The following is a 57,671-nucleotide window of genomic DNA, read 5'->3' on the forward strand; positions in this document are numbered from 1 at the left end:
GCACCAGAAACGGCGACACCGCCATATCCGGCCTCCGGTTCCGCTTCGCTCCACCTCCGTCCGGATATGGCGGCGATGAGCTTAATGCACTAACAAACCAATCGGTCCACTCGGTGGGGGCAGATCATCGGGAGCTTGGCGGCACGGATCGCTGTTCCCGGTCGTATCGATACGGTCCCCTAGAGACTTCTTCGCTTATGCTCCCCGCTCGCCGATAGACGTCGCTTTTCCTGCCCGATCGTCTACGCCAGGACTTTGATGGCGCGGCCCGCCGGTTGGGAACCGACCGGCTCATGGCGCTGGCAGGGGGGGCACCTTCCCATGCTCTATGCACACGGCATTTCCTGCGCGCCGGGGAACCTTTTTGCGTTGTAAACGTGTCGCGCTGCCAGCAATTCGCAACAAAATGCCTGAGAGGCGCGACCATTATCCGGTGGTCAAAGAACCTGTTCGTGACACGCCGCGCCAGAGCCCTGTTATAACAATAAAAACAGAAGCAGCGGGACGACAGGTTAGGAGGACGGTCAGCACCGACATTTCTTGAAAAGGGGGCCATTATGACGTTTCGCACTTTTCTTTTGTTAGGCGCTATGGGCTATCAATTCATGGCGGCTAACGCCGTGGCGCAGGATGCTCCAAAGTCTGAGGTGCAAGAAAGCGAGGCGTCGAGCGCGGAGCGCGTCAACGGCGAGATCGTCATCACTGGTCAGCGTCAGCAATATGTCTCCGACATTCCGGCTATCGAAGTTCCCCAAAGCGTTCAGGTTCTCACAGCTGAAACGCTGCGGGATGCGGGTATTACCCGTCTCGACAATGCTCTCGACTTCGCAAGCGGTATCGCTCGCCAGAACAATTTCGGTGGTATCTTCGACAGCTTTGCCTGCCGCGGCTTTGCGGGCGACGAGAACACGGCCAGCAACTATCTGGTCAACGGCTTCAACGCCGCGCGTGGCTATGGCGGTGCGCGCGATACGTCGAACGTCGAGCGGATCGACATTCTGAAAGGACCCAATTCGGCGCTGTTCGGTCGCGGCGAGCCGGGCTGCACGGTGAACATCGTCACCAAGAAGCCCCATTTCGAACTCGGGGGCAGCGGCACCCTGTCCTATGGCAGCTTCAACACATTGCGCAGCGAAGGCGATATCAATGTGCCGCTTACCGGTTCGCTGGCGCTGCGGGTGACCGGGGCGGCGGAAAAGGCGGACAGCTTCCGCGACACCATCCATACGCGGAAATGGACGGTCACGCCCTCTTTCCTGTGGAAGATGGCGCCGGACACCAGCCTGTCCTACGAACTCGAATATATCCATCAGGAGGTTCCGTTCGATCGCGGTATCGTCGCGGTGAACGGCAAGCTCGATACCCTACCGATTTCCCGTTTTCTCGGCGAACCGGGCGACGGGCCGATCAAGGTGGAGGCGCTGGGCCATCAGGTCCAGCTCCAGCACGACTTCAGCCAGGACTGGTCGGTGATCCTGGGGGCGGGCTATCGCGAGACTTCGCTGCTGGGCTATTCGACCGAGGCGGAACTGGCGGCGGGGCGGCAGAAGCTCTACACCGATGGCCGGACCCTTTCGCGCATCCGCCGCTATCGCGACTACAGCACGATGGACCTGACCTTCCGCGGCGAAGTCAGCGGCAAGTTCGACACCTTCGGTCTTGGTCACCACCTGCTCATCGGGGCGGACTGGGACGATTATGAAATGACCATCATCCAGGGGCGCTATCGCCCGCCGGCGGTCGCGTCACAGCGGACCGCGGCGATCGGCAATAGCGTCGATATCTTCGCGCCGGCCTATGGCAAGCTGCCGGCGACGCCGATTTTCCAGAATTATATCGAGCGCCAGTTTTCCTATGGCGTCTATTTTCAGGATCAGATTGACGTCAGCAGCCGCCTGAAGGTCCGCGTCGGCGGTCGTTACGACAATTTCGAGCAGGACATCCTCAACCGGTTCGCCCGTACGCGCACAGGGCAAGCCAGATCGACCTTCAATCCGCAGGCCGGTGTGTCCTTCCTGCTGTCCGACGCCGTGTCGCTCTATGCCAATTACGGCCGGGGCTTCCGGCCGAACACCGGCACGACGTTCGACAACCAGCCTTTCGTGCCGGAACGTACCCGATCCTATGAAGGGGGTGCCAAAATCTCGCTGTTCAACGAACGCGTCACCGGAACGCTCGCCTATTTCAACACCAGGAAGACGAACGTGCTGACGGCCGATCCGGTCAATTCCGGCTTTTCGCTGGCGGTCGGCGAGGCGCAGAGTCAGGGCGCGGAATTCGAACTGTCGGGCAAGCTTCCCGCCGGGTTCCGGCTTCAGCTGAACTATTCCTATATCGATGCCCAGGTGGCGAAGGATGCGCTCGACCCGAACTTCGGTTTCGCGCTGCGCAAGGGCGATCCGTTGATCGGTATTCCGAAGAACAGCGCCAGTGCCCTCGTCTTCAAGGATTTCGATATCGGCGAGTCGGCCCTGACCTTGGGAGCCGGGGTAAATTACGTCGGTAAACGGCTGGGCGAGACGGGTTTCCGCTTCTCTGACGGATCGTTCTTCTACCTACCTGGCTATACGTTGACGCGCGCACTCGTGACGTTCTCGCCCAGCAAGTCGATCCGGATTTCGGGCGAAGTCACCAACCTGTTCGACACCAGCTATTACGCGAGCTCCTACTCGCGCCTGTGGGTGACGCCGGGAACGCCGCGACAGTTCATGGGCCGGATCGGATTCTCCTTCTAAACCAGGGGCCGCTTGCAACGATCGGCCGAACGAGGGGGTAGCGAGACGGAAATAGAGGCGATCACGGTCGCGCTGCCCCGGCGCTGCTCCCTGGGAGACTACTGAATAGCGGGAACGCCGATGACGGGTTGAAGGCCGCGCGAATATTCGCGCGGCCTTCAACGTCCCGTGATGGTCCCCCAGCTTCTCATCCGGGTGCGATGCGAGCTTCCGGACTGCATCCGCCGGGCTTAACCCCGGCGGATGCAGCATATTCGGCCGGCTCAGCCAGCCAAGTGTTGTGTGAGGAAGGCTCTCGTTATAATCCCGACGCCAGGCCTAGATCTTGGTTCTTGCGTCCGCCAGTGACAGGAACCAGTGGCTCTTCAGGCACTCGTTACGCAGGCGACCGTTGAACGACTCCACGAAGGCGTTGTCCGTTGGCTTGCCTGCCGGTTGAAGTCCAGCGTGACGCCATTCTCATAGGCCCAGCGGTCAAGCGCTTTCGAGATGAACTCCAGGCCATTGTCCACTCGGTTGGTCCTAGGTGTTTGATCCCACGATTTGATGGTGTGATCCTTTCGCTGGAATGGAAGGAAGCCGCATGGGACAAGTTCGTCATGGGTGCGCCACGACCACGCACGCCGTCCGAGCAGCAATACAGCGCGCCAAGCTTCGCTCGCGACGCTAAGCCGTGAGTTGGGGATCAACCCGAAGACGGTCGCGAAGTGGCGTAAGCGGGCGACCGTCGAGGACCTGAAGACCGGGCCGAAGGCCCCTCATTCGACAACCTTGTCCGAGGCCGAAGAGGCGATGGTTGTGGCGTTTCGACGTCACACCCTGCTGCCGCTCGACGATTGCCTCTACGCTCTGCAACCATCGATCCCGCACATGACGCGCTCAGCGCTGCACCGATGCCTCCAGCGGCATGGTATCTCCCGCCTGCCGGACGTCGAAGGGGACAAGCCGAAGCGCCAGTGCTTCAAGCGTTATCCCATCGGCTTCTTCCACATCGATATTGCCGAGGTGCAGACCGCCGAAGGCAAGCTGTACCTGTTCGTTGGCATAGATCGCACGAGCAAATTCGCGGTCACCCAGTTGGTCGACAAGGCTGACAGGCGCACAGCGTGGGAGTTCCTCGAACACCTGCTGAAGGCCGTGCCTTATCGCATCCACACGATCCTAACCGACAATGGCATCCAGTTCGCCCAGCAGCCGCGCAACCGCAACACCGCCTGGTCGCGTCAGATGCGCTTCGACATGATCTGCGAGGCAAACGATATCGAGCACCGGCTCACCAAACCGAACCATCCTTGGACCAACGGACAGGTCGAACGGATGAACCGCACCATCAAGGAGGCCTCCGTCAAGCGCTTCCACTACGATACCCACGAACAGCTTCGGACGCACCTCGCCGACTTCATGGCCGCCTACAACTTCGCCCGTCGGCTTAAGACGCTCAACGGGCTCACACCCTACGAATACATCGCTAAGATCTGGACGTCAGAGCCAGACCGGTTCATCGTCAACCCGATCCACCAGATGCCGGGACTGAACACCTAAATACCGAAACGTCGGCGGTATGATCGGGTTCAGCGGTGCAATGGGCCATTTGGGGATGCCAAACGTCACCGACCGCTTCCTCGTCAGAAGATCACCACGCTGCGGATGCTTTCGCCCTTGTGCATCAGGTCGAAGCCCTTGTTGATCTCCTCCAGCGTCAGCCGGTGGGTGATCATCGGATCGATCTCGATCTTGCCGTTCATGTACCAGTCGACGATCTTGGGCGTGTCGGTCCGCCCGCGCGCGCCGCCGAACGCGGTGCCGCGCCAGTTGCGGCCCGTCACCAGCTGGAACGGCCGGGTGCTGATTTCCTTGCCCGCCTCGGCCACGCCGATGATGATCGACGTGCCCCAGCCGCGATGGCACGCCTCCAGGGCGGTGCGCATCACCTCGGTATTGCCGGTCGCGTCGAAGCTGTAATCCGCGCCGCCATCGGTCAGCTCCAGAATCTTCGCGATGGTCTCCTCGCGCGACAGGCCCTTGGAATTGAGGAAGTGGGTCATGCCGAAGCGGCGGCCCCATTCCTCGCGCGCCGGGTTCAGGTCGACGCCGATGATCCGGCCTGCGCCCGCCAGCTTGGCGCCCTGAATGACGTTCAGGCCGATGCCGCCCAGACCGAAGACGACGATATTCTCGCCCGGCTGGACCTTGGCGGTGTTGACCACCGCGCCCACGCCCGTCGTCACGCCACACCCGATATAGCAGCTGGTATCGAACGGCGCGTCCTCGCGGATCTTGGCGACCGCGATTTCGGGCAGGACGGTGAAGTTCGAGAAGGTCGAGCAGCCCATATAATGGAAGATCGGCTGGCCCTTATAGCTGAACCGGGTGGTGCCGTCGGGCATCAGCCCCTTGCCTTGCGTCGCGCGGATCGCGGTGCACAGGTTGGTCTTGCCCGACAGACACGACTTACACTGGCGGCATTCCGGCGTGTAAAGCGGGATGACATGGTCGCCCGGCACGACGCTGGTCACGCCGGCACCCACCTCGCGCACGATGCCGCAGCCTTCATGGCCGAGCACGCTGGGGAAGATGCCTTCGCTGTCCAGACCGTCCAGCGTATAGGCGTCGGTGTGGCAGATGCCGGTCGCCATGATCTCGACCAGGACCTCGCCCGCCTTGGGGCCTTCCAGATCGAGTTCGACGATTTCGAGCGGCTTCTTCGCTTCGAAGGTGACGGCGGCGCGGGTCTTCACGGTAACGGATACTCCAGTGGTCAAGAAGCAAGACAAGCGGGGGAGGGAAGGGATCGCGGCGCGATCCCTTCCCGGTCGTCAGAAGCGAACAGTGCCCTCCACGCCGAAGGTTCTGGGCAGGGCCCGGACCAGATAGCCCGCGCCGGTGATCCCTTCATTGGGATAGCCGCCCGGAAAATAGAGCTTGTTGGACAGGTTCTTGCCCCACACCGAAAGGGTGTAGCGATCCGTCACATAGCTGATCCGGCTGTTGAAGACCCAGTAATCGCCCTCACCATTCGTGTATGGGCCGGTGGCGAGGTTCTTCAGGACGCCACGACTGTAATCCTTGAAGGAGTCGTAGTAGAAGCGCCCCGAATAGGCGGTGTCGCCATGGACCTTGATCGTGCCGCCCCCGACTTCCGCCGCATTCCAGTCGAAGGCGAGATTGATCGAGGATGTCGGTGCGTAGGGGAAGGGGTTGCCGCCCACACTGACGCTGCCCGCGCCAGACTGGACGCAGGAACCCTGTTGCGCCGGATATAGCCCGCTGAGGTTCAGGGCCGCGCAGGTCGCCTGATCGAAGTCCTTATATTTGCTGTCGAGCAGGCCGAGCGATGCACTCAGCGTCAGGCGGTCGGTCGCGGCGAATTCTACATCCAGTTCGAGGCCCTTCATCGTGCCGTCGAGCGTGATGATGTTCGCGGTCACGCTCTGGTCGACGACCTGGCTCTGCTGGTTCTTGTAATCATAATAGAAGAAGCTGCCGTTGACCTGCAGCCGATTGCCGAGGAAGCGGGTCTTGAACCCCGCTTCATAGGCGTTCACCTCCTCCGGCTTGACGAAATAGACCTGCGGCGAACTGATATAGGCCAGGCCGTTGAACGTCCCGGCGCGATAGCCGCGACTATAGCTGGCATAGAGCATGACGCCGTCCACCGGCTTCCAGTCCAGGATGGCGCGTCCCGAGATCCGGCTGGTCTTGCCGTCCTTGTTGACGCCGCCGGGCATGGTTCCCCCGGTGGCCGGGATCACCACGGCCCCGGCCTCATTATAGACCGGCGACAGGAAATAGGGCGCGCCATAGGCCGACACGGCAAGCATCCGAGCATTGCCCGCATCGTCGTAATAGGTGGTGATACCATCGCGATATCGGGTGGTGTCGGTGGTGTAGCGCAGGCCTGCGGTGAATTTCACTGCCGGGGTGATTTCATAGCTGCCTTCGCCATAGACCGCCCAGCTTTTACGTTCCTGCCGGAAATGCTGCTTGCCGAGAATGCCGGTCGGCACCGAACCGGCCGATAGCACCGTTCCATTGAAGCCCCCCGCCGGGTTGAACCATGTCGCGGGCAGGCCGAGGGCCGCACGCACGTCGCTCAGCAGGTTGAAGATGTCGATGGCGTTGTTCGACGTCACCGAATCCCAGCCATAATAGGCACCCGCGATCATCTTGAGCGGGCCGTTGCTGTAATCGAGCCGCAGATCCTGGTTGAAGGCCTTGAAATCGGACCGATAGCCATTCGAACACAGGCGCAGCGGGCTGCTGTCGCAATCGGTCTGCGTCTGGAGATAGAGACCGGAGTCATAGCCGGTGATCGAGGTGAGGTTGAGCCTGCTGGTGAGGTCGGCCTTCACCGTCAACACGGCGCCTTCGGTGCGGGTGACGGCGCGGCCGATCGTATCCTGTTCTATCTCGGTATCCGACAGGCCCGCCCGGCTATAGCTGCTCGGCAGAAGACCGGCGCCCTTGGAGCCAAGCGCGCTAAATAGCGGCGAGAGAATGAAATTGGGATTTTCATAGTCGAACAAGCCCGGGTTGGACTTGTACGGACCAGCGCCGATCGAGGCCGCCGCGCCCCCGGTCGATTTGGAGGCATAGCCCTTCAGCGTGATGTCGATTGTGTTGACCGGCTTGAAGCGCATCGTGCCCCGAAACGCATAGCTCTCATCGCCGCCCGGATCGCGGCCCGTTGCGAAATTGCGACCGGACGCGCCTCCCGCCGCCGTCGTGTTCAGACCGGCGGGCATCAGATTATGGATATAGGGATCCATTTTGACATAGGTGCCCGCGATACGGATACCGAACCGGTCCTCGAAGGGTGTCAATTCGATCGCGCCTTCGAAATTCCTGCGGTTGTAATTGGCGTAGCCGGCCGTCAGATAGCCATTGTCGCCCTTCAGAGCGGGCTTGCGGGTGATGAAGTTGATCGCGCCGCCCGTCGTGTTGCGGCCATAGAGCGTGCCCTGGGGCCCGCGCACCACTTCGACTTGGTTCAGATCATAGAGCTGCTGGCCCTGGCTCGCGCGGAAGGTCTGATAGACCTCGTCGACATAGACGCCGACAGGCGATGCCGCGCTTGCGCTGAGTTCGGTGCCGACACCGATACCCCGCAGGGTGAAGTTGGGCTGCTGCGGACCATAAGCCGACGACACCTGGAGATTGGGCATCGAACCGTTTAGGTCCGACGTGTCGAACACGCCCTGATTGGCGAGTTCCGACGATGAAATGGCCGATACGGCAACGGGAACGTTTTGAAGGTTCTCCGCCCGCTTGGTGGCGGTCACGACGATCTCTTCCAGCCCCCCGGCCTGCGTCTGTGTCTTGCTCGCATCCTGCGCGAATGCCGGCATCGCGATGCATGTCGCGATGGCGAGAATGCTGATGCCCCCGACCCTTTTCATGTGAAGCTCCCTGATGAGGTCACTGCATCTGAGTGCATTGGTGACCCGTTGCGCCTGGGCATCAGCAGTTAGGGGTAACGGGGTGCGTGGATCCTGTTGCAAAAGCCCCGAACGCTGGTGCCAGGGATCAAGGTGCCCGACATCTGCCCCTCTTCTTAGGACCTGTTTGCCGCTTTTTGATGGAGCCAGTTTAGCTCGGGGGCTGGTCCATGGCGCGTAACATGAAGCGTTGTACCTTGCCGCTGGGGGTTTTCGGCAGTTGCGGCAGGAACGCGATCAGCCGGGGATAGGCGTGGGCGGACAGTCGGGTTTTGACATGCGCTTTCAGGGCATCGGCCAGCGCTGGCGTTGGCGCAAATCCCGCGTTGAGGACGATGAACGCCTTGACCAGTTCGGTGCGTTCCGGGTCGGGCACGCCGATGACGGCTGCCTCCATCACGGCAGGATGTTCGATCAATGCACTTTCCACATCGAAGGGGCCGATGCGATAGCCCGATGAGGTGATCACATCGTCGGCGCGTGCGATGAAGCTGACGCTGCCGTCCGGCCCCAGTTCCACCATATCCCCCGTCCGGTAATAGCCGTCACGAATGGCGGGGGTGGGTTGGTGCCAATATCCGCCGAACCAGAAGAGCGGCGATCGGGTGATGTCGATGGCCAGTTCGCCCGGCTCGTTGACGCCCCGTTCGCGGCCGTCCTCCCCCAGCACGGCGACCCGGTAGCCGGGCATCGCGACACCGGCCGAACCGATGCGGACGGCGTGCGATAGGCCATGATGGTTGTTCACCACCATGCCCATCTCCGTCTGGCCGTAATGATCGTGCACCGGCACGGCGAGTTGGGCGTCGAACCACCGGATGACCTCGGGGTTCAGCGGTTCGCCTGCACTACTGACGGCGCGCAGCATGCCCCTTGCTTTCGCGGCCGCAGCGCCGCCTTCCGCCATCAGCAGACGATACGCGGTGGGCGAGCCGGCAAGGTTGGTGACGCCGAGCCGGGCAACGAGATCGAAGGCGGTCTCGGCGGAAAAGACGCCGTCATATAAGATCGTCGCCCGCCCAAGCAGCAGCGGCCCGGTGATCCCGTAATACAGGCCATAGGCCCAGCCCGGGTCCGCGATATTCCAGAAATTATCCTCCGCTCGCAGATCTATCGCCCAGCGCATATAGGCGCCGATCGCGATCAACGCCTTCAGCGGCACGCCCACGCCTTTGGGAAGGCCAGTGGACCCCGATGTCGACATCATGAGGAAGAGATCGTCGCCGGTGCGCATGACCGGCACGAAATCGGTCGACATCCCTGCCACCTCGGCCCGGAAATCGATGTCGCCAGCCATGAGCGGTTCTTCCGGCGTTCGGACGAGCGCGATCGGTGGACATTGTGCGATGTCCGTCAGCTTGGCACGATTGGCGCTGTCCGTCACGACCAGCGCGGCTTGGCTAAGGCCCAGCCGATGGGCGATCGCCTTGGGGCCGAAGGCGGTGAACAGGGGCTGATAGGTCGCCCCGATCCGCCAGACGCCCAGGATCGTCGCGACCAGCTCGATCCTTCGCGGCAACAGGCCTGCTACGACGTCGCCGGGCTGGACGCCGTGCGCCGCCAGCATATGCGCCACCTGCGCCGACAGGTCGCGCAACGCGGCGAAGCCATGGTCATGGCGTGTGCCATCCGCCGCGATCGTGACAAGCGCCACATCGTCGCTATCGGCATAGCGGTCGCAACATTCGACACAGGCGTTGATACCGTCCGAAAGGCATCCCGAAAGCCGCGCTCGCTCGCGTTCGATGCAAAAATCCTCGACCGCCTTCCCGTAATCAGGGACGGCGGCCGATGCCGCTATGCCGGTCATGCGTTCGATCCTCTCCACGATCACGCCGCATTGATGCGGTCTATCGTACGGCCCACCTTTATCGTTGGGTCTCCGCTGCGCCCGGCGGGTGGAGGCGGCGGCTTGGATCAATGATGATGATGCGTTCGCCCCTGCGGACGGATCAAATTGGACCGGAGTGGCGGCCCTTAGAGGATACCGCCACCCGTCGCTGCGAACTTGGCGTTATTTGGGCAGCACGTCCCCCGTGATGACCCACAGCTTTTTTGAGAAGGGGCCCTTGGACGTCCATGTGATGTGCATGCCGGCAGACAGGCCGATCGTATCGCCAGCCTTGAAATTATGCACCTTGCCGGTGTCGGTCTCCACCACCTCGACCTCGCCTTCGAGAAGCAGGATCGTCTCGTCACCCAGCACGCCGGTATAGGGCGTCTTGAGCGCGCCCTTTTCGTCGACATCGCTTCCGGCGATGCCCTTGCCCGAACGCCACACGCCGCTCATCATCGTGCCCGTCGAACCGCCGGAGCGCAGGAAATAGAGTTCGCCCGCGACCAGGGGGCCTTCGGCGGGTTCGACGAAATGATATTCCAGCCAGTCGGCGGGATTGTCGCTGGTGTGCGCGATCAGCAGATCCTGCGGCGGGTTGCTCGTCGGTTCGCTGCCGTTCCAGATGCACCACCATTTCTTGAACGACGGCCCCTCGATCTCCCACTGCACCTCCAGCCCCTTGGGCGAGTTGATGATGGATCCGGGGCCGACCTTATAGCGCTTGCCGGTGGAAAGGACGGTGAGCACGGCGGTGCCGTCGATCACGCAAGCCACCTCGTCGCCGAGGGGCGAGGAATAGACAATGGTATGCGACCCGTCCGCCGTCGCGCCCGGCGCGGTGGGGCCGGTGCGCCAGAAGCCGGCCGAGAGCGATCCCGACATACCCTCGGGCCGGGTCACCACATATTCGCCGTGCACCTGTGCGCCGAAACGGGGCTCGACCCATTCGAACGGCAGCCATTTGTCATTGGGTTCGTTCTGCACGCCGCCATGAACCGCGTAACGCGGCAATTCCTGCACCTGCGGCGCCAACTGCGTTGCCATGCCAAATCTCCCTTGAACGAGATTGAACCGTAACCGGCCGATCGCGAAACCGCTCGGTCCCCCCGAATGTCGGCCAGGCTTTACTATCAGAGCATCACGACCAACGGCCTAGCGCCATCCCTGGTCTTTTCGATGAGTCCAGATGACGGGCGCTTCGCCGTCTTCTCCACCCGTTCATGCCTCCACGGACGGGGCCGACAGCGGGATGGTTTCCGTCAGTAGCGGCACGTCCTTGAATACCGCAAAGCTGCTGGGCGTGTTCGGCATGACGGGGAAGTTGAAATCGCACTGAGGACAGGGTTCGGCGAGGACCTTCTGCTCTTCCTGCAGCTCGAACGCCTTGTCCTCGACCAGACCGCAATTGGGGCATACGCGGAGAAGCCGCGTGTTGGTCAGTTCGAAATTAGTGATGATGTCTTCCATGATCGCACCACGCGCCGCCCATGCCTTGGCGTGCTTGTGGTAGGTCGCTTGGTGCCAGTCCTTGAGCGCCGCGCGGTTCACCCAGAAGCTGACTTCGTTGAACCAGGTCGGGTCTTCCGGATGGACCCACCACGTCAGATGGAGAAAGCCGGGCAGCTTCATCAGGTGATTGCGCGTATCGGCAAAAATAACCTTGAACTTCTCGTAACCGTCCGGGCTGGAAAAGCGCACGCGCTGCATACTGAGATAGATGGACATGGGATTCTCCGCTCGATGAGTCCAGCCCGATAAGCTGTGCGCTCAGGATGAAGAGCGACGTGGTCAGCCGGTAGGGCCAGTATAGCGGAAGATGATGGTGCCAGACGTCGATGCCTCTATCATTGGCGTGACCAGGCGATAGGATCGGTCCAGATGGTGTAGCGAAGGCATGCCTGACGATGACGATGAACCTGATCATTCGTATCGACCGCGAAGACGAACGATCGCTGCAGGTGCAGATATACGAGGCGGTGCGCAATCAGATCCTGCAGGGCACATTGGTTGCCGGCAAGCGGCTACCCTCGACGCGCAGCATGTCGGACCAGCTGGGCATCGCCCGCAACACGGTGACGCTGGCCTATGAACGCCTCGCCGCGGAGGACTATATCACCTCGCGGGCCAAGGCGGGCATCTTCGTCAACGACCGGCTGCCCGATGCGACCGTCCTGTTGCGCAATGGCCATTCCTCGGTTCAGCCCAGCCGCAAGCGGCTCCGGTTGGGCAAGAATCCCAGCTTTTCTGGGCGGGCACCCCGCTTGTGGCACGAAAGGCGATCGCGGCCGCAGTTCGATTTCTTCGTCGGACGCCCGCGCCCCGACAGCTTTCCGACCAGTTTCTGGCAACGCACGATCGCGCGGCATCTCGCTTATGCCCATGGCATCCAGACCGAATATAGCGATCCGCGTGGAATAGCCGCGCTGCGCGAGGCGATCGCGGCGCATCTGGGCGAAACGCGCGGGATAGAAGCCACTGCCGATCAGATCATGGTCACCTCCGGCATCCAGGGGGCGCTCAACCTTCTCGCCCGCATCTTCATCACCGATCGTGCGAAGGCGAGCGTGGCGGTCGAGAATCCCTGTTATCAGGGTGCGGCCTTTCTCTTCGGCAGCTATGGTGCCAGCATCCGGCCGATCGATGTCGACGAACAAGGTATCGTCGTGTCGCAACTCGAAAGCTTCATGGGCAATCTCGTCTATGTGACGCCGTCCCACCAGTTTCCGACCGGCTGCACGCTCAGCCTCGATCGCCGGCTGCACCTTCTCGACTGGGCTTATCAGACGGGCAGCTATGTCATAGAGGATGATTATGACAGCGACTTCCGCTATGACGGACCTCCGCTGACCGCGCTCGCCGGGTTGGATCGCCGGGGTCACGTCATCTATCTCGGCACCTTCTCCAAATCGATCGGCGCGGGGCTGAGAGTGGGTTACGCGGTCATGCCGCGTCATCTCCTCGATCAGGCGCGATTGGTGAAGTCGTTGACCGACCATGGCGCACCATGGCTGGAACAGGCGGTGATCGCGGATTTCCTGAAGGAAGGCGCGTTTCTCCGCCATCTGCGCCGCATCCGCCGGTCCTATATGGGCGCGCGCGACGAGGTGATCCGGTCGATCGAAGAGCATTTTCCCGGCGGCGTGCTGATGGGGCGCGAATGCGGCATGCATATGATGTGGACGCTACCGCCCGATCTGCCGTCCGCGAACGACATGCAGCGCATCGCGCTCAACTGCGGCGTCGGCCTGTATCCATTCGCGGGCGCGGCGACGCAGGAATATGGCAATCCCGGCCGTTTTCGCGAACGCTCGCTGGTGCTCGGTTATACCGGGCTGACGGAGGAGGCGATCCGCGAAGCCTTTAGCCGGGTCGCCACCGTGGTCGGTCAGCGCCGTTAGGCCGCTCGAACTGGCACCAACATTAAGGCCCGATTTGGCTCTAGGGCATGGGCCGAAAGCTTCTTAGCCTTCCTGAAAATCATCGACGTTCCTTTCGCCAGGTTGGCCGACGTCGACGACAATGCAGGAGGATGAAATATGCCTGGTTACCGGCTTCTGATCGATGGTCGATTGGTCGATGGCGCGGATAGGATGGAGGTCATCAACCCCGCGACCGAGGAGGTACTGGCCTTATGCCCGCGCGCCTCGACAGGGCAGTTGGACGAAGCGGTCGGGGCGGCGAAGCGGGCCTTTCCGGCCTGGGCGAAGACCCCGATCGCGGAGCGACGTGCGCTGATCCTCGCTCTTGCCGACTGCATGGATGTTCACGCGGAGAGCCTTGCGCGTCTGCTGACCCAGGAACAGGGCAAGCCATTGAGCGAAGCGACGGCCGAGATCGCCTATAGCATCGCCTTCATCCGCCAGCTCGCGACCCATGACCTGCCGGTCGGGGTGCTGGAGGACAATGACAGCCGCCGGGTCGAACGGCATCGTCGCCCGCTGGGGGTGGTCGGCGCGATCATTCCCTGGAACTTCCCAGTGCTGATCGTCGCCTTCAAGCTGCCATTGGCGCTGCTGGCGGGCAATACGCTGGTCATCAAGCCGGCACCGACCACGCCCTTGTCGACGCTGCGCCTGGGCGAGATGATGGCCGGGATCTTCCCGCCGGGCGTGGTCAACGTCATCACCGACCAGAATGACCTGGGCACTCGTCTGACGACGCATCCCGATATCGCGAAGATCAGCTTCACCGGATCGACCGCAACCGGTCGCAAGGTGATGGAGAGCGCGGCCGCGTCGATCAAGCGCCTGACGCTGGAACTCGGCGGCAACGATGCGGCGATCGTCCTGCCCGATGCCGACCCGGTGAAGGCGGCGACGGGCATCTTCGGCGGCGCGTTCCTGAACGCCGGACAGGTCTGCATCGCGATCAAGCGCGTCTATGCCCATGCCGACATTTATGATGCGCTCTGCGCGGAACTGGCCAGACTCGCGGAAGAAGCCGTTGTCGATGACGGGCTGAAGCAGGGCGCACAGATCGGGCCGCTCCAGAACCGCGCGCAATATGATAAGGTGAAGGCGATCATCGAAGCGGCGCGATCCGACGGCACGATCATCGCCGGGGGCGAGGTGCTGGACCGGCCCGGCTATTTCATCCGGCCGACCATCGTGCGCGACATCAACGACGGAGCGCGGCTGGTGGACGAGGAACAGTTCGGCCCTGTGCTTCCCGTCATCCGCTATGACGATCCCGAAGAGGCGCTGGCACGCGCCAACGCGTCCGAGATGGGGCTGGGCGGCTCGATCTGGTCGTCGGACCGCGATGCGGCACATGATCTCGCCATGCGCATGGAGGCGGGCACGGTCTGGATCAACAAACATCTCGATTTCGGCCCGACCATTCCGTTCGGCGGCGCGAAACAATCGGGTCTGGGCGTCGAATTCGCGGAGGAGGGATTCCACGAGTTCACCCAGGTCCATGTCATCAACGAAGCGAAGGCCTGATTGGCACCAAAGCCGACGTCCGAACGAGACATGTCGTAAGCCAGAATGTGCGACCGGCCGCGAACAGGATCGCGGCCGGCAGCCGCAACCATAATCCCGACAAGTAGACGTCTTCCGAATGGGACGATCCGCATTCGGCAAGCAGGTGAGGGGGGAGGTCGCGGTCTTCCGTACAGGAGAGCACGACGGACTGCCTCTGGAAGGGTTGGGCAGGAGCACCCTGTCCGGCAACGATATGCGCTGGAAGACAGAGCCGCAGCCGAACGCTATGAGCGCAGCATGGCTCGGCTGCTCCTGTTCAACAAACCCTTTGGGGTCTTATCGCAATTCACGGACCGGGGATCGCCGACGGTTCGGTCGACATTGTCCGACTTCATTGCGGTAAAGGGCGTCTATCCCGCCGGAAGGCTAGACCGGGATAGCGAGGGCCTGCTGCTATTGTGCGATGATGGGCGGCTGCAGGCGCGCATCGCCGATCCCCGCTTCAAGATGCCCAAGACCTATCTCGTACAGGTCGAAGGCGATCCACAGGAGCAGGAACTGGACCGCTTGCGGCGGGGGGTCTTGCTCAAGGATGGCATGACCTTGCCGGCCGATGTCGCGCGTATCGACGCGCCCGACCTATGGCTGCGCGATCCGCCGATACGCCAGCGCAGGTTCATTCCCGACAACTGGCTGAAAATCACCATATGCGAAGGCCGCAACCGGCAAGTGCGCCGCATGACGGCCGAGGTCGGCTTGCCCACGCTGAGGCTGGTCCGCTGGTCGATCGGCGACTGGTCCGTCGCCGGAATCGCGCCGGGCGAGTTCGAGGCCTCGCGTCCGGGCGAGCTTGCCAAAAGCACGCAGAACCGATGACGCTGTTTGCCGGAGGAAAGGGAACCGGTTGCCGTCGACTGCGAAAGCTGATTTGAGGCTTTGCTCAAAGGAGCTTTGACGTCTCCCGCCCGGTTCATGCGCGCTTGCGATCAGTGGCGTCAGCCTCCTCGCGATCGGCTTGCTCGCCGGGTACTTCGTGTAAAGGCCAATCGGCAGGGTTTTGAATTTCAATGAATTATCGTCACTCCTTCCATGCCGGCAATAGTGCCGATGTCGTCAAGCACAGCCTGTTGATCGCGCTTGTCCGGGCCTTGCAGCAGAAACAGGGGGCGTTGACCCTGATCGACACCCATGCCGGCTGCGGACTCTACGACCTTGGCGGTGAGCAGGCGCAACGCACCGGCGAGGCCGCACAGGGGGTTTTGCGGGCCTTTGCCGACCCGAACCCCTTGCTGGACGACTATCGTGCCGCCGTACGAGCGGTGAATGTCGGGGCGGACCCGCACCTCTACCCCGGCTCGCCGCGCTTCCTGACGCAGCTTTTGCGTCCGCAGGACGTGCTGATCCTCAACGAGAAACACCCCGAGGACGCGCAAGCCTTGCGTGGTGCCATGCGCGGTACGCCTGCTGCGGTGCATGAGCGCGACGCCTATGAGCTTTGGCTGGCGATGCTTCCGACCCGCACCGGTCGCGGCGTGGTGGTGGTCGATCCACCCTATGAGCAGACGGACGAACGCGCCCGCATCACAGCCACCCTCGCGGCCGCGCACCGCAAATGGGCGCATGGCGTGACGGTTATCTGGTATCCGCTGAAAGACCGTACGACGCATCAGCAATGGAAGGGCAAGTTACGTCAGCTTGGCATTCCGAAATTCCTGTCGGTCGAGCATTGGTTGTACGATGCCGATCAGCCGGGCGTCTATAACGGCGCGGGCCTATTCATCGTCAATCCTCCCTATGCCTTTACGCAGGCGCTGCCGCCTCTTCTGGAGGCCCTCCGCGCCGCACTGGCGCCGGAAGGGCATCGGGGTGAAATCACGGCGGATTGGGTGAACGTTTGAGGATCGGCCAGGTCCGGGATCTCGTCAACGAAGCCCATGGGTAACGTCGCTCTGCTTCCCGGCGATCGTCGGGACGGCGGCGATGTCAACGACGGCACGAGAAAGACCGCAGCCGATGACGGCCTGTGGCATGGTAGGGCTCCTGTCCATGCCGTGCGGGCTCCGCAGTCCCAAGCAACTGTTCAAACGCGGAAGGGCCCCTTGCTCCCTATCGGGCTCCAGCCCCTGGGGAGGGTGGCCGATTGCCTCAGCAGGCGTGGCGTGTTTTTTTGAGGCGTTGTGAATGAGATAGCGTGTCGGACGAGCAACCGGGGCGGGGGGAAGCCGTTGTTTCGGGATGATCGAAACCGCTCGCCAACCCGTCATCGATGATCGCCGTGACCCGCCGACCTGGCCGGAGCGGCTATGGATCGTGCGTCACGGCGAGAGTGCAGGCAATGTCGCGCGGGCGCGGGCGTTGTCGACAGGTGCCGGACGGATTATCGTGGAAGGCCGCGACATGGACGTTCCCCTGTCGCCGCTGGGTATCGAGCAGGCCCGCGCGCTGGGACACTGGTTCGCTCGGTCCGGCATGGCCCTTCCACAGACCATACTAGCCTCGCCCTATGCACGGGCCCGCGAAACGGCGACGCTGTTTCGCGAGGCATCGGGATGCGGCCGCGACCTGCCCATCTGTTTCGATGAGCGGCTGCGCGAGAAGGAATTCGGCATTCTCGATGGTCTGACCGCCGCTGGGATCGCTGAGGAGGAGCCGCAACAGGCGCGGCTGCGCGCGGAACTCGGCAAATTCTATCATCGCCCGCCGGGCGGAGAGAGCTGGTGCGATGTGATCCTGCGGCTGCGTTCGCTGATGGACACGGTCGCGCTCCACCATGGCGGGCGCCGGGTGATGATCGTCGCGCATCAGGTCGTAGTGCTGTGCCTGCGCTATATTCTGGAAGGTCTGAACGAGGAGGAGATCCTCGCCATCGATCGCGCGGCTCCGATCGTCAATTGCGGCGTGACGGAATATGCGTTCGACCCCGGTGCCGGACCGGGCGGTGGCCTGCGCCTGTCGTCTTTCAACGCCACGGCTCCGCTGATCGAGGAGCGTGCCGCCGTCACCGCCGAACCGCGTTCTCAGGTGGCAAATCCATGATTGAGATCGACGCGCGCTGGCGGGCCGAACACCCGCTGCCCCTGCCGGAAGGAGAGGTCGACAAGAAAAGCCGTGGTCGGGTGCTCGTGATCGGCGGCTCCGCTCGCGCACCGGGCGTCGTGCGGCTGACGGCGGAGGCCGCGATGCGGGCGGGGGCTGGCCGGGTACGCGTCGCTACGCGAGCGCGAGCGGCAATGCAGGTCGCCATGCTGATGCCCGAACTGGGCGTGGTCGAGTTGCCCGAGGCCGATGGCGAGATCGCCGTCACGGACCAAGCGGCGCTGGCAGAGCAAGCGGCCATACACGAGGCGGTGGTGATAGGGCCGGGAATGGCCGCCGAGCAGCCGGCCGCGAAGGTGGTGGCGGCCCTCGACCCCCGCGGGTCGTCCGAAACCGCCCTGGTTCTCGACGCCGCTGCCGTGACCTGTCTGCGCCATGACCCGGTTCACGTGCACTCTTGGCGAGGCAGGCTGATCCTGACGCCACATCATGGCGAGATGGCCAAGCTGCTCGACCGAAGCGCCGATGCGGTGCGCGACGATCAGCCGGGCGCGGCGCGCGAGGCGGCGCGGCGCACGCAATCGGTGGTCGTCCTCAAGGGCGCGCAGACCTTCATCGCCCAGCCATCGGGGACGCTGCTACACTATCCCGGCGGCGGCTCCGGGCTGGCGACCGGCGGGTCGGGCGATGTGCTGTCGGGCGTGATCGCCGGGCTGCTTTCGCGCGGGGTAGCCCCCGTAGAGGCGGCGGCATGGGGCGTCTGGCTGCACGGGGAGGCCGGACGGCGGCTGGCCGTTTCGACCGGGCCGATCGGTTTTCTGGCGGGGGAGTTATTGGCGGTCCTGCCGGGCTTGCCGCCCCGCTAAGCTATGCTCGGTCGGCTATGTCGGACCTCCACGCATTCACGGCATCGTGGCGGAGCAACAGCGCTAGACCCCCGCGACCGAAGGATTACGCAGCGAGCGATCCCCGAACGGGAATAGTCTCGAACAGTGTCGGGATGTCCCGGTCGAAACGAGGATAGATCGCCATTCAGGACGCCTCGGGTATCGGCTTCGGACAAAGCGGCGCCATCGGCGGATGACGGCACCGGGTGATGATGCCATTCCAGTCTGGAGATGGTCGCGGCCGTCTTCAGCCCGGCGGATCGATCATCACAAAGGCGGCACCCGCGATGTCGAGTGTCGTGGGACCGGGCAGGGGCACGCCGTCATCGCCGAGATCGAATATGCTGACGCCGCCTCCTTCCTCATGCGCGACCACCAGCCTTTTTTCCAGCGGGAGTAGAAAGCGCGGCGAGCGTCCACCGCTCGGGATATGACCCAAAAGCCGCAACTTACCTCTATCGTCCAGCGCGAAGGTGGCGATGCTGTCATGCCCGCGATTGGTGACATACAGACGGTCGCCGGCAAGGGCGATGGCGCCGCCCAGATTGTCCGCGTCGGCATCGGGCGGGGCGGTCGGCAGGATCGCGGCCGCAGCCAGGCCCGCTCTCTCCGGTCGAAGCACCGTCAACGTCGCGGCGAGTTCGCTGACGAGATAGCCGATCTGTAATTGCGGGTGGAAAACAAGATGGCGCGGCCCCGACCCCGCCGGTGCCGCGTATAGCGGCTGGGGATCATCCCGGTGGGCGACGTTGCGGATGAGAATGCGATCGGCCCCCAGGTCGACACACAGAAGCGCGCCGGACTCCGTGAACCCGACCCAGTGCGCGTGCGGCCCCTGCTGCCGCTCGGGATCGGGGCCTTTGCCTTGATTGGCGAGAATGGTGCGCTCAGCAGGAAGGCCATCGTCGTCGAGATCGAACAGGGCGATCGTACCGCTTTTATAATGGGCGACCGCCAGCCGCGTCTCGTCGGGCGACAGCGCCAGGTGACAGGGCGCGTCGCCGCCGGTTGCCACTTCGCAGATTCGCGCCCAGCCGCCTGCAACGCTGTAGACGCCCAACGTCCCGGCCTGCTCGTCGACGAGGTAGCGATGCCCCCATCGTGGAGAGGCAATTCCGAACGAGGCATTACGGATCGCCTGATGAGGTTCACCGACCGTCCAGCGTCCCGCGTCCTCCATGACGGTCGCCAATCCGTCACCGCCCTTGGCGGCATAGGTTCCGACGACGAGGCGGGTCATCGCCATGGCATCCGTAGAATATGCTGGTCATCCTGGGCGCATGGTTCCGATACGCGCGGCATGCCGATCATGGCCGCCGCATGGCCTCGTGCGCTGAACATGAGCCGATCCACGAAAACCTCCACATTGTGATGTAAGCGGCAATGCCAGACCCGAAGGTCAGTGCAGGATATGTTCGAGCGAATGCAGAAGTTGTCGTGAGACGAACGGCTTGGCGCAGTTGACGACGTTCGGGTAACGGCTCTTGACCACGTCATCTTCATATCCGCTGGCGAAGATGAACGGGATATGCTGCGCGCTCAGCGCGTCGGCCACGGGAAAGGCCAATTGTCCACCGAGATTGACGTCCAGCACCACGGCGTCGATCCGGTCCTCTTGTTCGATGCGGGCCAGGGCGCATGCGACCGAGGCTTCGGGGCCTATGACGATGGCGCCGGCGTCCTCCAGTTCCAACTGAAGGTCGTGGGCCAGCATATATTCGTCCTCAACGATCAGAATCCGGCGATTGGTGAGGGGCATCACGCGACTCCGCTTGGGTCCGGTTCGATACCGGAAGGGCAATAGAGCAGTGAATCCCATCTGCTGCCATAACGTAGGTCGCCTTCGCTTGTAATTGATAAGGCAGGGCTTTTTCGATCAACATTCGGCCCTGGCCGGTCCCGGTCGGCGCCTGGCCATCGGGGGGCATCGTCACGCCGCTTTCTCGCCAGTCGACGTGCAGCCAGGGTTGCCCACCCGAGCTTTCCTCCACCCACCATCGCACATGGAGCCGTGCGTCCGGCTGGCCGAGCGCGCCATATTTGACCGCGTTCGTGGTCAATTCGTGCAAGGCCATCGCGAAGGTCTGCACCGTGCTGGACCGCAAGGGTACGTCGTGCGGACCTTGCAGCGTGACCTGTCGAGGCGCGGCGTCGAGCGCGCCTATCGCATCGAACTCCGCCTGGATCAGGTCGCCGAAGGTCACCCGTTCGTCGTCCCGCAATTGGGACAACAGGCGTTGCACTCTGGCCAGTGCGTCGATCCGGTTGCGAAACTTGATACGGAAATCCTCCAGATCGACGCTGGATCGGATCGTCGCATCGGCCGTCGAGCGCACCATGCCCATCAGATTGAAGGTGCGATGCTGCAACTCCTTGACCAGGATCTGCTGGCGCTCTTCCCATTCGCGACGGCCGGTGGTCTCCACGATCGCACCGACCATGCGAACGGGGCGGCCGGCGTCGTCGTAATAGAATCTGCCCCGGCCGGACAGCCAATGGATCGAGCGATCCGGGTGGACCACGCGGAACTCGTGCGCGAACTCCTCATGCCGTTCCATCGCTTGGTGAAGCACCGCCTCGGTTCGCGACCGATCGTCAGGATGGATGCGGGACGCCCAGGTCTCATAGCTGGGCGTCACCTCTCCGACATCATATCCCTCCATGCGGAAATGCTCGTCCGACCAATGGATTTCGCCGGTGACGACGTTCCAGTCCCATAGTCCCAGCTGCCCGACTTCGACCGCGCTGCGCAGTCGTTCCTCGCTTTCGCGCAAGGCCGTCTCGGCACGCTGGCGCTGCGTCACGTCCTGCCCGACCTTGACGAAACCCCGTGCCGTACCGCTCTCATCGAGCAGCGCCCATACCGCCCCTTCGATGAAGATCCGCCGTCCATCCTTGCGCAGATGCCGGCGTATGTTGGCGGCATAGCCGTCGCGCCGCGCCGTTTCGATCTCCCGCCGGTCCTGACCCGCTGCGCGATCCTCAGGCGTGAAGGTGATGCTCGCACGCTGCCCAATCGCTTCATCTGCGGTCCAGCCGAATACGGCTTGCGCGCCGGGAAACCAGTTGTCGATGCGATCTTCGGCATCCGTCGTGAAGATGGCATAGTCCCGTACGGTTTCGACGATACGGCGAAAGCGTTCCTCGCTGGCGCGCAATCGGTGCATCTTGCGAAGCCGGTCGATCACCGGTCCGAGGATCGACGCATAGGTTCGCAGGAATTGAATCTCGTCATCGCCGAATGTCCGCGGCCTGGTCGCATCGACCTGCAGGACGCCATAAGGGTGGCCGCCAGGAACCAGGATGGGGACATTGACCAGCGCGATGACGCCTGCATCCTTCATGAACGCCGGAATATGGAACCTGTTTTCCTTGTTGATATCCTGCGAAACCACGGGTTCCCGGGCTTCGATCGAATAGGTTTCGGACGACGGCTCCTTCATCGACAGGCGCACGCGTCCGACGACATCGTCGGCCCAACCGACGCCGGCCCGAACGAGCAGTTCCTGCCGTTCATCCTGGATCTCGAGGACTTTCGCGCGATCCGTCCCCAGCGCCTTGGCGACCAGACGGCAGGCCTCGGTCAGCACCGCGTCGAGATGCTCCGAGCGGATGGCGAACTCGCCGAAATCCGCAAGTACCTGCTGTCTTTTCATCATCTCATTGATTTGAGGCATGAAAATCTCCGGCATATGGATCGCGGCTTCGGTTCTAGAAGAACCGGGAGGGGGCATCGTTCCATCCGGATGATCCGTGCCACAGCGTTGCCGCTGCGGCGGTCCTTTCCCCGCGCCGCCCACCGCCCGAACCCGCGCTTCGCTCGCCGCGACCACGAAGGGGCGGGCATTATTGTATGTCACCTCAAAACCAGCCTGGCGTCGAAAGAGCTGTATCGAGCGGCGGTCTGGCGCCAGATCGTCGACGAAGGACGTATCGGTATTGAGGCGCACCAGGCTGCCATCGGCGAGCGTGACCGCGTGGCGTTCGTCTATGCCGGTCGTTTGGGGATTGTCCGCTTCACCAACCGCCAAGCGACAAGTCCAATCAACCCGGCCGCAATTCCGGTCAATGCCAGGGAGCGAGGGGCGATGGTCCCGGCATCTCGCCGCACAGCGACCAAGGATAACGGGACCACCCCCTTCTGCTCCAGCCGTTCGGGAGCGACATCGCCCAGCCGGGCGGCAAGCTCCCAGCCCGCCTCGACCTTGGCAAAGGCGCAACCATGCGCGGGGTCCTGTTCGATCCAGTGATAGGCGGCGTCCCAGTCGGCCTTAGCGTCGCTGGCGCGCGCCGCCAGAAACAGCCGCGTGGCCTCCGCCTCGATCGCCTGTCGTCTGGCTGCGTTTGTGCAGGGACCATCCAAAGCCAGAACCCTCGTACTCGCCGATCGCCTGCATGATCTTCAGCGCGGCACGTGCAAGATGCTTGTCCACCGTAAAAACGGACAGGCCCATCTCCTCTGCTATCGCACGTGTCGACCAATCGTGCACCCGACGCAGCACGAACGCGCGTCGGCATTGCGGGGGCAGCGTATCAAGGATCGCCTGGAGATGGCGCAATTCGTCTCGCGCCTCCAACCGGGCCAGTGCGCTGTCGTCGACGCCGATCAGGCTGAGATCGGTGATCACCTCGAACGACACGATCTTGCTGCGCCGCGCGGCATCGATCATCAGGTTGCGGGCGATCTGGAACAGATAGGCGCGGCCGGATTGCACACGCTCCGTATCCCCGGCCGCATAGGCCCGGGCCATCGCCTCCGCCACGACGTCGTCGACATCAGCGCCATCGGGCAGCACCCGCCGCAGCCGCGCCCGCAGAGCCCCCTCATGCGGCAAGATGGCCATCTTGTACCATTCCAGTCTGGCCCTGACCGATATGGTGTCCTTGACTGAATTCACCGGAACCCCCCGAGCGTAACGAAGGCGATCCTCTCCTACAGACTGATGCTTGGCCCGATACGAACAGCCTTTGTTTCGGCTGTCCAGCCATGATGAAATAAAAATGACGGGGGTGTTAGCAGATTATGTCCCGCCGACCGTCTTGCTTCATCAGAAAGGACTATCGGCGGCGCGGACGATGACGGCATCGAGATTGCTATTGACGCTGCTCGCCGGGACCGCGGCGATGATCGCGGCGACTGGCGTCGCGGCTGGCGGCACATCGACCGTCATCGCGACGTCGAAGACGCTTCGTACGCTCTGGATCGACCGCGCCGGGGTGGAGCGTCACATCGAAGAAAGGACGAATTTTTGATACGCAGGACCAAGCTTGCCCCGCTGGTGGCGTTTGCCATTGCCATGCCCGCAACCCCGGCACCCGCCCAGACCGCGCGGCAGGTGCATGAAGCAGCGATCGTCCTCGACACCCATTTCGACACGCCCGCCAATCTCGGCCGCCCCGGCTGGAGCATCATGGACCGCCATAGCCGTGCGGACAGCGGCGATCAGGTCGACTATCCGCGTATGGTCGAGGGCGGCATCGACGGCGGCTTCTTCGCGATCTTCACCGCTCAGGGGCCGCGCACGCCGCAGGCCGATCAGGATGCGCGCGACGCCGCATTGATCCGCGCGGTGCAGATCCGCGAGATGGTGGCGCGCCACCCCGATGTCTTCGCCTTCGTGACCACCTCTGCCGAGGCCCGTGCCGCAGTCGCCGCCAAGAAGCGATTCGTGTTCATGAGTATGGAGAATGGCTATCCGTTCGAGGGCGATCTGTCGCTGATCCGCACGTTCCAGCGACTGGGCGTGACGATGATGAGCCCGGTCCATTTCAAGGACAATGACCTGGCCGACAGCGCCACCGACAAACCCGAATGGAATGGTCTGAGCCCCAAGGGCAAGGCATTCGTGGCGGAGGCCAACCGCCTGGGCATTCTGATCGATTGCAGCCACGCCTCCGACGATGTTTTGCGCCAGACGATCGCACTGTCGAAAGCGCCGATCATCCTGTCCCATTCGGGCGCGCGCGCGATCTTCGACCATCCGCGCAACGTGACCGACGCCGATCTTCGCGCGCTCGCGGCCAAGGGCGGCGTGGTGCAGATCAATGCCTTTGACGGCTATATGATCGCACAGCCGAAAATCCCCGAGCGCGAGGCGGCGATTGCGGCGCTGATGGCGAAGCTTCCACCGCGCGCGGCGATGACCGAAGCCGACCGCAAGGCGTTCCTGGCGCAGCGCAAGGCGATCGATACACGCTGGCCGGTGCCACGCGCGACCTTCGACGATGTGATGAAGCATCTGCTTCACGCGATTTCGGTCGCGGGCATCGACCATGTCGGGATCAGTGGCGACTTCGACGGCGGCGGCGGGGTGGAGGGGTTCGACGACATCACCGCCTTCCCCAAGATCAGCGCGGCACTGCTCGCTCGCGGGTTCAGCGCGGCGGATGTCGCGAAGGTATGGGGCGGCAATGCGTTGCGCGTGCTCGACGCGGCGCAGGCTGCCGCCGAGCCGGGGGTGCGCCCGGCCATTCCCGTCACATCATGATCGCGACGCAGATCGGGCCGTTGCGGGGAGGGCGTTCCGCTTGGCCATGAGCCTGATCACCATGTCGCGTCGTCAGTTACCGGCGGACCGGGAAGAGCCGGCCGCCCCATCGTCCCAGGGGGGGATGATCTGGAAGCCCAAGACCGTCGGTGCGCCGACCAGATCAGGAGATTGCGCGTGTTTCGTTTCCATGCCCAGCCCCCCGCCGCTACTGCGCTGGGCCTCGTCCTCGCCACTGCCTTTCTGCTGACCGGCCAGGCCGCCGCCGCGCAGGCGACATCCGCCGAAAACGCCGACACCGGAACACAGGCGAGCGAGGCGCGCGCCACCGACGGCCAGGATATCGTCGTCAGCGGCCGCCGCATCAGCCAGGCGAGCGAGGCGGTGGGCGAGGATCGGATCACCAGCACGGTTGCGGTGACGCGTGACGCGCTGCTGTCCGCCCCATCGGGCATTTCCGGCCTCAAGATGCTGGAGTCCCTGCCGGGGTTCAACGTCCAGACCGACGGTGCGCTGGGCCTGTACGAGTTCGGCAACAGCGTACAGGCACGCGCCTTCAACCTCGACCAGATCGGCTTCGTCGTCGATGGCGTGCCGATGGGGCGCAGCGATGCCTTTGGCGGCAGCCCGGTCTTCCGCTACGTCGACAATGAAAATCTTGGCGTCGTCGAGGCGTCGCCAGGTGCGGGCGGCGTGACGATGCCGACCTATTCGTCGCTCGGCCCGGTGGTGTCCTATCGCTCGATCGAGCCGCAGGACCAGCTCGGAACCTTCGTTTCGCAAAGCTTTGGCGACTTCAACATGAAGCGTACCTTCGTCCGGGTCAGCACCGGCAAGATTGGACCGCTCAAGGCCTTTGTCAGCCGCACCAAGCTCAACACCGATCTGTGGCGCGGCGCAGGGTCGGTCGATCGCGAACATTGGGAGGCAATGGCGCATATCGACATCAGCGACAGCAGCTGGGCGCGGTTCAAATTCGTGTCGAACGACTTTTTCGACTATGACTCGCCAACGCTGACCCGGGCGCAATATCAGAGTAGCGAACCCGATTTCGCCGGCCATGTCGGTCGCTATCGCGGCTATTACGGCGATCCGCTGCCCACCTATGCGCCCACGGTGGCAGGGGTGCCCTATTCCAATTCGAACTACACTTATTATTACGGACAGGCGATCAACGTCCGAAAGGACAAGCTCTATGCCGGCACCGTCCATGTTGGGATCGCCGATGGCGTCCATGCCGAAACCACCATCTATTACGAGGACAAGGATGGCTGGGGCAGCTCGCCGGACAGCTATGCCAACACGCTGACCTACTACAATCGCCAGCGTCTGGTGTCCGGGCTGACCCTGACCGCGCCGCGCGGCACGCAGTTCGGCGTATCGAGCCTGGGCGGTTATCGCCAGGGCATTCTGCAAAGCCTGCATGCCCAGCTCGGCATCCACGCGATCGACATCGGCATCTGGGCGGAGGACGATCGCTATCGCCGCTACCAGCGTCGCCAGAACACGGTCGATGGATCGCCCGCCAGCGCGCCCAATTATGGCGAACTCGTCTATGGCCGCCGCGATTACCGCTCGAAGCGCGCGACGGTGCAGCTGTTCGCGCGCGATCGCATCGACCTGACACCGGCGTTCAGCGTCGATCTGGGCGTCAAGGCCCTCGATCTGGATTATCAGCAGCGCGGCTATCGCGATTATGCCGACTATGCGCGCACGGTGAACGGCGTGAACGTCGCAGGCTGGGGCCCGCAATATAATCGCGCACATTACCGCGACTATTTCCTGCCGACCGTGGGTGTCCTCTATCGCTTCGCCGATCCCCGGACGCAGTTCTTCGCCTCCTATGCGGAGAATATGGCGCTGCCCAAGGGGATGGATGACATCTACTCGGTGGCCTATAACAGTTCGCCCGCCGTCGTGGCCGCACCGGCACCCGAGCGCTCGCAGAATTTCGAGGTGGGTCTGCGCACCACCCGGCCAGAGTTCTTCGCGTCGCTGACCGGCTATTACACGAAGTTCGACAATCGCATCCAGTCGATCGCCTCGATCCTTCCTGGGACCACCAACGTCACCGAAACCTTCTACCAGAATGTCGGCGGGGTGAAGGCTTATGGCGCGGAGCTGCTTGCCAATTACAAGCCCGCATTCCTGCAGGGGGCGGCCTATTTCAACGCCAACGTCACCTATAACCACGCGCAGTTCCAGGATGATATCGTCGCGGCAGCGCGGACCTATCTGATCGCGGGCAAATATCTGCCCGACAGTGCGAAATGGATCGTGTCGGGGGGCGTCACGGTCGAGCCGGCGCCATGGCTCGTCGCCAACATCACCGGCAAATATACCAGCCGCCGGCAGTCGACGTTCGAAAACACGCCGGGGTCGTCGCTGCCCGGCTTCACCGTGTTCTCCGCCTATGCGGATATCGGAGACGGCTTCTCGATCGGGCCGGTGCGTAACGCGCGTATCCGCGTCAATGTCGACAATCTGTTCGACAAGGACGTGCTGTCGTACATCTCGTCGGCGCTGACCGGTGACGGACTGTTCCGTCCGCTGAGCCCGCGCACGGTGCAGTTGACGCTTTCCGTCGATATCTAAGCGGACGGTTCCCGTCCGACGGGCGGCCCCTCCTTGCCGGGAGGGGCCGCCACCCATGCCATTACGCCAGAAGGATTTTGTCGAGCGCCAGGCAGAAGTTGCGCATGTCGGTCATCGAGCCGACCGTGATGCGGCTGACCGTAGGCCAGATCGGCCAGGACCGTCCGATCTCGACCGACTGCGCGCGAAAGGCGGTCTGCATGTCCTTGGCAGGCTTCGTCTTCCAGTCGATCATGAACATGTTGCTGTCAGTGCGCTTGAACGTCACGCCGCGCTTGGTGAGATGGGCGAGCGTCATCGCGCGAGCCTCTTCCATCGTCTTGCGACGCGCGACGATCAGATCGGTCGCCTTCAGGCTGGCCGTTCCGCAGGCGACGGTGCTGACGGTGATCGCACCCGACTGCATGCCGCCGTCATAGCGCATCATCTTGGCGATGTTGGCCGGGTTGGTCATGATGAAGCCCAGCCGCAGCCCGGCCATCCCGAACAGCTTCGAAAAGGTCCGCAGGACGATCACGTCGGGATATTTCGTCGCTAAGTACGACGCGACCGGCACACCCGCAAAATGGGTATAGGCCTCGTCGACCAGCACCATCGTGTCGGCGGGCTTGTTGGCGATCAGCCATTCAATGTCCGCCAGCGGCGTCACGGTGCCGGTGGGATTGTTGGGCGAGCAGATATAGATCAGGCCGGGATTGGGATCGGCGGCCAGCATCGCCTTCACGTCATGCGTCAGATCGGGCTTGAGAGGCACTGTCTTGACCGGCGCGCCCAGCCAGGCGGCGGTCCGCCCCGCCAGCTCGAAGGTGGGATCGGCCGTCACCAGCGCGCGCGTCGGGGAGCAGAAGGTGACGACCGCGCGCGACAAGGGGTCGCTGGACCCGGGCCAGGGTGCGACATGATCTTCCGGCACATTTTCGACCGCCGCGATGGTGCGGACGAAGCTGGGGCGGATCACATTGGGTTCGTACCGATTGCCCAGCGCGATCGTGGCGGCGGCAGCCTTCTGGCCCGGCGGCAGAGGACCGGTCCAGCATTCGTTCGCGCCGATACGCGTCTTGGCGGTGGATGCGGGATCGGGCACCCCGCCCGAGGCCCAGGCCGGGCGCCCCAGCGTCGCCGACGCCATCGCTCCGACGCCGAATATCGTACCGATCCGCGCCAGATCGCGACGGCCATAGCCACGCGTCAGCAGATCGTCGCGCGCATCGTCATTCAACATCGCACGAACGGGGATCTCGGTCGAAAGGTCGGTCATGGCATTCTCCAGTCTGACAGGCGGTTCGGCGCGGCGAGGCGCCCAGCCAATTCAGGCCTATGGTCCGGCGATCGCTGGCTCTATCCAGCCCGACGATCCTGACGGCCATTCACCCCCTCCCAAACCATGGGTCGGCATCATCACCGGCATCCTGCCGGTCCGACGCGGATCCCGAAAATGTCGGCGATCAGCTGGGGCAGGGGCCCTTATTTGGAGCGATGCGCCGGGATGGGACCATCGGGGATGCAGCCATAGGGTCGCGCGCGTCCTTTCCTTCGTACATGCGGCCATTTGCCCATGCAGCCGAGATACGGCCAAGGCCGTTTATCCCTTATACGAAGCGCGACAGGAAATCCGCCATGGGGAAGGCGCCAATATTCGGTGTTCGAGGACATGCCTCGCATCGGCCCGGCCGGATCGGTATTCGAGTTGTCCAACTGGGTCGATTGCCGATCGGCAATATGCGGTATCGTAGGGCGGAGTGGGGCGGCAGGCGAGCCGCCGCCCCAACATAGCTTATTTCTTGCTGCGCGCGCGCTTGGGGGCGGCGGCGGCTTCGACGTCTTCCTCTTCGTCGGCCTGTTCCTCGCCCGCTTCGGTCAGCGCCTGACCCAAGGCCCTGAGCTTGTCCTGCGACTTGTCCGCCTTATCGGCGATCCTGGTCGTGGCAGCGCCGAGGCGGTGCAGCAGGTCGTGGATGCGGTCGGCGTCCGGCTCGTCCTTTTCGAGCTGCTTGCGAAGGGAGGCGAGGTCGCGGAGAATGCCTTTGGCGCCCGGCGTATCGACTTCGGCCAGGGCGGCCTCCCAATCTTCCACCATGGTCGCGCCCTTGCTGCCCTTGGTGCTTTCGAGGCCACGGTTGATCGCGTTCATCGTTCCGGCGAATTTCACAGCCATCACAGGATCCTTTCCAACCGGCCTATGCCGGCGCTCGTCAACGACGCATTCCGGAAAAAGACCCCGCCGGGTTCGCCGATATTTGGCTATTTCGCCCCTTCGATCAGACAGTTGATCAGCATATCGCTGGCCGGTTTCACCGTTTCCTGGTGGAGCGTTCTGGCGCAGACCGAGCCCAGCGAGATGACCATGAAGGCCTGAGCCAGGGTGCGATGCTTGTCTTCCACCGATTCGCTGCCCATCAGGCCCGCAAAGGCACGGCTGATATTCTCGACCGCCTGGTGACGAACGTCCAGGAAGATGGCCCTGTTCCGGTCGTTGCGGGCCGCTTCCGCCGCAATTTCCAGGAACAGCCGGTCTCCGGATTCATCCTTGCGGGACGGCGTTCCGGCCAGCCAGGCGATGATCCCGGCACGATCCTTGTTGGCCAATGCCGTATTGAGGGTATTCTGGTCCGCGATACGTTCGCAGTCTGCGGCCACGATCGCGGCGATGATGTCCTCTTTCGAGGGGAAGTCGCGATAGAGCTGCTGAACGGCGACGCCGGATTCCTTGGCGATCGCCGCGATTCCCGTGGCGTGAAAGCCATTCTCCACGAACAGGCGCCGAGCCACCTCCTTGATATTGTGTCGGCGCATCTCGGCGCGCGTGGGGGGCGGGCACTTGATATTCAACAAGTTCGGACCTCTCTTAAGGATGTTGACGCACTCGAAAGGCGGGTCTAACGACGTCGTTTGTGAGTGATCGCTCTCATACAATTTTTCAAGCGGGAAATGATATGTCCTCCAATCGGCTGATGGGTCGTGTGTTGGCATCTGGCGCCTTGCTCGCACTGGCCGCTTGCGGTGCCGGTGGCAAGCAGGAGCAGCAGCAGGCGGCGCAGGGGCCGGCACCGGTGGGTTATGTGGTGGCAAGCGAGCAGCCGGTCACCCTCACCACCGAATTGCCCGGCAGAACGACCGCGTTCGAAACCTCCGACGTCCGCCCGCAGGTCAATGGCCTGATCACCCAGAGGCTGTTCGTCGAGGGTGATATGGTTCGTCAGGGACAGCCGCTATATCGTATCGACCCGGCCCCCTATCAGGCCCAGGCGGCCAGCGCCCGTGCGGCGCTGACCCGTGCGCGGGCGAGCATCGCGTCGAGCGCCGCACTGGCGCGCCGCTATGGCGAACTGGTCAAGATCAACGCGATCGCCCGGCAGGAGTTCGAGAATGCGCAGACCAGCGCGGCCCAGGCCCGGGCCGATGTCGCCGCGCAGCAAGCCGCGCTGCGCACGGCGGAAATTGATCTGGCACGCACCACGATCCGGGCGCCGATCACCGGGCGGATCGGCCGGTCGGTGTTCACGACCGGCGCGCTGGTGTCCGCGTCGCAGACCGACGCGCTCGCCACCATCCAGCGGCTCGACCCCATCTATGTCGACATTCAGGAGCCCAGTGCGGAACTGCTGAAGCTGCGGCGGCAGATCATGAGCGGCCAGTTGACGCGTGACGGCAATGCCCGCGTCAAGCTGACGCTGGAGGATGGCAGCGAATATGGCCCGCAGGGCACGTTGCGCTTCGCCGACGTCACCGTCGACCCGACGACCGGATCGCAGGTGATCCGCGCACTGTTCCCCAATCCCAACGGCCTGTTGTTGCCCGGCATGTTCGTGCGCGCCTCGCTGGTCGAGGGCACGCAGTCCAAGGCCTTCCTGGTTCCGCAGCGTGCCGTCAGCCGCGACGAAAAGGGGCAGGCGACCGTGATGGTGATCGGCGCGGGCAACAAGGTCGAGGTGCGTACACTCCAGACCGGCCGCTCGATCGGCGACAACTGGCTGGTCAACAGCGGGCTGAAGGCCGGGGACAAGATCATCGTCGAAGGCGGCATGCTGCTGCGGCCGGGCATGCCCGTCCAGGGCAAGCCATGGAACCCCAATGCCAAGCCCGCCGGCGCGCCGCCGCAAGCAGGCCAGGCCCAGGAACAGGCGAAGTAAACGGCCATGGCACGCTATTTCATCGATCGCCCGATCTTCGCCTATGTGCTGGCGGTGATGGTCGTCATCGCCGGCCTGCTGTCGCTCCGCACGCTGCCCATCTCCCAGTTCCCGGCGATCGCGCCGCCTGCGGTGTCGATCACGGCCAATTATCCGGGTGCCGACGCCCAGACGCTGGAGAACACAACCACCCAGATCATTGAGCAGCAGATGAAGGGGATCGACCACCTTCGCTACTTCTCGTCCTCGTCGTCCTCGGCGGGCAGCGTGACGATCACGCTGACCTTCGAGCAGGGGACCGATCCCGACATCGCGCAGGTGCAAGTTCAGAACAAGCTGCAGGCCGCGACCCCGCTTCTGCCGCAAGAGGTCCAGCGGCAAGGCATCATCGTCGCCAAGGCGACGCAGAATTTCCTGCTGTTCGTCAGCCTCTATTCGGAAAACGGCAAGCATAGCGCGGACGACCTGTCCGATATCGTCGCCTCGCGGATCGCCGATCCGCTGTCGCGCGTCACGGGTGTCGGCGATACGCTGATCCTGGGATCGCAATATGCGATGCGCATCTGGGTCGATCCGATCAAGCTCAGCAATTATGCGCTGACCATGGCGGACGTGACCAACGCGGTCACGGCGCAGAACGCGCAGGTTTCGGCGGGCCAGATCGGCGCGCAGCCCGCGCCCAAGGAACAGATGCTCAACGCGACCGTGTCGGTCTCGTCGCGACTGACCACCCCTGAGCAGTTCGCGCAGATCCGCCTGAAGAGCAATACCGACGGTTCCATCGTCCGGCTGGGCGACGTCGCGCGTGTCGAGATCGGCGCGGAAAACTACGCCTTTTCGTCGCAGTGGAACGGCAAGCCCGCCTCCGGCATCGGCATCAAGTTGGCGCCTGGCGCCAATGCGCTCGACACCGTCGCCGCGGTCAAGACGCGGGTAAACGAACTGGCCAAGCAGTTCCCGCCGGACGTCAAGGTCATCTACCCCTATGACACGTCGCCCTTCGTGCGGCTGTCGATCGAGCAGGTGATCGAGACGCTGGTCGAGGCGGTCGTGCTCGTCTTCCTCGTGATGTTCCTCTTCCTTCAGAATTTCCGGGCGACGTTGATCCCGACGATCGCGGTGCCGGTGGTGCTGACGGGGACGTTCGCGGTCCTCGCGGCGTTCGGCTATTCGATCAACACGCTGACTTTGTTCGGTATGGTGCTGGCGATCGGCTTGCTGGTCGATGACGCGATCGTCGTCGTCGAGAATGTCGAGCGCCTGATCACCACCGAGCATCTGTCGCCCAAGGAGGCGGCGCGAAAGTCGATGGACGAGATCACCGGCGCGCTGATCGGCATTGCGGCGGTGTTGTCCGCCGTGTTCCTGCCGATGGCGTTCTTCGGCGGATCGACGGGCGTGATCTATCGCCAGTTCTCTATCACGATCGTGTCGGCGATGGTCCTGTCGGTCGCGGTCGCGCTGATCCTGACGCCCGCGCTCTGCGCCACCATCCTGAAGCCGCACGACCCCAATAAGGGCGAGGGCAACGGACCGCTTGCGCGCTTCTTCCGCTGGTTCAACGACCGGTTCGATCGTGGTCGCGACCGCTATGAAAAGGGTGCCCGCTCGACCGCGCGGCGCTGGGGGCGTTCGCTGATCGCCTATGCGCTGATCCTCGCGGGCATGACTTTCCTGTTCATGCGGTTGCCGAGCGGCTTCCTCCCCGACGAGGATCAGGGCGTGATGATCGCGCTGGTCCAGGGACCTCCGGGGGCGACCAGCGCGCGGACTCAGAAGGGCCTCGACCTCGTTCGCGACCATTTCCTGAGCGATGCGGGCAGCGCCATTCGTGGCGTCTACACGATCAACGGGTTCAGCTTTGCGGGACAGGGCCAGAATAGCGGCATCGCCTTCATCCCGATGAAGGAATGGAAGGACCGCCCCGGCGCCGAGAACAAGGCGCAGGCCATCATCGGCCGTGCGATGGGGGCCTTCTCGCGCTATAGCGACGGCCTGATCTTCGCAGTCATCCCGCCTGCGGTCCAGGAACTGGGCAACGCCACCGGCTTCGACATGCAGTTGGTGGATGAAGGCGGCATCGGGCACGAAAGGCTGCTGGCGGCGCGCAACCAGTTGCTGGGCATGGCGTCGCAGAACAAGTCGCTGGTCGGCGTGCGGCCCAACGCGCTCGACGATGCGCCACAGCTGAAGGTCAATGTCGACCAGGACAAGGCGCGGGCGCTGGGTCTCGACCTGTCGACCGTCAACAGCACGATCGCGACCGCTTGGGGTGGTTCCTATGTGAACGACTTCATCGATCGCGGCCGCGTCAAGCGCGTCTATATCCAGGCCGATGCCGCCTATCGCATGGCGCCCGAGGATATTGGCGACCTGTATGTGCGGGGTGCCACGGGCACGATGGCGCCGTTCACGGCCTTCTCTACCCTTGCGTGGCATCAGGGGCCGATGCAGCTCACGCGCTATAACGGTCAGCCCTCGATGGAAATCCTGGGCCAAGCCGCGCCGGGTGTGTCTTCGGGTGCCGCGATCAAGGCGATGGAGGAGATGCAGGCCAAGCTGCCGCCGGGCACCCGGCTCGACTGGACGGGCCTCAGCTATGAGGAACAGCTGTCCGGTGGTCAGGCCCCGGCGCTCTACGGACTGTCGCTGCTGATCGTCTTCCTGTGCCTTGCCGCCCTCTATGAAAGCTGGTCGGTGCCGATCTCGGTCATGCTGGTCGTGCCGCTCGGCGTGGTCGGTGCGCTGCTGGCCGCGATGCTCACCGGCCTGAACAACGACATCTATCTTCAGGTCGGCCTGATCACCACGATCGGCGTATCGGCGAAGAACGCGATCCTGATCGTGGAGTTCGCCGAGGAGAAGATGCGGGAAGGGCTGAACGCGTTCGACGCGGCGATCGAAGCCGCCAAGCTGCGCCTGCGTCCGATCCTGATGACCAGCCTGGCCTTCGTTTTCGGCGTGTTCCCGCTGGCGATCGCCAATGGGGCGGGGGCGGGCGGTCAGAACGCTATCGGCCGCGCCGTGGTGGGCGGGATGCTGTCCGCGACGATCCTCGCCATCTTCTTCGTGCCGATGTTCTTCGTCGTCGTGATGCGGCTGTTCGATCGCAACAAGGGCGAAAAGCCGCAGGGTGACGCACGACACGACGACGCTGGCCAGCCCAATGATGGCGGGCAGGGTTCGCCCTCCGCGCCGCAGGGAGTTTGATCCATGATCCATTCCAAGTTTGCGATCGTCCTGCTGGCGGCCACGACGCTGGCCGGGTGCAATTTCGCCCCCAAATATGTCCGGCCCGTGGGGGCCGTCCCGGCCACGCTGCCGCAGGACGGCATCTACCCGGCGGCGGCGTCCGACGCGCCCGATGTCACCAAGATCGGATGGCAGGAATTCTTCACCGACGATCGCCTGCGCCGCACCATCGCGCTGGGGCTGGAGAATAATCGCGACCTGCGGATCGCGGCGGCCAATGTGTTGCAGGCGAGGGCGCAGTATCGCATCCAGCGCGCCGATCTGGTTCCCTCGACGACCCTTTCAGGTTCGGGCACCTATACCAACAATATCCAGGGTGCCACGGGTGCGCTTGGCGGGGCGGCCGGTGGTGGCGCCGGGACGGGCTCGGGAACCGGTGCGGGTGCCGGGGCAGGTGCCGGTGGCACCGGGCTCGGGGTCGGGGTGGGATCCTCTTCGCGCAATCTCGAATTCTATTCGGTCAATGCCGGTTTCTCGGCCTTCGAACTCGATCTGTTCGGTCGGGTCCGCAATCTGAACCGAGCCGCGCTGGAGCAGTATTTCGCGACCGAGGAAGCCCAGCGTTCGACGCGCATCAGCCTGATTGCCGAGATCGCGACGGCCTGGCTGACCTATGCGTCGGATCAGGACCAGTTGCGGATCTCGCAGGAGTCGCTGAAGTCGTTCGAGCAGTCCCTGGAACTGACGCGCGCGCAATTTCGCATCGGCGTCGCCTCGGAACTGGAGGCGCGACAGGCCGAGACGACCTATCAGGGCGCGCGCAACGACATCGCTGTGCTGAAGACACGGGTGGCGCAGGACAAGAACGCGCTCGACCTGCTGGTCGGCGCACCCGTGGTCAACGACCTGCTGCCGCAGGGGCTGGGCGATGCGAACGCGGCGTTGCAGGTGCTGCCCACCGGCCTGTCGTCGGACATATTGCTGCGTCGCCCCGACGTATTGCAGGCCGAGCATCAGCTGATCGCGCAGAACGCCAATATCGGCGCGGCGCGGGCGGCGATGTTCCCGCGCATCTCGTTGACCGCGACGCTGGGGACGATCAGCACCGCGCTCAGCGGTCTCTTCGCGGGGGGCAGCTTCACCTATACCGGCGCGCCGTCGGTGTCGCTGCCGCTGTTCGATGGGGGGCGGCTTCGCGGCAATCTGGACGTCGCGCGGGCGCAGCAACAGGCCGCCGTCTCGACCTATGAGCGCACCGTTCAGACGGCGTTCCGCGAGGTGGCGGATGCCCTGGCGCAGCGTGGCACTATCGACGAGCAGATCGCCGCGCAGACCGCTCGCGTCGAGGCGGCCAACGTCGCGCTGAAAATCTCGGATGCGCGCTACAGGACGGGTGTCGAGTCCTTCCTGACGACGCTCGATTCCCAGCGGACCGCCTATTCCGCGCAGCAGTTGCTGGTCACGACGCGCCTGAACCGCGCGAGCAACATGGTGGAGCTGTATCGTTCGCTGGGTGGTGGGCTGAACTGATCGCGTTGGGCATTGGACACGATCGCGGTCGTGTCCAATGCCCACTCGGCCCCGATCATCATCGCCGCTTCGCGACGAGCAATTCACAATCGGAACGTGACGATGACCCACTCGCGCGGTCGCCCCAGTCTTGAGCGTGCAGCGGAGATCGGCCATCTGGTTGTCGAAGCGGCGATATTGGCCTTTGTCGAACAAGGGCTGGACATTTCCATCGACCAGATCGCGCAGTCCGTCGGGGTGAGCAAGCAGGCGATCTACCGCCGCTGGCCGAGCAAGATCGCTCTGCTGATGGACGTGATGGACCGGGTGATGGCGCAGGTCTATGCGAACCTCAGCGCCGATCTGCCCGAAGGCGCGCTGGCGGCGCTGAAGGAAGTCTCCTGGCGCATGTGCAGGCCCGATGGCGGCGTGCGCGAGCGGAGCATCATGATCCTGATGGCGGAGGCGTTGAACGACGCGCCGATGCACCAATGGCTGGGGACGTGGCGCCGGAAGAATTTCGACTTCCACCTGCGATATGTTTCCGCCGTCCACAAAGCCGATCAAGACGAAAATAGGGTGAGGATCATCGCAAGGGTTATCCTCGACATGGTCGAGGGGGTGAGCAGGGAAACCTATTGGGATGGCCTGTCCGACGCCGAATGCGCGTCGCTGTTCGACCGGAAATGGGATGAAGTGTCCAAACTGCTAGGGTGAGGGGCGAAGATCGAAATCCGCGGAGCGAAACCGGTCATCAGCGTGCAATGGACCGTCGCCGGTCCGCCGGTCGAGCTACCGCTCCCGTGCCGTTGCCAGTGCCCGGTGCCGCAGGATCGCGGCCTCGCCCGCAGTACGGCGCACGTGGCGATCGCCGCGCGATCCTGTGGCGAGGCGTGGCGACGATGGAAGACCGCCTTGGGATCATGCAGCGCGATCTCGGCGGCGACGCTGGCGAGGCCAGCGGACCGGCGCGCCTGCTCCACCTCCTCGGGCGGTCTGTCGTCACGCACCGCCTGCGCATAGCGCTGGTTCGCGTCGATCCCCGCCCGGATCAATGCCCCCAGGCTCGGGCCACGTTCGGGCCATAGCCATAGCGCGGCGAGCAGTGCCGCGATGCTGCCGACCACATTGTCCAGCATCCGTGCGGAGGCGCTCCCCGCGCCGGGGTGCAGCGTGTCGGTGACGATCACGAACAACATGGTCAGGAAGATGACGAAGACCGTGTAGTTGACCGCGCGCAGCGGAATGGCGACCGCCGCCAGCCCTATGGCGATCGCGATCAGCAGCGGCGGTGCGGCCACGAACTGGAGAAGCAGGACCGAAATTCCCCCGCCCAGCAGGCTGCCCACGATCCGCTCCACGGCGCGCGTCCATGTGATCCTCGCCTCGCCGCGCAGCACCACGACGACGGCCATCGCCGCCCAATAGGGATAGCCGAGATGGAAGCTGATCGTCGCGCAATAGACCATGATCAGACCCACCGCCTGCCGCCCCGCCTGACGGATCACGCCCGCCCATTCCTGACGGGCGGGGGCAGGGGCGGGCGGCTCGGTCGGTTCGCTGGGGGGCGCCCCCGCCCGCAACATCGCGGTCAAGCATCCGATCGCGACGGGATCGCACAGCCGATCGCGGGCGCGTTCCAGCCGCGCTTCGAGCCTTTCGGATAAGGGCTCGGCGGTCCCGCCACGCAGGATGTCGGCCCGCCATGCCAGCAGGATCGCACGTGCGCCGCGCGCGACGATCGCCAACTCGACCTTGGGTAACGTCCGGTCGATCGCCGCCTGGTCCAGCGCGATCAGCGCACCGAACATCGCCTCCACCCGGTTGAGATCGCTCCGCCGCGTCGCGGTTCGCGAGCATGCCGGCTTAGCCGAATCCTCGGCATAGCGGGCCATCAGGCCGCGCAATCTCTCGATGCCGATCCTCACCGACCGGCGATGCGCCCCATGCCGGCCCGGATCGGCGTCACCCAGCCCATCGATCATGTCGACCAGCCGGAGGATCACCGCGCCCGTCAAGCGCCGTACCGGGTGCGCCGGATCGAACCGCCAGACGAGATTGATGAGCAGATAGGTCCAGCCCGCCCCGGCAAGGAAGGCCGCCGCCTGAAGCATGGCGTGATCGATCGGCTTGGGATAGCCGACCGCGACCACCGCCACTACGGCGAGCAGCGTGCTGACCCCATCGCCCCAGGCGATCCGCGATCCGCCGAGCGTCGCCAGGAATACCATGGCGGGGCCGACCAGCATGGCTGCGCCCGGATTGGGGCCGAAATCGAGCATCGCATAAAGATGCGTGACCCATGACCCGGCCAGCGCCATCGCGCCGCCGCAGATCACGAACAGCCCCAACAGCCGTCGTCGAAGCCGGTCGGGGCCGGGTATGTCGCACAGGCAGGTCCAGAAGGCCGCGAACACCGCCCAGCCCCATTCGGGGCGACCGATCGCAACCGCCACCAACAAGGGCAGGCCGATCGCCAGCGCGGCACGCAGCCCTTCGGACAGGTCATAATATTCCGGCGCCAGGTCGATCGACCGTAGCTCCAGTCGGCGTGCGGCCGATCGCACGAACCGCCATCCTTGTTGAGCCCTTCGCGGCTGCCCGGCAGCGGGAGAGCGCTTTGTCACCACGTCCCTCAAGCCGATCATGTCACCACGCCCCGCGTCCCCCGCAAGTCCGGCGTCTCCGGATGAAATCGATACGGGCTCTAACAGGACATTCGGGCAAATCCCATGCGGGGATGGCGCACATGACGTTATGCTATCGGCCCGCTGGCACGCTTCCTCCCCCCAGGGCACGCGCCAGGGCGACGCTGGCCGTCAGCCTTTGTGTCTCCAGTGACAGGGCGCTTTGCTGATCACGTAGCAGGCCTTCCTGCGCGGTCGCGACATCCAGATAGGTGGCTGCACCCTTGACATAGCGGTCGAGCGCGATCCGGCTGGTGCTGCTCGCTGAGGTTATGGCCTCGGCCTGCGCGGCCTGCGCCTCATCCAGATGACGAAGCGCCGCGAGCGCGTCCTCCACGTCCTGGAACGCCCCCAGCGCATGGCTGCGATAATCGGCGATGGCCATGTTCCAGTCGGCCCGCGCGGCGGCGACATCGGCGCGGCGCTTGCCTCCATCGAACAGGTTCAGGATGGCTCCTGGCCCGATCGCCCAGAAGACGTTCGGCGCGGCGATCAGCCCGGCCAGCGCCGTACTCTGGAATCCGCCGGTGCCGCCCAGCGTAATCCGGGGGAAGAAAGCCGCCTTCGCCACGCCGATCCGCGCATTGGCCGCCGCCATTCGCCGCTCCGCCGCCGCCACATCGGGGCGTCGGGCAAGGAGCGTCGACGGCAAACCGACCGGTATCATGGGCATGGCCAGCGGCGCGTCGCGGCGCGGGATCGCGAAGGTGGAAGCGGGCTGTCCGACCAGGCTGGCGATCGCATGTTCGGTGATCGCGCGCGCGGCTTCCACCTGGGCATATTGGGCGCGTGCCTCGCCCAGCAGCGCGCCCGCTCGGCCGACATCCATCCCGGTCGCGATGCCGCCGCGAAACCGGTTGCGGGTCAGCGCATCGGCCCTGGCAAAGGCGTCGATCGTCTGGGCTAGCAGGGCGAGTTGCCGATCCTGCCCTCGCAACTGCACGAAGTCCGCCGCGAGTTGCCCCTGAAGCGCCAGCTTGACCGCGGCCAAGTCGTCGCGGCTCGCCTCGGCAAGAGCGTGGCCCGATGCCACCGAATTGCGCACGCGACCCCATAGGTCCGCCTCATAGGACAGGTCGCCACCCAGCGTCGCGGCGGTATAATAGTCCGGCTGCGAATCGCCACGGAGGGGCCGTTCGTCTGACTGCCGGTTGCGGAGCAGGCCGGGGGTCAGTTCGGCATGGGGAAACAGGTCCGACCTCGCCCCAGCCAGGGTCGCGCGGGCGAGGTCATAGCGGGCCAATGCCCCCGCCAGCGTGGGATTGTCGCGGTCGATCCGCGCCTCAAGCCGGTCGAGCGACGGATCGCCGAAGCCCGCCCGCCAATTCGCTGACGCGGCCGGGGGCAAGGCATCGATCGGTTTCCAGAGCGGGTCGTCCGCCCCCGGCATTTCCTTGAACGCGGCAGGTGCGGGCAGGACCGGCGGGCGATAGGCGGGGGCCATCGAACATCCGCCAAGGATCGCCAGCGACGCCCCCGCCATCCAGCGTAGCAGCCGCTTAGCCATGATGGTTCGCCGCCACGCGCACCAGTTCGCCCTGCGCCAGGGAGTCCGGCGGATTGTCGACGATCCGCGCGCCGGGGGCGACCCCTGACAGGATCTGGACCGTGGGACCGTCGTCCTGCCCGATCTGGACCTTCCGCATCGCGATTCGGCCGTGTGAATCGACGGTGGCGATCCGGGCGCCGCCAGCACCGAACAGGATCGCGCTCGACGGTACCTGCGCCGCGCCGGCCCGTCCGGGCATATCGAAACGCGCCTGCGCATAGCCGCCGGGTTTCAGCGCGCCGTCGGGATTGTCGCACAGCAACTGGACACGGAAGGCGCCGGACGCCGGATCGATCGCGCTCGACAGGCCTGCGACCGTCGCGGTGAATGTCCGCCCCGGAAAGGCGGGGACGGTCAACGTGGCGGTCATGCCCGGTTTGATCGCGGCCGACAGCGACTGGGGTACGCTGACATAAACCCGGATGCGATGGGTATCGGCGACGGCAAACATCGGCGCCTGCGCGACCGCGCCGGGACCGACCAGGTCGCCCACCTCGGCGTTGCGGGCGGTCACTACTCCGGCAAAGGGCGCGCGGATGACGGCATAGCGCTTCATCGCCTCCAGTCGCGACAACGCGGCCCGTGCTTCGGCGACTTGCGCGGTCTTGACCGCCAGGTCGCCATTCTTCTCATCGACCTCCTGCTTGGATACCGAGGAACTCGTGAGCAGGTCGCTCCAGCGCGCCGCCGTGCTTCGCGCCAGCTTCTCATGGGCGAGTGCGCTGGCGAGCGAGGCGCGAGCCTGGCCGATCTGCTCGTCCAGTTCGGGCGTATCGATCACCCCCAGCGCCTGGCCCGCCGCGACCCGCGCGCCGATATCCTGCGACCAGCTGCGGACATAGCCGCTGATCCGTGGGAACAGCCGGGCGGCCTCCCAAGCCTCCAGCGTGGCGGGCAGGTCGAGCATGTTGCTCTCCGCGCTGCCCCTGACGTCGATCAGGTGGACGGTCGGGATGGCATTGGTCTTGGACCAGCTAGCGGCCGACGCGACGTCATGGCTTCTTGCGATCGTTCCCGCCCCCACGACGCCGATCGCAACGACGGCGGCGACGATTCCGGCGAGCTTCAGGCCCTTGGGTGCGGGGGTGTCGGCCGACACAGCGGGGGCCGGGGCGGCTTCATGCATGGATGGCTTCTCCGATGGGCATAACGGGGGAGGGAGTGGTCGCCTTCTGACGGCGGTGCGCGATGGCGAAGACGACGGGGACGAAGACGAGCGTGGCGAGCGTCGCGCAGAGCAGTCCGCCGATGACGGCGCGGCCCAGTGGTGCATTCTGCTCGCCGCCTTCGCCCAGGCCCAGCGCCATCGGCGCCATGCCGATCATCATCGACAGCGCGGTCATCAGCACCGGGCGGAACCGGGTGGCGCCTGCCTCCATCGCCGCCTGGATGGCATTGCCGCAAGCCGCCAGCCGTTCGCGCGCGAAGCTGACCACCAGCACGCTGTTGGCGGTAGCGACCCCCATGCACATGATCGCGCCGGTAAGTGCGGGAACGCTGAGCGGCGTATGCGTGGCGAACAGCATCCACACGATCCCCGCCAGTGCGGCCGGGAGTGCCGAAACGATCACCAGCGGATCGACCCAGCTCTGGAAGTTCACGACGATCAGCAGGTAGATCAGGATGATCGCTCCGGCCAGGCCCAAGATGAGACCGGAGAAGGCGGCGTTCATCGTTTCGACCTGTCCACGCATCGTCACCGTCGCACCCTTGGGCAACTGGCCCTTGGTCTCGGCCAGAACCTTGTCGATGGCGGTGGCGACGGCACCCAGGTCTCGGCCCTGCGGTGTGGCATAGACGTCGAACACCGGCTGCACGGCATAGTGGGAGACGAGCGCCGGACTGGGCTCGCGGTGGAGCGTGCCGAGCGCACGCAACGTCTGCAGGCTGCCGGGCGTGCTGCCCGAGATGGGAAGATTGTCGAGTTGTTCGATGGTGCCGGCGCGATATTGCGGGGTCTGGACGACGATGGGGTAGGACACGCCGTTCTTGGGGTTCAGCCAGAAGGTCGGCGCGATCTGCGAACTGCCCGCCAGGTTGACGGTCAGGCTGCGCGTCACGTCATTCTCGGTGACCCCCAGGCGGTTGGCCTGTGCGCGGTCCACATCGACCGCATATTCCGGATAGTTGGACGCCTGTTGCAGGCGGACATCGGCCAGCCCGGGAATATGCGACAGCTTTGCTACCAGCATCCGCGCATAGGCCTCCCCACCCTTCGTATCCGGTCCGGCGACCTGGACGTCGATCGGCGCGGGCGAACCGAAGTTCAGGATCTGGCTGACGATGTCGGCGGGCAGGAAGGAGAAGGTCGAACCCGGAAAATCGCGCGGAAGCTGCTCGCGCAACGCCTTTACGAAGCCGGCCGTGGGTCCATGGCGTTCCTTCAGCGTGACCAAGATGTCGCCGTCTTGCGGACCGACGCCACCGGTGTTCGAATAGGCGCGATTGATGCCGCTGACCGGCAGGCCGATATTGTCCACGATCGTATCGAGCTGATCGGCAGGGATGACCTGGCGGATGCGGTTCTCGATATGGTCGAACAGCGCCGCGGTTTCCTCGATCCGGGTGCCGACCGGCGCGCGGACGTGTAGGCTGACCTGCCCTGCATCGACCGCCGGGAAGAAATTGCGCCCCAGCATCGGCACCAACGCGAAGGACGTCACCACGCCGACCAGGAAGACGATGACGAAAGGCCGCCGCCGGGCGAGCGCGAAGGCGAGCATCCGGGTATAATAATCGCGTACCGCTTCGAACCGGCGCTCAAAGTCATGCTGAAACCGGCGCAGCGGATTGCGGCTTTCCGGTCGTCCCGCCTGCGCGTCATGCGCGACCATCATCTCGGCGGTGTGCGGCCCGGCATGGTCGCGCAGCAGGTAGTTGCCCATGGTCGGCACCAGCGTGCGCGACAGGATGAACGAGGCGATCATCGCGAACACCACCGCCATCGCCATCGGCGCGAACAGGAAACCCGCGATGCCCGGCAGGAAGAACATCGGCACGAACGCGATGCAGATGCAGAGCAGCGAGACGAAGGCGGGACCGACGATCTGCTTCGCCCCGTCCAGGATCGCGACACGAACCGTCTTGCCCTGTTCCAGATGCCAGTTGATATTCTCGATGGTGACGGTCGCGTCGTCGACCAGGATGCCGACCGCCAGCGCCAGGCCGCCCAGCGTCATGATGTTGAGCGTCTGCCCGGCCAGTGCCAGCCCCGCAATCGCGGCCAGGATCGCCAGCGGGATGGACGCCGCGATGATGACCGTGGAGCGCCAGGATCCCAGGAAAAGGAGGATCATCAGGCTGGTCAGCGCGGCGGCGATCACGCCCTCGCGCATCACGCCCGACACCGCCGCCTTGACGAACACCGACTGGTCGGACAGCAGCTTGACGTCCAGCCCCGCGGGTAGGGTCGCCTCCAGTTGTGGCATCAAGGCTTTGACCTGATCGACGATGGCGATGGTGGAGGCCGATCCGCTCTTCAGGACGGTCATCAGAACCGACCGCGCGCCATCGACCCGCACCTCGTTGCGCTGCGGCGGCGAACCGTCGCGGACATGCGCCACGTCGCGCATCAGCACGGTAGTGCCGTCGATCGTCCTGATCGGCAGGGCATTGAGATCATCGATGACGCCGGGGCTGTTGTTCAGCCGGATGTTATATTCATAGGCACCGATCTTGGCCGTGCCCGAGGGGATGATCTGGTTCTGCTGCGCCAGTGCATTGGCCACGTCGGTGGCCGACAGGCGATGGGCCTGAAGCGCGGCGGGATCGAGGTCGATCTGCACCTGCCGCTCCTTGCCGCCATAGGGCGAGGGGATCGCCGCCCCCTGGACGGAGGCCAAAGCCGGTCGGATCATGTTCTGGCCGAGGTCGTAGATTTTCTGTTCGGAAAGCCCCTTTCCCGACAGCGCGAGTTGCAGGATCGGCACCGTCGAGGCGTTGTAGTTCAGGATCAGCGGCGGGGTTATGCCTGGCGGCATCTGCTTGAGCACCGTCTGCGACGCGGCAGTCACCTGCGCGGTGGCCGTGCGAATGTCGACGCCGGGGCGGAAGAATATCTTCACGATGCCGACGCCCTGAAGCGACTGGCTCTCGATATGGTCGATGTCGCTGACCGTCGCCGACAGCGAACGCTCGTAATAATAGACGACGCGGCCCGACATGTCGTTCGCGGGCAGGCCCTTATAGGTCCATACCGCCGCGATCACGGGAATGCGGATGTCAGGGAAGATGTCGGTCGGCGTCTCGACCGCCGCGATCCCGCCGCCCAGCACGATCAGGATCGCGAGCACGACGAAGGTATAGGGTTTGCTGAGGGCGAGCTTGACGAGCTGGAGCATGGGCATCCCGGTGTCGGACACAAACAGGGTGTCGGCGACGGCGCGGGGATCGGGGGGTGGGGAACCGCGGCCGCGTCGCCGACGGGGCCTCTTCGCGCCAATCGACGGCGCAGGCGACTTAAATGAATTTCACGCCGCTGCCGGGATCAAAATTTGCGCGCACAGGCCTGGCCCGGCATCCGACAGGTGAAGGCGAAAGCCGTGGAGGTGAAGGATTGCGACGACGACGCTGAGGCCAAGGCCGCTGCCCGGCGTGTCCTGGGCTTGGGCACCCCGATGGAAGCGGCGCAGCACCGCACCGCGCTCCTCAGGTGGGATGCCGGGGCCGTCATCGCGGACTTCGATACCGTTTCCGGCTTCGCCCGCGATCATCGCGATGCTCACCCGTCCGCCCGGCCTGCCGAATTTGATGGCATTGTCGATCAGATTGCTGAGCGCCTCGAACAGCAGCTTGTCGTCGCCCTCGACCGACAATGGTCTGGTCGCGACCGACAGCAGGACGTCGCGGTCCTCGGCCAGCGGTTCGTACAACTCGGCAACCCGCGCGACGAGCTCGGCGAGGTCGAGCTTACGGAACCCGGCTCGCCGTCGCCCGGCTTCCAGCTCGGAAATACGCAACAGCGCCGTGAACCGCTCCAGTACCAGGTCGAGATCGGCCGTGGCCTGCCGGATCCCCATCGTCACCTTCGCGGTGTCGTCCGGCTCATGGCCCAATGCGTTCAGCGTCGCGCGGACGCGGGTGAGGGGGGTGCGCAGGTCATGCGCGACGGCATCGGTCACCCCCTTCACCTGCGCGACGACACGGCCGACCTCTTCGACGGTCGTGTTCACCGTCGCGGCGAACTGGTCCAGTTCGTCATGTCGGCCCGCGATCGGCATCCGGATCGAAAGGTCGCCTGCCGCAATTTCCCGACTGGCCCGTTGCAGCGCGCGGACGCGGCGGAGCGGCGCCCGGCTGAACCCGATCGCCGCCGCCGCGACGCACAACAGGGTCAACAGGCCGCTGACCAGCAGCGTGTCCAGAACGGTCCGGCGCAGGTCGAGGAGCAGGCTGATGTCGCGCCCGACCAGCAGCGTCTCGCCCTCGTGGGTCCGCAGCGCGACGAGGCGAAAGGGTCCTCGCGCACCGCCTTCCACATCGATCGGGTGGCCGGGGGACAGGGGGCGTAAGAGACGGACATTGCCGACGACCGGCGTACCGTCGCTCGCGATCAACGCCAGATAGTTGAACCCTGCGCGATTGCGCTGCAACTCGGAACGAATGCGGTCGGGCAATTGCTCCGCAGGAACCTGCGACAGGGGCTGGGCGACCGCATGCAGGATGCGGTCGCTTCGTTCGGTGAGGTCGCGCGCGGTCGCCATATAGACCACGCCCAGCATTACGATCAGACCGATGACGAACACCGCCCCCAGCATGGCCGAAAGGCGGAACGTGCTGATCCGCACGATCTCCCGCCAGCGCAGCGGTTCATCCCCCGTCGAAGAGATAACCCTCTCCCTTGACCGTCTGGATGGCGCTGGGGTGGCCCGGCCGGTCGATCTTCTTGCGAAGCCGGGCGATATGGACGCTGATCAGATTGGCGCCCGGATCGAAATAATAGCCCCAGACCCGCTCGAAGATGATGCGCCGGGTCATCACCTCTCCTCGGTTACGCATCAGGAATTCGAGCAGGCGGAATTCCATGTGGAGCAAACGGGTCGGTAGGCCGTCCACCCTTACCGTGCGGCGGACCAGATCGCATTCGATCCCGCTGCCACGCAGCACCACCGCCTCCGCCTGCTCGCGCCGCCGAAGCAGTACCTCGACGCGCATGGCCATCTCGGCAAAGTCGAACGGCTTGGTCAGATAATCGTCGCCGCCCGCACGCAGGCCCGCGATCCGCTCATCGACGTCGCTCAACGCGCTCAGCATCAGGACGGGGAGCGCGATATGCCGCTCCCGCAGCCCGGCGACCAGCGCCAGCCCGTCGAGTCCGGGCAGCATCCGGTCGAGCGTGATCGCATCGAACGCTTCGCGGGTGGCCAGGTCCAGGCCGGTATCGCCATCGGCGGCACGGCTTACGGCGTGTCCGTGGCGTTCCAGTTCGGCGATGATCGCCATGGCGGTGGCGTCGTCGTCTTCGATGACCAGGATGGCAGCCATGTCGTCGGCATAGCCGGACATGCGGTACGACGCCAAGGCTCGCGACCTCAGGTGAAATTCATTTAAGTCGGCGGAATCGTCCGTGCGAGCGAAACAGTGCGAAGCTCAAACCGATGCTGAAAGGAGTTGCCATGCGTGGCCTATGCGGGTGGCTAATTGCGATCTCGACCGGCCTCGGCGCGACTCCGGCGTTCGCATTGCAGAATCAGGGCGACATGTCCGACGATTGTTTTGCGATCGCGGCGCCGATGGCCGATGCGACGCCGTGCTTTCAGACGGGGCCTCGCAAATCGCATCGTCACGTTCGCCCTAATCCAAATCAGAGCGGCACAAGCGCCGGCACGCCGACCGTGCACGCCGGTAGCGCAATCCGCGAGGCAAAGGCTCATTCGTCCGGCCGATCCTGACGGGCTGGCCGGGCAATGCGTGGCGGAGCCGCACCTTTCGTGCCTCGGATCGGATCACGCGGCGCGTCTAGGCGATTGCTTCCGGCATGAAACCGGCTAGCCGGAGCGCGCCGTCGAGTGCATCGCCGAGAGGAACGCTGAGCCGCTCGACCGTGCGGGCGCGAAGCCATGGGCTGATGCGTGGCGCCAATCCGCCGACCAGTACGCATCGCGTCACGCCGCGCTCGAAGATCGTTTCGACGAAGCGCTCGATATGGCTGGCCGCTTCCTCGACGATCAACCGGGCGATCGGGTCGTTGGCCTCGGCATAGTCCATGACGAGCGGCGCGAAGCTGCCATAATCGCGCGGGGTCGCCCGATCCATCCAGGCGATCGCCTTGGCGGTGTCATGGTCGAAGCGTTCGGTGACCGCCGCGCTGAGCGGCGTCTTGTGGGTACGACCGTCGAGCGCGCGCAAGGCATGGCGCATCGCACTCAACCCCAGCGCCGCGGCACTTCCTTCGTCTGAGATCGGGAAGCCGTAGCCGCCGATGGTGAAATCCTGCCCGTCGATGCGCAGCTTGGCCGCGCTGCCCGTGCCGATGATCAGGATCGCGCCGTCCTGCCCCGCATGGGCACCCAGATTGGCGATCTGCGCATCGGTCGCGAACGCGACGGCCGCAAAGCCGAAGTCCAGTTCGGCCAGCGCCTCGCGGATGCCGAGCCGGCTGATCCCGGCAATGCCCATGCCCGCGCGGATGGTGCGGCGCTGCGTATCGGACAATCCGGCTTCGGACACCGCCTGGTCCGCCGTCTCCGTCAGCGTGCGGTAGAGCGGTTCGATCCCGATGCGGGCATTGGCAGGTCCTGAAAGACCATGCCCGATCACCGAACCCCGTTCGTCCACCAGCCGGGCCCGGCAGTGACTGCCGCCCGCATCGATCCCAAGATAATAGGTCATTGATGGTCTCCCTGGTCGGTGATGCCCCAGTTTCGGGCGCGAGGGGTCTGGCCGATGCCCGGATTGAGCTGATTTCGCGGATCGATGCGGCGATAGAAATCCGCCAGTTGGGGCGGCGCGACATAGAGGTGGCCGACATTATGCTCGGCCGGATATTGGGCACCGCGCGCGTCGAGCAGGGCCCAGAGCGCGTGTTCGAACGCGATGGGATCGTTGCCCTTTCGGATGATATAATCCTGATGGAAGACGTGGCAGAAGAAATGGCCATAATAGAGCGTGTGGATCACCTGGTCGCCGAGCGCCGACGGCAACGCCTCGACCCAGGTTTCCGCATTGCGGGGAAGGGCGATGTCAAGCGCGACGATGTCGGCAACCGCCTCTGTATGGACCGCCCGGTATCGCACCGCCGCGCCCGCCACCACGAAGCGATGGAGAAAGGCCTTGGCGCCGTCTTCCTTACCGCACGCCAGATGGTCGCCCTCATCATCGCCCGGAAACAGCCGAGCCAGCAAGGCGCGGGTCTCCGCGATCTGATCCCCCGAGACCTTCAGGATCAGGTGATGCACGAAGCGGTCGCGGTAGCGCCGCATCCAGCCGGGCAGGTGATCGGGCATGAACCGCCCCGACCATTGCATCAAACGATCGCTCAAGCCCCGCGATATGCGATCGGCGAACGCGTCGAACCGGGCCTTGGCCGCGAAGAGCGCCGGGAGCCGATCGGTGCCGAGCCGCTCAATCGCGAAGAACATGTCGCGCCCATAGCGATCCGCGATGTCGAAGGCGGTACGGTGAATATATTCGGCCGCGATCGGCAACCGGTCGAAATCGCGCAATATCGTTCTACGTAACTCGGCGAGCCGGTCGGGCGCATTGGTGCCGATATAGAAGGTGGCGCTATCCTCCTCCCGCACGAAGGTGTCGAGGCGTACCGCAAAGACGATCAGCTTTCCGGCGCTTCCCGACGCCTCGAACAGGCAGCGGGGATCGGCGTTGAAGCGGGCGGGTATGTCGCTGTCGATCGCCCGGACATGCTCGGCATAGCTGTGGTCATGGGCCAAGCGATCGGCGGCGGGGTCAATATCCGCCTCGGCGAAGTCCCCGGTATCGAGACGCGACAGAATCGTCTCGGGACCGTCGCCAAGTGCGATGCCCAAATGATTGACCAGGGTCAGGCCGCCATCGGGCCCGACGGCGGCGAATAGCGCGAGTTGGGTATAGGCGGGGCCGCGCCGGATCAGCGATCCGCCCGAATTGTTGCACACACCGCCCACGACCGACGCGCCGAAACAGGACGATCCGATCACCGAATGCGGTTCGCGCCCATAGGGGCGCAGAGCCTTTTCAAGCTCATACAAGGTCGCGCCCGGCAGGCACACCACCTGCTCGCCATTTCGGATCACCCGCAGGTGCGACAGGCGGGTGGTACTGATGATAACGACGCCGCCGGGATAATCATCGCCATCGGGTGTCGAGCCGCCGGTGAGCCCGGTGTTCGATGCCTGCATGATGATCGAGACATTGGCGGCGACGCAGGCCCTGACGACATGCCACAGTTCGACCAGACTGCCCGGCTGCACCACCGCGATCGCCGGTCCGTTGCCGGTGCGATACCCCTTGCGGAACCGCGCCGTCGCGCGCGGCGTGGTAAGGAGGTGACGGCGGCCCACCGTGGCGCGGAGCGTTGCCAGCAGCGTCGCGGTGTCGGTCATGGCCTTGGGGGCGGGGTCATTGGGTCTGAACCTCCTCGTCGGTCATCAGGTCCTTGCCGTCCAGCCAGACGATGATCTCGCGCGCCGCGGGGTGATCGATCGCGCTGTAGCGGGCACGGAGCCGATCCCCTCGCGGGCCGAGCCGATCATGGCCGACATCCTGCAACGCGGCGATATCCTGGCGCAGCATCCGGGCGAAGTCGTCGCCGAGAAGCCGCTCCGCCGCCTCGGCGAAAGCCGCGCCATAGCTATAATCGTCGCCCCGGTCATATAGCATGGGCAGCGTCAGGGCGGGGATGCAGGTCAGATGCGCCTGGATCGCGGGATTGATGGCATGGCCGGTTACTCGTCCGGCGAGCCGCGCCGATCGCCCGGTGAGCCCGCGCAGATGCAGGAAGCGCGACATGCGGGCGCCGTCATTGACCGGATAATTGTCCCACAGGCAGACCGGCCGCCCCAGTTCCGCAGCCACCCGGTCGAGATGGGTGCCGCCGATCTCGGGCGAGCAAACCTCTTCGCCGGTCCAATAGACCTGCACCGCCGGGTCGAGCCCGCGCCCCAGATCGGCGAGATAATCGCACGGGCGTTCGCCGAAGACGAGGTCGAGCACCGGATCGTCGGAATAATAGGTCGGGCAGGTGAAGACGCGCGACGCACGGGTCAGGCCGGCGCAGAAATTGACCACCTCCGCCTGGTTCCGCGCGAGGTCCGGCATGTCGCCGCGCAGGTCGTCGAACAGCACGGCGAGGTCGTCGATCCCGATCGCATCCAGATCGGCCAGCCTCCGCCTGAGATCGGCGCGGGCCTGATCGTCGAACGGGTGGGTCGATCCGACCGGCGTGATCGCGATTCCGAAACGCAGGCCCGCCGCGCGGCATTCGTCGGACAGGCGGGCCAGCATCCCGGTCTGTTCCCGGTCATGGCCGGTGCGCCAGTCGCGCCGCAGCGCCCGATCTGCCTTGGGCCCATAATGATAAAAGGCGTAACCGGCCTGCCCGAGCGTCCTGACGACATGATCGCGTTCGTCCGGCGTCCAGATGCGACCGAACCGCCCCTCGATCAGGCCCAGGTCGGGGCATGGCGGGGCTGCTGCCGGAGACATGTCGATATGCGAAGTCATGACGTAGTTTAGATACCAGTTCGCCACTCTTCGCAAGTGGCATCCTATTGGTTTGCATGAGCAGAGCAAAGTTGATAGCCTCCCATCGCATTCGAAATCGGATGGGGAGCATTTCATGCTGAGGATCGACGTCGCGCTGTCCGATGGGCCGGGTCATGTGAATGAGGATGCGATCGGCCATTATGGCAATGCCGCCTGGGTGATCGATGGCGCAACCGGCGTCGGTCCGTCCGTGCTCGACGCGCCGAGCGATGCGGCATGGCTCGCGCAGACAGCGAACCGGCTGATCGCGGATGCCTTGGCCGAAGACCCGGCACGTCCCACCGTCGAAATCCTTCGCACGGTCATGACGCGTTGTGCCGAGGCGTTGGGGCCGGTGCGATTGCGGACCGGGATCGACGCATGCGATCTCCCCTCGGCGGCCTTTGCCATGCTCCGCATCATCGGCGACATGGTCGAGATCACTTGCCTGGCCGATTGTCGTGTCGCGGCAGTCGATGACGCGGGTGCCGCCCGATTATTCGGTGCGTCGGATCTGGATGCCATCGAGGCGCGGACGTTGGCTGCGGTCAAGGCGATCCATGACGAGGATTCGACGATCGACCCCGATGTCCTGAAGGCGCGGCTGATACCGGGATTGCGTGCCAATCGCTGCCTCAAGAATCGCGAGGGCGGCTATTGGGTGCTCGGTACCGAGCCTGCCGCTGCGGATCATGTGTGGCAGGCAACGCATCCCCTGCAGCCCGGTCAGCGCTTCGCGATCGCCAGCGACGGGTTCCTGCGGCTCGTTGAATTGTTCGGCACTGCGACGCCCGCCGATCTTCTGGCGATCGCGATGCCGGAAGAGGGGCGCGCATGGCTGGCGCGATTGCGTGACATCGAGCGCGAGCCGGATTCGCTCCATCGTTACACCCGCGTGAAGCGGCACGACGATGCCAGCCTGATCGTCTGCGCCTGGGACGCGTCGAACTGATGCTGGTGATGGGCTATATGAGCGGAACGTCGCTCGACGGCGTCGATGTCGCGTTGATCGAGACCGATGGCGAGCGGGTCGGGGGATTCGGCCCTGCCGCGATGATCCCGTTTGCGGCCGCCGATCGCGCCGTGGTCGAGCGTGCGACGCAGGATGCGCTGGCGTGGAACGGCCATGGGGTTGCACCACCTTCCTTCGAAGACGCGGCCGCCGTGATCCACCGGTCGCATGTCGCGGCGGGTGAGCGGGTTATCAAAGAGGCCGGGCGTCGCCCCGACCTGATCGGCTTTCACGGCCAGACGGTGCTTCATCGCCCTGAGCGTCGGCTTTCGGTCCAGATCGGCGATCCGCAGCGGCTGGCCGATGCCTTGAATGTGCCGGTCGTCGCGCAGATGCGGCAGGACGATCTGCAGGCTGGCGGGCAGGGGGCTCCGCTGGTGCCGGCCTATCACGCCGCGCTGGCCGAGCATCTTGGGCTGGAGAGGCCTGTCGCATTCCTCAATATCGGCGGCGTCGCGAACCTGACCTGGATCGGTTCGGACGGAACGCTGATCGCGTTCGATACGGGTCCCGGCAATGGATTGATCGACCAGGTCGTCCAAGCGCGCGGAGCGGGTCGCTATGACGATGGTGGTCGGTTCGCCGCTGCGGGCGCCGTCGATACGCGTGTGCTGGCCGAGCTGCTGGCCCATGACTATTTTTGTGGGACGGGGGCGAAGTCGCTCGATCGCTACGATTTCCCGTTGGACTGGGCGGATGCCTGCTCGCTTGAAGACGCCTCGGCGACGCTGACCGCTTTCACGGCGGAAGCGGTGGCGTTGGCGGCGCGCAGTTTGCCGGCATCGCCCGAGCTTTGGGTCATATGCGGCGGTGGCGGACATAATCCGGTTTTGATGGCGGCGTTGCGCGATCGGTTGGGACCGTGCCGGACGGCGGACGAAATCGGCCTGCGTAGCGACTTCGTCGAGGCCGAGGCAATGGCATTCTTGGCGGCGCGGAGCGCACTTGGCCTGCCGCTGACCTTCCCCGGCACGACGGGAGTTGCCGAACCGCTGACGGGCGGCTGGACATGGCAACCGACGACAATCAAACACTAATACCAATATATAATACCACATCTTTACAAGTTCGAGACAGGTATGCATAGTTCGGCTTGTTCCCGTGCCCCGTCGAGTCCCGTGCTGGCGTGTCGACGGGACCGGATTCGGGCTTATGGGAGGGACTCCATCATGGTGACGTCGTACCGACATACCGCAGCCGCAGCAGCCTTGGCCGTTGCCCTTGTGCAGATGCCGAGCATCGCGCTCGCCCAGACCAGTCCGGTGACGGAGGCGCAGGGGGAACCCGCGGCGGGCGGCGACATCGTGGTGACCGGCACGCGCATCCCGATTCCCGGTCTTACCTCCAGCAGCCCGGTCGCCTCGACCAGCGAAGAGCAGATCAAGCTGCAATCCGCACTGACCATCGAGGATTTCTCGACCAAGATTCCGCAACTGTCGGGCGGCGTCCGCCAGGGCTCGCAGGGTAGCGACGCGTTCGGCGCGCAGGTTCTGGAGCTGCGCAACTTCGGCCAGAGCCGGTCGCTGGTTCTGATCGACGGCACCCGCGCGGCGCCGTTCAGCTTCCGCAACTCGGTCGATGTCAACGCGATCCCCGCCTCGCTTATCAGGCGCGTCGATGTGCTGACCGGCGGCGCGGCCGCCGTTTACGGTGCGGACGCGGTCGCGGGCGTCGTGAACTTCATCCTCAATGACGAGTATAAGGGCATTCGCGGCACCGCGACCAGCCGACTGTCGGTCAGGGGTGGCGCGCAATATGGCGGTTCGCTGATGCTGGGCACCGGCATCGGTGATCGTGGCAACCTCGTGATCGCGGCGGACTATACCCAGCGTGACGGCGTTCGGGCGGGACAGCGCGACTGGGCCGCAACCCCCAATCAGACCATTCCCAGCATCGGCGGCGTCTTCACCGATGTCGCCAGCGGTCGGCGCTTCGGCTTTACCGACGACGGCGCCTTTACGACCACGCCCTCGGCCACCTCGAACCTCTCGGCCAGCTATCCGCTGATCTCTCCGCTCAAGAGGATCAACGTGGCGGCGCTCTACAAATATGAAATTACGCCGCAGGTCGAAATCTATGGCCGCGCGATGTACACCAACGCCCGGACCGAGGAGACCGGCACGCCGGGCGCGGCCCCGGCCTCGGTCAACCGCACGGTGGCGATCAGCGCGACCAATCCGTTCCTGACCGACGCGATCCGCAACCAGCTGACATTCGTGAACGGCTCGGCACAGGTGAATGTGTCGCGCTCGCTCGCCGAGCTGGGGCTGATCACCTATGCGACCGAGCGGAACACGTTGCAGTTCCAGTCCGGCCTGCGCGGCCCGTTGACCGATGCGGTGCGGTGGAACGTCTATGCGCAATATGGTCGCTCGACCGAATCCTCGTTGATCTCGGGCGATGGCGTGGTCAACAACGCGGCTGGCGCGAACAATTTCGCGTCGATCGTCAACACCGTGAACATCTTCGGCCCACGGCAACCGAGGCTTGCCGCCGCGCTGGGCAGCACGATCGACGGCTTCAATCGCAAGCGTGACCAGTTCGTAACCGCCGCGACGATCAGCGGCAGCCTGGCCGACCTGTTCTCCCTGCCGGCGGGCCCGATCGGCTTTGCGGCGGGCGTCGAATATCGCCGGGAGACTGCGAGCATCAACCAGGACAGCGCGCTGCTGACCGGCAACACCTACCGCCAAGGCGTGCAGGGCGCATATAAGGGGGCGTTCGACGTCGCCGAGCTTTATGGCGAAGTGCTCGTCCCGCTGATCCACGACACGCCGTTGATCCGCAAGCTGGACATTGGCGGTGCGTATCGCCTGTCGGACTACAACCTGTTCGGCACGCACGGCACCTGGAAGGTCGAAGGCAATTGGGAGGTCGATCGCAACCTGCGGCTGCGCGGTACCTATCAGCGTGTGCTGCGGACCCCCAATTTCGGCGAGTTCGCCGCCTCCACCTCATCCCTGCCGCTCAGCAATCTCGTCACCGTCGATCGGCTGAAGCCTCGCTATGGGGGCGATCCGTGCGTGCTGGGCACCGGCAACGCGGCGCAGTGTGCGCGCCTGGGCGCACCGGCCGTCGGCTCGGCCAATTCCAACGCCGCGAGCTACCTGACCGGCAATTATTATTATGGCGGCAATCCCGACATCAAGCCGGAGACAGGCTATACGACGACGGCGGGCGCGGTGTTTACCCCGACCTTCCTGCCCGGCCTGAACGTGACGTTCGACTATTATAATCTCGACCTGCGCGGGGCCGTCGGCGTGATCCAGCCGATCGCGGCGATCACGAGCTGCTACATCACCAATCCGACGGCGGGCAATCCGCTGTGCGCACTCGTCACCCGCAACGCGAATGGCAGCTTCGCCGACGCGTTCGTCAACAACCAGAATCTGGGCCGCCTGCTGCAGCGCGGCTTCGACATTTCGGCGGCCTATACGCTGCGCGCGGACTGGTTGCCGGGCAGGGGCCTGCGCGCCAGCTATCAGGGCAATATCGTCACCTCCTATCTGATCCAGGCGAACCCGACCGTGTCCGCGGTGCAGTGCAAGGGCACGTTCGGCGCGACCTGCTCCAGCGACGGCACGACGCTGGTACAGCCCGCCTATCGGCATACCGCCGGGATCGGCTGGCTGCTCGACAAGGGGGTGATCCAGTTCGACTGGCAGCGCATCGGCAAGGTCCGATCGAGCACGGTCGGATCGACGGAGACGATCAAGGCACAGGACACCTTCGACCTGTCGGCATCCTATGATTTCACCGACACCGTCACGATGAGCGCGGGCGTCTACAATCTGCTCGACCGCAACCCGCCGCGCGTATCGACGGGGGGCGTGTTCAACACCTTCCCCGACACCTACGACATCCTGGGACGGACGATCGGCTTCTCCCTGACCGCGCATCTCTGATCACTCAGCTTAGCCATAGCGCCCGGCCCGATCCGAGGGGCGGGCGCGATCGTTTTTCGCCCGTGGACGTCCGGTCCGAAGCAATCGGAGCATGTTTCGATGATGTTGCCCTTCTCTCTGGCCGACTGGCTCGTCATCGCGGCCTATCTGCTGCTGCTGGTCGCGGGCGGATGGATATTCACGCCCCGCAAGACCGAGTCGGCGCGGGAGTATTTTCTGGCGGGGGGCAATGTTCCCGTTTGGCTCGCCGCGCTTTCGGTCCTGTCCGCAACCCAGTCGGCGGCGACCTTCCTTGGCGGGCCGGACTATGGCTATCGTGGCGACCTGACCTATCTCAGCGGCAATATCGGCGGGCTGATCGGTGCGGTCTTCGTCGCCCATGTCCTGATCCCGCGCTTCTATGCGATCCGTGCCACCACTGCCTATGAGTTGCTGACGCTGCGTTTCAGCGAGCGGGCCACGCGCTGGGCGGGGGGCATGTTCCTGGTGGGCCGCGTCTTTGCCGGTGGTGCACGGGTCTATCTCGCCGCGATCGCGCTTGCGATGGTCGTGACGGGCAGCGTCGGTGCGCAGGGGATCATGATCGCGGCTGCGGCACTGGTCGTCGCCAGCGTGGCGTTCACGTTTGTGGGCGGCCTGAAATCGGTTCTGTGGAACGACCTGATCCAGTTCATCGTCTATATCGGGTCGGCGGTGGCGGTGCTGGTGTTCCTGCGCCTGTCGATCCCGGCCTCCAACGCCCAGATCCTGGACGCGCTGGCCCATACGCCGGAGGGTGTCGACAAGCTGCGCCTGTTCGACTTTTCGCTCGATCTGTCGCGACCCTTTTCGATGCTGGCGATCGTGACAGGCCTCGCGCTGCTCTACATCGCGAATGCGGGCATGGATCAGGACACCACGCAGCGCCTGTTGTCGTGCAAGGACGCGAAGACGGGCGCGCGTAGCCTTTACCTTTCCGTCCTGGCGACGGTGCCGACGGTGGGCATGTTCATCGTGATCGGTCTGCTGCTCTACATTTTCTACGACCGACCAGACCTGATGGGCGGGTCCGGAGCCGTCGCGGCCA

General features: G+C 64.5%; 40 protein-coding genes and 2 pseudogenes (1 of these 42 running past the window's edge). 20 read left to right on the forward strand and 22 right to left on the reverse strand.

Features of this window, described 5'->3' with window-relative positions; translation table 11 throughout:
• Together NZL82_RS15745 and NZL82_RS15750 are read left to right on the forward strand one after the other, a co-directional pair.
• Positions 1–93 (forward strand): integrase catalytic subunit (locus NZL82_RS15745; RefSeq protein WP_261270801.1); only part of this gene is annotated, 93 nt, incomplete at its 5' end.
• Positions 94–605: 512 nt separating this feature from the next.
• Positions 606–2,735, forward strand: coding sequence for a TonB-dependent siderophore receptor (locus NZL82_RS15750; protein ID WP_261270703.1), 2,130 nt, complete (start codon positions 606–608; stop codon positions 2,733–2,735).
• Between the two features lie 187 nt (positions 2,736–2,922).
• Here the strand turns inward: NZL82_RS15750 and NZL82_RS19860 are convergent.
• Positions 2,923–3,262, reverse strand: a pseudogene (locus tag NZL82_RS19860) (integrase core domain-containing protein); the annotation flags it as partial.
• A 56-nt stretch (positions 3,263–3,318) separates the two neighbouring features.
• Between NZL82_RS19860 and NZL82_RS15760 the strand changes: the two are divergent.
• Positions 3,319–4,277: pseudogene (locus tag NZL82_RS15760) on the forward strand (IS481 family transposase).
• An 83-nt stretch (positions 4,278–4,360) separates the two neighbouring features.
• Here the strand turns inward: NZL82_RS15760 and NZL82_RS15765 are convergent.
• From NZL82_RS15765 to NZL82_RS15785, 5 genes are all read right to left on the reverse strand, one after another.
• A complete protein-coding gene (locus NZL82_RS15765; protein WP_261270704.1) occupies positions 4,361–5,473 on the reverse strand; it encodes an S-(hydroxymethyl)glutathione dehydrogenase/class III alcohol dehydrogenase in 1,113 nt (370 codons plus the stop codon).
• 78 nt (positions 5,474–5,551) lie between these two features.
• Positions 5,552–8,134, reverse strand: coding sequence for a TonB-dependent receptor (locus NZL82_RS15770; RefSeq protein ID WP_261270705.1), 2,583 nt, complete (start codon positions 8,132–8,134; stop codon positions 5,552–5,554).
• Positions 8,135–8,324: 190 nt separating this feature from the next.
• Entirely contained in the window at positions 8,325–9,983 is a 1,659-nt protein-coding gene (locus NZL82_RS15775) for an AMP-binding protein (RefSeq protein WP_261270706.1), read from the reverse strand.
• Positions 9,984–10,187: 204 nt separating this feature from the next.
• Positions 10,188–11,054 (reverse strand): cupin domain-containing protein, encoded by an 867-nt coding sequence (locus NZL82_RS15780; protein WP_261270707.1) that lies wholly within the window; start codon positions 11,052–11,054, stop codon positions 10,188–10,190.
• A 174-nt stretch (positions 11,055–11,228) separates the two neighbouring features.
• Positions 11,229–11,735, reverse strand: coding sequence for an antibiotic biosynthesis monooxygenase (locus tag NZL82_RS15785; RefSeq protein ID WP_261270708.1), 507 nt, complete (start codon positions 11,733–11,735; stop codon positions 11,229–11,231).
• 179 nt (positions 11,736–11,914) lie between these two features.
• Here NZL82_RS15785 and NZL82_RS15790 point away from each other — a divergent pair, with 179 nt between their 5' ends.
• The 6 genes from NZL82_RS15790 to NZL82_RS15815 all read left to right on the forward strand — a co-directional run bounded on the left by NZL82_RS15790 (position 11,915) and on the right by NZL82_RS15815 (position 18,837).
• Positions 11,915–13,408 (forward strand): PLP-dependent aminotransferase family protein, encoded by a 1,494-nt coding sequence (locus NZL82_RS15790; protein WP_261270709.1) that lies wholly within the window; start codon positions 11,915–11,917, stop codon positions 13,406–13,408.
• 138 nt (positions 13,409–13,546) lie between these two features.
• Positions 13,547–14,953 carry an aldehyde dehydrogenase family protein gene (locus NZL82_RS15795; RefSeq protein ID WP_261270710.1) on the forward strand — a complete coding sequence of 469 codons (1,407 nt, stop codon included), beginning with the start codon at positions 13,547–13,549 and terminating at the stop codon, positions 14,951–14,953.
• 279 nt (positions 14,954–15,232) lie between these two features.
• Complete coding sequence (locus NZL82_RS15800; RefSeq protein ID WP_261270711.1) at positions 15,233–15,811, forward strand: pseudouridine synthase; 579 nt, start codon at positions 15,233–15,235, stop codon at positions 15,809–15,811.
• 191 nt (positions 15,812–16,002) lie between these two features.
• Positions 16,003–16,833, forward strand: coding sequence for a 23S rRNA (adenine(2030)-N(6))-methyltransferase RlmJ (locus NZL82_RS15805; RefSeq protein WP_261270712.1), 831 nt, complete (start codon positions 16,003–16,005; stop codon positions 16,831–16,833).
• Between the two features lie 337 nt (positions 16,834–17,170).
• A complete protein-coding gene (locus NZL82_RS15810) occupies positions 17,171–17,971 on the forward strand; it encodes a histidine phosphatase family protein (protein ID WP_261270713.1) in 801 nt (266 codons plus the stop codon).
• On the forward strand, positions 17,968–18,837 hold the full coding sequence (locus NZL82_RS15815; RefSeq protein WP_261270714.1) for an NAD(P)H-hydrate dehydratase: 870 nt from the start codon (positions 17,968–17,970) through the stop codon (positions 18,835–18,837). The genes NZL82_RS15810 and NZL82_RS15815 overlap by 4 nt, the downstream gene beginning before the upstream one ends.
• Positions 18,838–19,105: 268 nt before the next feature.
• Here NZL82_RS15815 and NZL82_RS15820 read toward each other — a convergent pair whose 3' ends face one another.
• The 4 genes from NZL82_RS15820 to NZL82_RS15840 form a co-directional block, all read right to left on the reverse strand.
• Positions 19,106–20,098, reverse strand: coding sequence for a lactonase family protein (locus NZL82_RS15820; RefSeq protein ID WP_261270715.1), 993 nt, complete (start codon positions 20,096–20,098; stop codon positions 19,106–19,108).
• Between the two features lie 159 nt (positions 20,099–20,257).
• The gene (locus tag NZL82_RS15825) at positions 20,258–20,572 is read right to left on the reverse strand and encodes a response regulator (protein WP_261270716.1); all 315 of its coding nucleotides are present in this window, start codon (positions 20,570–20,572) and stop codon (positions 20,258–20,260) included.
• Between the two features lie 10 nt (positions 20,573–20,582).
• Positions 20,583–22,808 (reverse strand): PAS domain S-box protein, encoded by a 2,226-nt coding sequence (locus NZL82_RS15830; RefSeq protein ID WP_405051384.1) that lies wholly within the window; start codon positions 22,806–22,808, stop codon positions 20,583–20,585.
• 321 nt (positions 22,809–23,129) lie between these two features.
• On the reverse strand, positions 23,130–23,702 hold the full coding sequence (locus NZL82_RS15840; protein ID WP_261270719.1) for a sigma-70 family RNA polymerase sigma factor: 573 nt from the start codon (positions 23,700–23,702) through the stop codon (positions 23,130–23,132).
• Positions 23,703–23,826: 124 nt separating this feature from the next.
• On the opposite strand from NZL82_RS15840, the gene NZL82_RS15845 reads away from it, so the two are divergent.
• The 3 genes from NZL82_RS15845 (at position 23,827) to NZL82_RS15855 (ending at position 27,941) form a co-directional block, all read left to right on the forward strand.
• On the forward strand, positions 23,827–24,111 hold the full coding sequence (locus tag NZL82_RS15845) for a hypothetical protein (RefSeq protein WP_261270720.1): 285 nt from the start codon (positions 23,827–23,829) through the stop codon (positions 24,109–24,111).
• A gap of 44 nt (positions 24,112–24,155) precedes the next feature.
• A complete protein-coding gene (locus tag NZL82_RS15850; RefSeq protein ID WP_261270721.1) occupies positions 24,156–25,346 on the forward strand; it encodes a dipeptidase in 1,191 nt (396 codons plus the stop codon).
• A gap of 177 nt (positions 25,347–25,523) precedes the next feature.
• Positions 25,524–27,941 (forward strand): TonB-dependent receptor, encoded by a 2,418-nt coding sequence (locus tag NZL82_RS15855; protein ID WP_405051383.1) that lies wholly within the window; start codon positions 25,524–25,526, stop codon positions 27,939–27,941.
• A gap of 61 nt (positions 27,942–28,002) precedes the next feature.
• On the opposite strand, the gene NZL82_RS15860 is transcribed toward NZL82_RS15855, so the two are convergent.
• From NZL82_RS15860 to NZL82_RS15870, 3 genes are all read right to left on the reverse strand, one after another.
• On the reverse strand, positions 28,003–29,199 hold the full coding sequence (locus NZL82_RS15860; RefSeq protein WP_261270722.1) for a pyridoxal phosphate-dependent aminotransferase: 1,197 nt from the start codon (positions 29,197–29,199) through the stop codon (positions 28,003–28,005).
• A 516-nt stretch (positions 29,200–29,715) separates the two neighbouring features.
• Positions 29,716–30,096 carry a hypothetical protein gene (locus NZL82_RS15865; protein WP_261270723.1) on the reverse strand — a complete coding sequence of 127 codons (381 nt, stop codon included), beginning with the start codon at positions 30,094–30,096 and terminating at the stop codon, positions 29,716–29,718.
• Positions 30,097–30,182: 86 nt separating this feature from the next.
• Positions 30,183–30,854 (reverse strand): TetR/AcrR family transcriptional regulator, encoded by a 672-nt coding sequence (locus NZL82_RS15870; RefSeq protein ID WP_261270724.1) that lies wholly within the window; start codon positions 30,852–30,854, stop codon positions 30,183–30,185.
• A 20-nt stretch (positions 30,855–30,874) separates the two neighbouring features.
• Here NZL82_RS15870 and NZL82_RS15875 point away from each other — a divergent pair, with 20 nt between their 5' ends.
• The 4 genes from NZL82_RS15875 to NZL82_RS15890 all read left to right on the forward strand — a co-directional run bounded on the left by NZL82_RS15875 (position 30,875) and on the right by NZL82_RS15890 (position 37,489).
• The gene (locus NZL82_RS15875) at positions 30,875–32,071 is read left to right on the forward strand and encodes an efflux RND transporter periplasmic adaptor subunit (RefSeq protein ID WP_261270725.1); all 1,197 of its coding nucleotides are present in this window, start codon (positions 30,875–30,877) and stop codon (positions 32,069–32,071) included.
• Positions 32,072–32,077: 6 nt separating this feature from the next.
• A complete protein-coding gene (locus tag NZL82_RS15880) occupies positions 32,078–35,281 on the forward strand; it encodes an efflux RND transporter permease subunit (RefSeq protein WP_261270726.1) in 3,204 nt (1,067 codons plus the stop codon).
• A gap of 3 nt (positions 35,282–35,284) precedes the next feature.
• Positions 35,285–36,793, forward strand: a complete 1,509-nt coding sequence (locus tag NZL82_RS15885) for an efflux transporter outer membrane subunit (protein WP_261270727.1) — start codon at positions 35,285–35,287, stop codon at positions 36,791–36,793.
• A 102-nt stretch (positions 36,794–36,895) separates the two neighbouring features.
• Positions 36,896–37,489 (forward strand): TetR/AcrR family transcriptional regulator, encoded by a 594-nt coding sequence (locus NZL82_RS15890; protein ID WP_261270803.1) that lies wholly within the window; start codon positions 36,896–36,898, stop codon positions 37,487–37,489.
• On the opposite strand, the gene NZL82_RS15895 is transcribed toward NZL82_RS15890, so the two are convergent.
• From NZL82_RS15895 to NZL82_RS15935, 9 genes are all read right to left on the reverse strand, one after another.
• Entirely contained in the window at positions 37,408–39,339 is a 1,932-nt protein-coding gene (locus tag NZL82_RS15895) for an FUSC family protein (RefSeq protein WP_261270728.1), read from the reverse strand. The two genes, NZL82_RS15890 and NZL82_RS15895, sit on opposite strands and share 82 nt — an antisense overlap.
• Positions 39,340–39,532: 193 nt before the next feature.
• On the reverse strand, positions 39,533–40,966 hold the full coding sequence (locus NZL82_RS15900) for an efflux transporter outer membrane subunit (RefSeq protein ID WP_261270729.1): 1,434 nt from the start codon (positions 40,964–40,966) through the stop codon (positions 39,533–39,535).
• Positions 40,959–42,134, reverse strand: coding sequence for an efflux RND transporter periplasmic adaptor subunit (locus NZL82_RS15905; RefSeq protein ID WP_261270730.1), 1,176 nt, complete (start codon positions 42,132–42,134; stop codon positions 40,959–40,961). The genes NZL82_RS15900 and NZL82_RS15905 overlap by 8 nt, the downstream gene beginning before the upstream one ends.
• Positions 42,127–45,348: an efflux RND transporter permease subunit gene (locus NZL82_RS15910; RefSeq protein ID WP_261270731.1), complete on the reverse strand. Its 3,222-nt coding sequence runs from the start codon at positions 45,346–45,348 to the stop codon at positions 42,127–42,129. Before NZL82_RS15910 ends, NZL82_RS15905 begins: the two co-directional genes overlap by 8 nt.
• Positions 45,349–45,477: 129 nt before the next feature.
• Positions 45,478–46,794: a HAMP domain-containing sensor histidine kinase gene (locus NZL82_RS15915; RefSeq protein ID WP_261270732.1), complete on the reverse strand. Its 1,317-nt coding sequence runs from the start codon at positions 46,792–46,794 to the stop codon at positions 45,478–45,480.
• A 22-nt stretch (positions 46,795–46,816) separates the two neighbouring features.
• Positions 46,817–47,491 (reverse strand): response regulator transcription factor, encoded by a 675-nt coding sequence (locus tag NZL82_RS15920; protein WP_261270804.1) that lies wholly within the window; start codon positions 47,489–47,491, stop codon positions 46,817–46,819.
• A 474-nt stretch (positions 47,492–47,965) separates the two neighbouring features.
• Complete coding sequence (locus tag NZL82_RS15925) at positions 47,966–48,838, reverse strand: BadF/BadG/BcrA/BcrD ATPase family protein (protein WP_261270733.1); 873 nt, start codon at positions 48,836–48,838, stop codon at positions 47,966–47,968.
• Positions 48,835–50,547 carry a D-lactate dehydrogenase gene (gene dld, locus NZL82_RS15930; RefSeq protein WP_261270734.1) on the reverse strand — a complete coding sequence of 571 codons (1,713 nt, stop codon included), beginning with the start codon at positions 50,545–50,547 and terminating at the stop codon, positions 48,835–48,837. The genes NZL82_RS15925 and dld overlap by 4 nt, the downstream gene beginning before the upstream one ends.
• A 16-nt stretch (positions 50,548–50,563) precedes the next feature.
• Positions 50,564–51,667: a protein O-GlcNAcase gene (locus NZL82_RS15935; protein ID WP_261270735.1), complete on the reverse strand. Its 1,104-nt coding sequence runs from the start codon at positions 51,665–51,667 to the stop codon at positions 50,564–50,566.
• Between the two features lie 115 nt (positions 51,668–51,782).
• On the opposite strand from NZL82_RS15935, the gene NZL82_RS15940 reads away from it, so the two are divergent.
• The 4 genes from NZL82_RS15940 to NZL82_RS15955 all read left to right on the forward strand — a co-directional run.
• Positions 51,783–52,640, forward strand: coding sequence for a protein phosphatase 2C domain-containing protein (locus NZL82_RS15940; RefSeq protein WP_261270736.1), 858 nt, complete (start codon positions 51,783–51,785; stop codon positions 52,638–52,640).
• Positions 52,640–53,737, forward strand: a complete 1,098-nt coding sequence (locus NZL82_RS15945) for an anhydro-N-acetylmuramic acid kinase (protein WP_261270737.1) — start codon at positions 52,640–52,642, stop codon at positions 53,735–53,737. The genes NZL82_RS15940 and NZL82_RS15945 overlap by 1 nt, the downstream gene beginning before the upstream one ends.
• Positions 53,738–53,929: 192 nt before the next feature.
• The gene (locus tag NZL82_RS15950; protein ID WP_261270738.1) at positions 53,930–56,605 is read left to right on the forward strand and encodes a TonB-dependent siderophore receptor; all 2,676 of its coding nucleotides are present in this window, start codon (positions 53,930–53,932) and stop codon (positions 56,603–56,605) included.
• Between the two features lie 99 nt (positions 56,606–56,704).
• Positions 56,705–57,671, forward strand: partial view of a sodium:solute symporter gene (locus NZL82_RS15955; RefSeq protein WP_261270739.1) — the 5' portion only. The gene runs 590 nt beyond the window's last position; 967 of the gene's 1,557 nt are visible here — the first part of the coding sequence; it begins with the start codon at positions 56,705–56,707; its stop codon lies off the right edge, out of view.

The organism is Sphingomonas sp. LC-1, assembly GCF_025371035.1.
Taxonomy (GTDB): Bacteria; Pseudomonadota; Alphaproteobacteria; order Sphingomonadales; family Sphingomonadaceae; genus Sphingomonas; species Sphingomonas sanguinis_E.

Excerpts from the sequence above, each read along its gene's own strand:
- NZL82_RS15750 (WP_261270703.1), top strand. The coding sequence starts at position 606 with ATGGCGGCTAACGCCGTGGCGCAGGATGCTCCAAAGTCTGAGGTGCAA.
- NZL82_RS15770 (WP_261270705.1), bottom strand. The coding sequence starts at position 8,134 with ATGAAAAGGGTCGGGGGCATCAGCATTCTCGCCATCGCGACATGCATC.
- NZL82_RS15775 (WP_261270706.1), bottom strand. The coding sequence starts at position 9,983 with ATGACCGGCATAGCGGCATCGGCCGCCGTCCCTGATTACGGGAAGGCG.
- NZL82_RS15780 (WP_261270707.1), bottom strand. The coding sequence starts at position 11,054 with ATGGCAACGCAGTTGGCGCCGCAGGTGCAGGAATTGCCGCGTTACGCG.
- NZL82_RS15785 (WP_261270708.1), bottom strand. The coding sequence starts at position 11,735 with ATGTCCATCTATCTCAGTATGCAGCGCGTGCGCTTTTCCAGCCCGGAC.
- NZL82_RS15790 (WP_261270709.1), top strand. The coding sequence starts at position 11,915 with ATGACGATGAACCTGATCATTCGTATCGACCGCGAAGACGAACGATCG.
- NZL82_RS15795 (WP_261270710.1), top strand. The coding sequence starts at position 13,547 with ATGCCTGGTTACCGGCTTCTGATCGATGGTCGATTGGTCGATGGCGCG.
- NZL82_RS15800 (WP_261270711.1), top strand. The coding sequence starts at position 15,233 with ATGGCTCGGCTGCTCCTGTTCAACAAACCCTTTGGGGTCTTATCGCAA.
- NZL82_RS15805 (WP_261270712.1), top strand. The coding sequence starts at position 16,003 with ATGAATTATCGTCACTCCTTCCATGCCGGCAATAGTGCCGATGTCGTC.
- NZL82_RS15810 (WP_261270713.1), top strand. The coding sequence starts at position 17,171 with ATGATCGAAACCGCTCGCCAACCCGTCATCGATGATCGCCGTGACCCG.
- NZL82_RS15815 (WP_261270714.1), top strand. The coding sequence starts at position 17,968 with ATGATTGAGATCGACGCGCGCTGGCGGGCCGAACACCCGCTGCCCCTG.
- NZL82_RS15820 (WP_261270715.1), bottom strand. The coding sequence starts at position 20,098 with ATGACCCGCCTCGTCGTCGGAACCTATGCCGCCAAGGGCGGTGACGGA.
- NZL82_RS15825 (WP_261270716.1), bottom strand. The coding sequence starts at position 20,572 with ATGCTGGCCCACGACCTTCAGTTGGAACTGGAGGACGCCGGCGCCATC.
- NZL82_RS15840 (WP_261270719.1), bottom strand. The coding sequence starts at position 23,702 with ATGGCCATCTTGCCGCATGAGGGGGCTCTGCGGGCGCGGCTGCGGCGG.
- NZL82_RS15850 (WP_261270721.1), top strand. The coding sequence starts at position 24,156 with ATGCCCGCAACCCCGGCACCCGCCCAGACCGCGCGGCAGGTGCATGAA.
- NZL82_RS15860 (WP_261270722.1), bottom strand. The coding sequence starts at position 29,199 with ATGACCGACCTTTCGACCGAGATCCCCGTTCGTGCGATGTTGAATGAC.
- NZL82_RS15865 (WP_261270723.1), bottom strand. The coding sequence starts at position 30,096 with ATGGCTGTGAAATTCGCCGGAACGATGAACGCGATCAACCGTGGCCTC.
- NZL82_RS15875 (WP_261270725.1), top strand. The coding sequence starts at position 30,875 with ATGTCCTCCAATCGGCTGATGGGTCGTGTGTTGGCATCTGGCGCCTTG.
- NZL82_RS15880 (WP_261270726.1), top strand. The coding sequence starts at position 32,078 with ATGGCACGCTATTTCATCGATCGCCCGATCTTCGCCTATGTGCTGGCG.
- NZL82_RS15885 (WP_261270727.1), top strand. The coding sequence starts at position 35,285 with ATGATCCATTCCAAGTTTGCGATCGTCCTGCTGGCGGCCACGACGCTG.
- NZL82_RS15890 (WP_261270803.1), top strand. The coding sequence starts at position 36,896 with ATGACCCACTCGCGCGGTCGCCCCAGTCTTGAGCGTGCAGCGGAGATC.
- NZL82_RS15900 (WP_261270729.1), bottom strand. The coding sequence starts at position 40,966 with ATGGCTAAGCGGCTGCTACGCTGGATGGCGGGGGCGTCGCTGGCGATC.
- NZL82_RS15905 (WP_261270730.1), bottom strand. The coding sequence starts at position 42,134 with ATGCATGAAGCCGCCCCGGCCCCCGCTGTGTCGGCCGACACCCCCGCA.
- NZL82_RS15910 (WP_261270731.1), bottom strand. The coding sequence starts at position 45,348 with ATGCTCCAGCTCGTCAAGCTCGCCCTCAGCAAACCCTATACCTTCGTC.
- NZL82_RS15920 (WP_261270804.1), bottom strand. The coding sequence starts at position 47,491 with ATGGCTGCCATCCTGGTCATCGAAGACGACGACGCCACCGCCATGGCG.
- NZL82_RS15925 (WP_261270733.1), bottom strand. The coding sequence starts at position 48,838 with ATGACCTATTATCTTGGGATCGATGCGGGCGGCAGTCACTGCCGGGCC.
- dld (WP_261270734.1), bottom strand. The coding sequence starts at position 50,547 with ATGACCGACACCGCGACGCTGCTGGCAACGCTCCGCGCCACGGTGGGC.
- NZL82_RS15935 (WP_261270735.1), bottom strand. The coding sequence starts at position 51,667 with ATGACTTCGCATATCGACATGTCTCCGGCAGCAGCCCCGCCATGCCCC.
- NZL82_RS15940 (WP_261270736.1), top strand. The coding sequence starts at position 51,783 with ATGCTGAGGATCGACGTCGCGCTGTCCGATGGGCCGGGTCATGTGAAT.
- NZL82_RS15945 (WP_261270737.1), top strand. The coding sequence starts at position 52,640 with ATGCTGGTGATGGGCTATATGAGCGGAACGTCGCTCGACGGCGTCGAT.
- NZL82_RS15950 (WP_261270738.1), top strand. The coding sequence starts at position 53,930 with ATGCCGAGCATCGCGCTCGCCCAGACCAGTCCGGTGACGGAGGCGCAG.